We start from the raw sequence: 57,671 nt of genomic DNA on the forward strand, positions 1-57,671 counted from the left end.
CTATATATTGCTGCACATCCAGATGATGAGAACACACGACTCATTTCATATATGTCTAACGAAGTTAAAGCACGTACAGCATACTTATCTTTAACTCGAGGAGACGGAGGACAAAACCTTATCGGACCAGAAATCAGAGAACTTTTAGGTGTTATTAGAACTCAAGAATTATTAGCAGCAAGACGCGTAGATGGTGGTGAACAACGTTTCTCTAGAGCCAATGATTTTGGATACTCAAAACATCCAGATGAAACTTTAGAAATCTGGAATAAAAACGAAGTTCTTGCAGACGTGGTTTGGGCTATAAGAACATTTAAACCAGACATAATTATTAACCGTTTTGACCATAGATCACCAGGAAAAACACATGGTCACCATACAGCTTCTGCCATGTTAAGTATGGAAGCTTTTGATTTGGCTAATGATGCAACAAAATACCCTTCACAATTAGAATTAACTAAAACATGGCAGCCAAAACGCGTCTTTTTCAACACCTCATGGTGGTTTTACGGAAGTCAAGAAAAATTTGAAAAAGCCAACAAAACCAATATGCATAGTTTTGATATTGGTGTATATTATCCAAGTAAAGGTATGTCTAATAACGAAGTGGCTGCCATTGCAAGCAGCCAGCATTTGTGTCAAGGTTTTGGACGTTTATCGCAACGTGGTTCTCAACAAGAATATATTGAGTTTTTAAAAGGAGATCCACTAAAAAAAAATGAAGATATTTTCTCAGGCATAGATGTTACTTGGAACCGTGTAGAAGGAGGAAAAGCTATTGAAGCCATTTTGAAAACAGTTGAAAACAATTTCAATTTTAAAAACCCAGAAACACATTTACCACAACTTTTAGAAGCATACAAATTGCTTCAAAACATAAAAGACGAACATTGGAAAACCGTTAAAACAAAAGAACTCAAAACTATTATTGAAGCTTGTGCTGGCTTATATCTTGAAGTTTCTGCAAAAAGTCCAAATGCAGCACCGAATTCTCAAGTCACTTTAGATATGGAAGTTTTAAACCGTAGTAAAGCCAATATCGATTTGGTGTCCTATAACTTATCTACAATGAGTAACGGAATTTCTAAAAACATGAACTTGTCTTCAAATCAAAAATTAAATTTTGAAGAAAGCATAACCATTCCTAGTAACAGCGCTTACACAACACCTTATTGGTTAAATAAAAAAAGTACTCTAGGTATGTATAATGTAAAAGATCAAAATTTAATTGGCTTACCAGAAACTCCAAGAGCTGTATTTGTAGATTTTAATTTATTAATAGAAGGTACACCTATTAGTATTAAAAAACCAGTAGTCTATCGCTATTCTAAACCAGATAAAGGTGAATTGTACAGACCCTTTGAGATTATTCCTGTGGTTTCAGCAAGTATTAGTGATAAGGTTTTCATCTTTGAAAATGATGAACAAAAAGAAATTGAAATCACTGTAAAAGCAGGCAAAAACAATATTGATGGTTATGTTCAAATGGCATATCCTCAAGGTTGGGAGGTTTTTCCTGAAAAGCAAAAAATTGAAATTGTTAATAAAGGAGACATTCAAAAAGTAGTATTTACAATTATACCTCCAAAAAATCAAAGTGAAGGTTTAATTACTCCAATGGTAAATGTAAATGGAGAATTTTATACTGATGAACTCATAGAAATCGATTATGCGCATATTCCATTTCAGACGGTTTTAATGCCAAGCGAAAGTAAAGTGGTACGATTAAATATCGAAAAACGAGGAAATAACATTGGTTATATCGAAGGCGCAGGAGATGTTGTTCCTGAAAGTTTAAGACAAATTGGTTATACGGTTACCACCATTAAACCCGAGCAAATTTCACCAGAAAATCTTTCAAATTTTGATGCCATCGTAATGGGTATTAGAGCTTATAATATTGTTGAAGAATTAAAATTTAAGCAAAAATTCTTATTAGATTATGTTAAGGAAGGTGGCAACCTAATTGTTCAATACAATACCAATAGAGGTATTAAAGTAGATCAATTAGCTCCATTCGATTTACAATTATCTAGAGACAGAGTTACAGATGAGAATGCTGCTGTTAAAATTTTAGAACCGAATCATCCAATTTTAAATTTTCCTAATAAAATTACGGATAAAGATTTTGAAGGTTGGGTTCAAGAACGAGGCTTATATTTCCCAAACAAGTGGTCTAAAGAATTCACGCCATTACTCGCCTCAAACGATAAAGGAGAGGGTTCAAAAAAGGGTTCATTATTGGTCGCTAAATATGGAAAAGGCAACTATATTTATACCGGATTAAGTTTTTTTCGAGAATTTCCTGCAGGAGTCTCAGGTGCTTACAGAATTTTTGCTAACTTACTATCCGCAGAAAAAGCCGATAAACCGTCATTTAAAAATTGATATTTTATAGCTAAAACCCTGTAAAAACCCCTAACAACTAACTAATAACTAAAAACATGCACAACGACAACCAACCACAGCCAAAACAAAAATGGAGCAAAATGTATACTGCAGTGTTAATTGCAAATGCACTTTATATCGTTCTTTTTTATTTTATAACGGCTTCATTCGCATAGCATGCCGCAAACTTTAGATTGGATTGACTGGGCCGTTTTAATAGCGACCTTAGCTACAATTGTTGGCTATGGTACTTGGAAAACTAGAGGTCAAAAAAATGCACAAGATTACATAAAAGGAGGTAATTCTTCTAAGTGGTGGACCATTGGTCTGTCAGTAATGGCAACCCAAGCCAGTGCAATAACCTTTCTTTCTACAACTGGTCAGGCTTTTTCTGATGGTATGGGATTTGTTCAGTTTTATTTTGGACTTCCAATTGCCATGGTTATTATTTGTCTGGTATTTATTCCACTTTATCATAGGCTTAAAGTCTACACAGCCTACGAATTTTTAGAAAATAGATTCGACCTTAAAACCCGAAGTTTAACAGCCATTCTCTTTTTAATTCAACGTGGACTAGCTGCAGGAATCACCATTTTTGCACCTGCCATTATTCTTTCTGTTGTTCTCGGCTGGAACATCGTTACCCTAAACATCGTTATTGGAGTATTAGTCATTATTTACACCGTTTCAGGAGGTACTAAAGCAGTAACGGTAACTCAAAAACAGCAAATGTTTGTCATTTTTGCTGGTATGCTTGCTGCCTTATTTATCATTATTAATTTAATTCCTGAAGAAGTGTCTTTTATTGATGCTATTGATATTGCTGGTGCTACAGGTAAAATGCAAGTATTAGATTTTTCATTCGATTTAGAAAATAGATATACCGTATGGACAGGCCTTATTGGTGGAACTTTTTTAATGCTCTCTTATTTTGGTACAGACCAAAGCCAAGTGCAACGTTACCTTTCTGGTAAATCCATGAAAGAAATGCAAATGGGCTTACTCTTTAATGGATTACTAAAAGTGCCAATGCAATTTTTTATATTGCTTGTTGGAGTTATGGTATTTGTATTTTATCAATTTAATCCGTCTCCATTAAACTTTATAGATGCTTCAACTCAAACTGTTTTAGCTTCAGAATACGGAGATAATTATAGAGCACTTCAAGATAAACAAAATGCCCTTTTTTCTAAAAAACAAACGTTAAGTTTAGAATACTCCAAAAATGAAAATCCGACGACGAAACAACAACTTTTCGCACTCGATAGTATTGAAAAAACGTATAGATTAGAATCTAAATTCTTAATTAAAAAAGCGGTTGATTCAGAATATAGCTCTGAATATTATAGACTTCAGAAAGAAGTAGAATCCCTAAAATCTAATTCTAAAAACCCAGCTTATTTAGAAAAATCCGCAGCACTAACAGCACTTTATAAAGACGCAGCAAAAGACACACAGACCAACGATAGAGATTATATGTTTATTCGGTTTATTTTAAACAATCTACCGACTGGACTCATTGGTTTATTATTAGCTGTGATTCTATCTGCAGCGATGTCTTCAACAGCTTCGGAAATTAATGCATTAGCAACAATCACTTCTATCGATTTATACGGAAGAAATTTAAAAGAAGATAAAGGAGAGGATCATATGGTAAAAATGACTAAATGGTTTACGTTTGGTTGGGGAATTGTTGCTATAATTATTGCTTGTTTTGCAGATCTTGCCGAGAATTTAATTCAGCTAGTGAATATTATAGGCTCTATTTTCTATGGCAATGTTTTAGGTATATTTCTACTTGCTTTCTTCTTTAAATATATAAAAGGCAATGCCGTTTTTATTGGAGCTCTAATTACACAAGCCATTGTAGTTATTGGCTGGTGGTATGATTGGATGCCTTACTTATGGCTCAACTTATTTGGTTGTGTTGTTGTTATTTGCATCGCAAATCTACTACAATTCACTTTACCTAAAAAATCACAAGTTGACTACTAATTGTATTAATTGGGGCATTATTGGAGCAGGTAAAATCGCGTCTAAATTTGCTGCAGATTTAAGTACAGTTTCAAATTCTAATCTCTATGCTATAGCCTCTAGAAATCTTGAAAAAGCGAACCTTTTCGGAAAAGAATTTAATGCAGATATCGCCTATGGTAGTTACGAAGATTTAGTTTTAGACGCACATATTGATGCCATCTATATTGCGACACCTCACAGTTTTCATAAAGCACATACCATTTTATGCTTAAACCATAATAAAGCGGTGTTGTGCGAAAAACCATTTGCTATGAACCTACAGGAAGTTGAAGACATGATTCAACTTTCAAAAGAAAAAAACACGCTTTTAATGGAAGCCTTGTGGACGCTTTTCCTTCCACATTATCAATATGTTTTAGAACTGATTAATAACAACCATTTTGGTGCTATACTAAAACTTGAAGCAGATTTTGGATTTCATCCAACATATAATGAAACCTCTAGAGTGTTTGATAAATCTGTTGGAGGAGGTAGTTTATTAGACATAGGAATTTATCCTGTATTTGCAGCAATATCAACACTTGGACAACCAGAATCCATAGAAGCAAAAGCTGAATTCTTTTCTTCTGGAGCCGACTCAAAGTGTGATATTAAATTTCATTATAGTTCAGCTAAAGCAAATCTAAAAAGCACACTCTTAGCGGAAACCAATACCGAAGCTATTTTCCATTGTGAAAATGGAATTATAAAAATTAACGGCCGTTTTCACGAACCTTCATCGGTCACATTAATTGATAATCAAGGGCATTCTGAATTAAAAACATTCAACAATAAGACCATTGGTTACAGTTACGAGATTGAACATTTTAATCAATTGATTAGAGATGGTAAAACAGAAAGTGACTTAATGACCTTTGAAAGAAGCAAACAACTCATGAGTACTTTAGATACTGTAAGAGCGTTGATTGGTTTAGATTATTCTTAAAAACTGTAAGTTTTTAGTTGCGATTGGTTTTGCTAACGAAAATCTTATATCAAACTAAATAGGTATCCATAAAAAAAAAGCGCAACTCAATGAGTTGCGCTTTCTATATTATATCAGAATACCTAAACACTCTGATAGTACTGTTTTATTTAGCTCCCCATTCTTTTAGAGAATCTTTATTCATTTTTATATAGTCTGCATTCTCTGCTTTTTCTGCTTTAGCTAAAGATTCTTTAGCTGTTGAAATTGCTTTCTTTTTGTCACCTAAAGCAGCGTAAATTAATGATTGCTTTCTCAATTGGTAAAACTTAGGATCTTTAGTCATAGACATCGCTTTCTCCATCCAATCTTTAGCTTGTTCTAAATCTTTTCCCTCAGATAAATTATAAACCGCAGCAGCGTAATAATCGTTAGCTGATGGTCCTGCCATTACTTTTTCAATTGAAGCCGTTACTGTCTTAGCAGTTGGTACTTCAAATTTTAAATTAGCCATAGTATTCTCCCAGATAAAACCTAATTCTGCAGAACCGCTTGTTAAATTGTCAAAAGTAATCGTAAACGTTTCAACTTTCATTGGTAACTGCATGGTTTCAATTTTTACTTTAGCGGCAACTTTAGCAGCATCAATCGTTTTTGGTGCTCCCCAATTGTTGGTATCACTATAGAAAATAACCTCCCAAGATTTTTCAGAAGGTGTTATAAAAATAGCATAAGCACCTGCTTTTAAAGTATTACCAGCAATAACCACTTCATCACTAAATGTAATCATTGTATTTTTATTAGCTCCTGCTCTCCATAGCTTACCATAAGGGACTAAGTCTCCAAAAATAGTTCTCCCATTCATGCTTGGACGAGAATATTCTAAAGTAACATCAGTTAAGCCAACAACTTGTTCAACTTTTGAAAAAGGACTTGGTTGTGGAGTTTTAATCTGTGCATCTACCGAAAACATTAATGTTAACGCAAATGTAAAAAGTAATAATTTCTTCATTTTGTATAGTGTTAGTGTTTGTTTTTAACTGAGGTAAAATTACAACTTAAGCCAAGCGATAAATGTTAAGGAATCCTTAAAATGAAAACTAACATTCTTAATAACGATTTCTTAACACGCAATATTTAGGATAACAACCCTATTAATCGTAATATTGCAATATATTAATACAATAACTTATGGGTTTAACTAAATCAGAAATTTTTACGTCAGAACAAAATGAAATTTCAAGCATCGCTAAAGTTTTTGGTCATCCGGCTAGAGTGGCTATTCTTCAGCATTTATTTAAAATAGATTCTTGTATTTGTGGTGATTTGGTAGATGAAATTGGTTTAGCACAACCGACCATTTCTCAGCATTTAAAAGAATTAAAAAAAATTGGACTTATAAAAGGAAACATTACAGGTACTAGCATTTGTTATTGTATTGATAAAGACAATTGGTCGCAAATGAAAACCGTACTTTCCGTATTCCTTAATCAAGATATTAATGAAAAAAATAACTGTTGTTAAATATAATATTGACTTATGAAACTATCAGAAATTAAATCAAAATTACAAACATTAGATACTATTGCGTTTCAATTACCGAACGGTAATTTAGTACCAAATCACTTTCATGTCACAGAAGTTGGAAAAATATCGAAACATTTTATAGATTGTGGAGGCACAGTGAGAACTGAAAATGTTGCCAACTTTCAACTTTGGGAAGCGGACGACTACGACCATAGATTACATCCTGAAAAGCTTCTAAATATTATTGAGCTTTCTGAAAAAATTTTAGAAATTGAAGACTTAGAAATTGAAGTAGAATACCAAGGAGACACTATTGGAAAATACGGATTAGACTTTGATGGCACCCATTTTTTATTGACTTCTAAATTGACAGATTGTTTAGCTAAAGACCAATGTGGTATTCCTGAAAAGAAACCAAAACTTCAATTTTCAGATTTACAAAATGACGCTCCATCGTGTACTCCAGGTTCTGGATGCTGTTAACCATTAAAAATTTAAAACACTATGCTGTACCAACCCATTAATAATCAAATAGAACAATTACCCGTTGACTCTATTTCCGAAGAACGTAAGGCGATATTACAACCACTCATCGATTACATTCAAATGAAAACAACCGAAAACAAAGTTGTTAATTTAAATTTTATATGCACTCATAATTCGCGTCGCAGCCATTTATCTCAGGTTTGGGCGCAAACATTGGCTCTATACTTTAATATAAAAAATGTGTTTTGTTACTCAGGCGGCACTGAAGCTACAGCTTTATTTCCAGTGGTCGCAAAAACACTTGAAAACACAGGGTTTCAAATTGAAACACTTTCTAATGGGAGTAATCCGGTATACAGTATAAAGTATTCAAAAAATGCACATCCAATCATTGGGTTTTCAAAAACATTTGATGATGAATTTAATCCGACTTCTGAGTTTGCAGCGATTATGACCTGTTCTAGCGCAGATCAAGGTTGTCCTTTTATTGGTGGATCAGATAAACGAATTCCAATAACTTATGATGACCCAAAGGCGTTTGATAATACTCCACTACAATTAGAAAAATATAACGAGCGTAGTCTTCAAATTGCTACAGAACTAAAATATGTGTTTTCTAACATCGTAAACTAATTACAATGACTGCAATCAAAAAAAAATTAAGCTTTTTAGATAGTTATCTTACATTATGGATCTTTATAGCCATGGCATTAGGCGTTAGTATTGGTTATTTGGCTCCGTCACTTCCTGAGCTGATTGAATCTTATAGTAGCGGAACCACAAATATCCCAATTGCAATTGGCCTTATTTTAATGATGTATCCTCCACTTGCTAAAGTGAATTATGCCTTATTACCAAAGGTGTTTAAAGATGTGAAAATTCTATCTATATCTTTAGTTTTAAATTGGATTGTTGGGCCAGTACTAATGTTCATCTTAGCAATTACATTCTTACAAGATTACCCTGAATACATGGTTGGCCTAATTCTTATTGGCTTGGCACGCTGTATTGCCATGGTATTAGTTTGGAATGATTTAGCTGAAGGTAGCAGCGAATACGGAGCAGGACTTGTAGCTTTAAATAGTATTTTTCAAGTCTTTGCTTATAGTTTTTACGCTTACTTATTTATTACAGTACTTCCACCCTATTTTGGTTTTGAAGGAGCTATTGTAGATATTTCTATTGCAACTATTGCAGAAAGCGTAGCCATATATTTAGGTATTCCGTTTGTATTAGGTATCTTATCACGTTTGGTTTTAGTAAAATTAAAAGGTGAAGATTGGTACACTAAAACGTTTATACCAGCGATTTCCCCTTTAACATTAATAGCCTTATTATTTACAATCGTGGTGATGTTTTCTTTAAAAGGAGAACTCATTGTAGAAATACCAATGGACGTACTCATCATAGCCGTACCATTATTAATCTATTTTACTTTAATGTTTATCATTGGTTTTTTTGTTAGTAAAGATATGGGAACCACTTACGATAAAACAGCCGCTATCGCTTTTACAGCTGCTGGTAATAATTTTGAACTAGCTATTGCTGTGGCCATTGCTGTTTTTGGATTAAACTCCGGACAAGCATTTGCAGGTGTCGTTGGGCCTTTAGTAGAAGTACCTGCTTTAATTCTGTTGGTTAGAGTCTCATTTTGGTTGCGTAAAAAATACTATTTGCCTAAGACCATATAGAAAAACACATACATATCAGAAATTGGTGTTAAATTTTGTTTAACTTTGAATTAAAATAGTTAAACATTATGTATATTTACATTGTAAATCAGTTACAATGGCAAAAAAGAAAAACATAAAGCAGTCAGACATCATTTCATTTTACATGGATTATGTCTTAACACACAGTCATAAACCAAAATCGGTATATGCTTTCGCTAAAGACAATAATTTTGAAGAACAAAAATTCTATGAATTCTTCAACTCTTTTGAATCTTTAGAACAGTCTATTTTCAGCATATTTTTTGATAATACTTTAGAAGTACTTCATAAAAGTGAAGATTATCAATCTTTTGATGCACGCAACAAACTATTGAGCTTCTATTTTACTTTTTTCGAAGTCTTAACAGCAAATAGAAGTTATGTCATTCACACGTTAAATACCGAAAAGCATCAATTAAAGGCACTCAAGGTACTTTCTCATTTAAAGAAAAGTTTCACCAACTACATAGAACTATTAGACATAAAAACTATAGATCTTAAGCAAGAAAAACTCGAAAAAATAAAAAACAGAGGTCTTAAAGAATCTGCTTGGTTTCAGTTACTTGTAACGATGAAATTTTGGATTGATGACACATCACCTTCATTCGAAAAAACAGATATTTATATAGAAAAATCAGTTCAAGCTAGCTTCGATTTAATAGATACAACTCCCTTAAAAAGTCTTATTGACTTTGGTAAATTCTTATATAAAGAAAAAATACACTCCAACTAGATGAAAACAATAGATAGTATTCCAATTACAAAAATATCTAGAGCTAGTAAGCTAGTTTCTACAGGTGCTAAAGTAGGCGTTAATTACTTAAAGTATTATGGTGATAAAATGGTAAATTCTAAAGAAGGTGCCAAAGAACGTTTAAACCAAAATAATGCCGAAGACATCTACGATAGCCTTAAAAAATTAAAAGGTAGCGCACTAAAAGTGGCTCAAATGCTAAGTATGGAAAAGAGCATTTTACCACAAGCCTATGTTGAGAAATTTTCGTTATCTCAATTCTCTGTGCCACCATTGTCACCACCTTTAGTTATTAAAACATTTAAAAAATATTTCGGAAAACATCCCGAAGATTTATTTGATACTTTCAACGCAACTTCAGTAAATGCTGCCAGTATAGGCCAAGTCCATATGGCTGAGAAGGGTGGGAAAAAATTTGCTGTGAAAATCCAATATCCTGGAGTTGCGGAAAGTATTGCGTCAGACTTAGCGTTGGTAAAACCCATTGCTATTAAAATGTTTAATATTAAAGGGAAAGACTCCGATAAGTATTTTAAAGAAGTTGAAAATAAACTTACAGAAGAAACAAACTACATCTTAGAAATTGCGCAAAGTAAAGCCGTTGCCGAAGCTTGTGCACATATCCCTAACCTTAAGTTTCCTAAGTATTACGAAGAATTTTCATCGGAACGCATTATCACTATGGATTACATGAAAGGTGAACATCTTTCAGAATTTGTAGCTCATAATACAGATCAAACTTTATCGAACAAAATCGGACAAGCATTATGGGATTTCTATATGTTTCAAATTCATAAGTTGAAAAAGGTACATGCAGATCCGCATCCTGGTAATTTTTTAATTTCAGAAGAAGGCAACTTAATTGCTTTAGATTTTGGTTGCATGAAAACGATTCCGGATGAATTTTACAAACCATATTTTGAATTAGCAGAAAAAGATTGCATCAATAATCCTGAAGCATTCACAAAGAAATTGTATGAATTAGAAATTCTACGTACAGACGATAGCTCCGAAGAAATTACATTTTTCAGCGCTATGTTTCATGAGTTGTTAAGTTTATTTACAAAACCATTTCATGTTGAAGAATTCGACTTTTCAAATCCTGAATTTTTTAATCAAATTACAGAAATGGGACAACGCTATTCAAAAAGTACCGAACTACGTAACATGAATGGCAACAGAGGTTCGAAACATTTCATTTACATCAATAGAACATTCTTTGGGTTGTATAATTTAATGTTCGATTTAAAAGCACAAAATGTAAAAATCAACAATTTCAATAATTTGTAAATGTTAGAATTCAATAGTGACAATTTAGACCAGATGCCTCATTTATACAGAATCAATTTAATTAATAGTTGTTCTGGGTATAAATCCGCAAACTTAATTGGCACCAAAAGTAAAAATGGTATTAGTAATGTCGCCGTGTTTAGTTCTATTACGCATTTGGGTTCAAACCCTGCATTATTAGGCTTTTTTCTAAGACCAACAACAGTAATGCGAAACACCTATCATAATATTAAAACAACCGGAAAATATACAATTAATCATATTTACGACGACATTTTAGACGATGCACATCACACCTCTGCAAAATACGATGGACATATTTCAGAATTCGACGTCACCAATTTAACCGAAGATTATAAAGGTGAATTTCTTGCACCATTTGTTAAAGGCTCTCCTGTACAAATGGAAATGCAATTTGTTGAAGAATACCAAATAGCAGCCAACAACACCATATTAGTTATTGGAAAAATTGACAAGTTATATATTGATGATTATATAATTGAAAAAGATGGTTTTGTTAATTTATCAAAAGGAAAAGTAGCCACTATAAATGGCTTAGATGGCTATGCTATTCCAGAATTAAAGAAACGTTTAGATTACCAAAGGCCAAAACCACAATTTGTAAATTCTAATGACTAATGCGAATATTAATAACAGGTACAACAGGCTATATTGCAAGAAGACTAGCACTTCAACTGCTAGAAGATAAGCATGAGCTTATCTGTTGTGTACGTGATTTAAGTCGCATTCCAGATGAAATTGAAGATAATCCACTTTGCACATTTATAAAAGTAGATTTTTTAAAACCTGAATCTGCAGAAATTCCAAAAGACATAGATGCAGCTTATTATTTAATTCATTCTATGTCCACTAGTTCTGATGATTTTGAAGACTTAGAATTACAGTGTGCCGAAAATTTCAAAAAACTGGTAGAACCAACACATTGTAAACAGGTCATTTATTTAAGTGGTATTGTTAATGATGATTCGCTTTCAAAACATTTAAAATCGAGATTACAGGTAGAAAATACTTTGAAATCTGATTCCTACGCACTAACTACTTTTAGAGCCGGAATCATTGTTGGTAGCGGAAGCGCGTCTTTCGAAATTATAAGAGATATCGTAGAGAAACTACCTTTTATGATTACTCCTAAATGGCTCAACACTAAAACACAACCTTTAGCCATTAGAGATGTTTTAAACTTTTTAGCTGGTGGATTAGGCAAAGAAGAATTATATAACAAAGCTTACGACATTTTTGGTCCAGAAGTATTGACATACAAAGAAATGCTATTGCAATTTGCAGAAGTCAGAGGATTGAAACGTTATATCGTTACACTGCCAGTTCTTACACCAAAACTATCCTCGTATTGGCTGTATTTTGTTACATCAACATCCTTTCAATTAGCAGCTGCTCTAGTCGATAGTATGAAAGTTGAAGTCATAGGTAAACCCAGTAATATCAATAAAATTATTGGCATAGAACCTATGGATTATAAAACTGCTGTGGATTTAGCCTTTCAAAGAATTGAACAAAATGCTGTGATATCGAGCTGGAAAGATGCGGTAAGCAGCGGACGTTTTAAAGACCAATTGTCTAAGCATATCGAAATACCGCAATACGGTTGTTTTAAAGATGAAAGACAAAAAACTGTTACTGATGAAGCTTATACCTTAGATAAAATCTGGGGAATTGGCGGCAGAAATGGTTGGTATAGCTTTAATGGCCTTTGGAAAATCAGAGGTTACATGGATAAACTCTTTGGTGGTGTTGGTCTAAGACGTGGAAGAACCAGCGACACGTATTTAGAAGCTGGTGATGCTCTAGATTTTTGGCGTGTTTTGTATGCCAGTAAAGAAGAAAAACGATTATTGCTTTTTGCTGAAATGCGTTTACCAGGTGAAGCTTGGTTAGAATTTAAAATTGTAAAAGGCCAATTACACCAACGCGCTGTTTTTAGACCGAAAGGTATTTGGGGACGATTGTATTGGTATGCTGTTTTACCATTTCATGCTTTTGTTTTCAATGGTATGATTAACGCTTTGGTTAAAAAATGAAAGGTGTAAAAAAGGAAAATCTTCCGACAAAAATGTGTCCTAAATGCAATCGACCATTCACTTGGAGGAAAAAATGGGAAAAGAATTGGGACGACATAAAATATTGTAGTGAAAAATGCAGAAGACACTAAGACTCATATTAGGCGATCAACTCAACGCTCAACATTCATGGTTTACAGAAACCAATGAGAGTGTCACCTATTGCCTTTTTGAAATGCGACAAGAAACAGATTACGTGAAGCATCATATTCAAAAGGTTATTGGCTTTTTTGCTGCGATGCGAAATTTTGCTGAAGAACTAAATTCGCAAGGACACAACTTCATTTATTTCAAAATTAATGATGAAAGTAACACGCAAAGTTTAGTCGAAAATCTTTCAAAATTAGTCAAAGACCACGCTATTGAATGTTTTGAATATCAATTGCCAGACGAATATCGCCTAGACCAACAACTCTCTGAATTCTGTAATTCATTAGACATTGAAACCAACACCTACGATTCCGAACATTTTTACACTTCCAGATACGAATTGAAAGAATTCTTTGAAGGTAAAAAGACCTATCTCATGGAAAATTTTTATCGCAACATGCGTAAAAAACACGAGGTTTTAATGGAAGGTAAACAACCTGAAGGTGGTCAATGGAATTACGATAAAAGCAATAGAAAAAAGTGGAAAGGCAAGCCCGAAATTCCGCATTACAAATGGTATATTAATGATGTTTCAGAAATTGTTTCAGACATAGAAAAAGCCGACATAAAAACCATTGGTCGCTTTAAAACAAGTACGTTTAGTTATCCTGTAAATAGGGAACAATCACTTGAGCAGCTCAATTATTTCCTTGAGCATTTATTAATTCGGTTTGGTGATTACCAAGATGCCATGCATACAGACCAAGTTTATTTATTTCATTCGCGCATATCATTTGCCATGAATATAAAACTGATTAGTCCTAAAGAAGTTGTAGATGCAGTAATTGATTATTACTACGACCATAAATCTGAAATCGATATTTCTCAAGTTGAAGGTTTTGTGCGTCAAATCATCGGTTGGCGAGAATATATGCGAGGAATGTATTGGACATTAATGCCAGATTATAAAACAGAAAATCACTTAAAAAACACCAACAAACTTCCAGATTTTTTCTGGACAGGCAACACAAAAATGAATTGCCTAAAACAGAGTATCAATAATTCCTTGGATAATGCATATGCACATCACATACAACGCTTAATGATTACTGGCAATTATGCTTTATTAACTCAAATTCATCCGGACGAAGTAGATGCTTGGTATTTGGGTATCTATGCAGACGCTATAGAATGGGTACAATTAACCAATACCAGAGGCATGAGTCAATTTGCTGATGGCGGAAAAATTGCCACAAAACCTTATGTATCTTCAGGCAGTTACATTGACAAAATGAGTAACTATTGCGATAAATGTCATTACAACAAAAAAGAAAAAACAACAGAAAATGCGTGTCCATTTAATAGTTTGTATTGGAATTTCTTAGATGACAAACGAGAGGTTTTAGGAAATAATAGACGCATGGCAATGATGTATAGTTTATTAGACAAAATGGACAAAAGTCAACTCAATAGTATGAAAGAACGTGCCGCTTCCATTATAGAAAACCCAGATGAATACTAATAGAGAACATATCAATGTGGTTTGGCTAAAACGTGATTTAAGACTTCAGGATAACGAAGCTATTTCTAATGCTTTAGCATCTAAAAAACGAACTCTTATACTTTATGTTTTTGAGCATGTGTTACTAAATAACGATCATTATAGTGAGCGTCATTTCAATTTTATTAAAGAATCTTTAAAAGACATTAATGCGCAATTATTACAACATAATTCTAAAGTTTTAACAGTTACCAGTGATATTACAAGTGCTTTTAATCAACTTCAAGAATTTTACAAAATTAATACTATATATTCACATGTTGAAACCGGATTATTAGTCACTTACAACAGAGATAAAGAATTTACACGCTACTGTAGAAACAATTTCATAGATTGGAAAGAATCAAAAAACAATGGTGTTGAACGTGGTTTAGTAAATCGAGATAATTGGTTTGAAAACTGGGAAAATTATATGAACAGTAATTTAGAAGTGTTTCAACCTAAAAAAAATCAATTATTACATATATCGGAAATTGAAGAATTAGAAAAACTATTTTCAGTTACAGATTTATTTACACCAGCAGACACCAAATTTCAAAAAGGTGGTACTACTATGGGTTGGAAATACGCAAATTCATTCTTAGAAAGTCGTCATGAAGCTTACATGGATAATATTTCAAAACCCGAAGCTTCACGAAGCAGTTGTAGTAGAATTTCGCCGTATATAGCTTGGGGAAACTTATCTGTAAGACAAGTATTTCAAAAAGCACAACAATTAAAAGCAGAAACTAAAGACAAACTTCATATTGGTGCTTTTATTTCGCGCTTACGCTGGCAAGCCCATTTTATTCAAAAGTTTGAAATGGAACATACCATGGAAAATGCAAGCGTTAATAAAGGGTACCACAAGCTAAAGAAAAACTTATCTGAAAATTATCAAAAAGCATGGAAAGAAGGCCTAACAGGATTTCCTTTAGTAGATGCTAGCATGCGTTGTTTAATTGAAACAGGTTATGTTAATTTTAGAATGCGTGCTATGTTGGCATCTTTTTTCACCCATATTCTTTGGCAACCTTGGCAGCACGCAACCACGCATTTATCACAGCAATTCTTAGACTTTGAACCAGGCATACATTTTCCCCAATTACAGATGCAAGCAGGTGAAACTGGCATCAATAATCTAAGAATTTACAATCCTACTTTAAATGGTTTAAAGCACGATCCTGATGCCATTTTTATAAAAAAATGGGTACCAGAATTAGCACAATTAGATACTGCATTTATTCACGAACCTTACCTGATGACAGAACTAGAACAAGGCCTTTATAACTTTAAGCTTGGTGAAGATTACCCAATGCCTATAGTAGATATAAAGGAAAATCGTAAACGTGCTAGTGATATTCTCTGGAATATGAAAAAGGATCCTGAAGTTGTTAGTGAAAGTTATAGAATACTAAAACGACATACTATACAAGACAGAAGAAGAATGTTAAGAAGTGATTAATTCCTCAACGATTACTAGCTAAAATTTATAGTCATAATTATCTGTTAATTTTTGTTTAACTATTTAAATAAATAATTAAACATTGTGTATATTTGAATAGTTATGATATTAAACACTACACATTATAATGCTGAGCACAAACAAATTATTGCTGACCTCGTTGGCAGTTCTTTTAGTTTGGTACAAAAATTGAAAATGAATGGTGTAGGTTCTAAACGCATGATAATTGATGAAGTGAGTCCAAATATGCAGTCAATGATGAATTTGGTTTCAGATGTTAATTATGGAAATATTGAATTAAGACCTAAAGGAATTTTAATAAGAATTAATAAAGGATTAAAAAACTTTACTTGGGTTATTCCTTATTACCATCTTGTTATTTATAAAATCAATGGTTCTAGTATACATGCACAAGGAAAATTTGTGCACTTTAGAGCTAATAAAACTTTTAAAGAGAATAAAAAGTTTTTTGATAAGTTACTCGATGAAAAAGTAAAATACGATATGCAACACGCAATGCCTCAAGGACTATGAGTTTAGAACTAAAAGACATTGATAGAATTATTGAAATGGCATGGGAAGATAGAACACCATTTGATGCCATTACTTTTCAATTCAACTTAAAAGAACAAGAGGTCATTAATTTAATGCGACGCGAATTAAAACCGAGTAGCTTCAGATTATGGAGAGCCAGAGTACAAGGCAGAGCTACTAAACACAGTAAGAAAAGAACGTTTGACGAAGGCAGATTTAAATGCTCTAGACAAAGAACAATAACAAATAACTCTATTTCAAAACGTTAACACGTGCTTTGATTTAAGCTTGGAGTACTTAAAGACAGCACATTAAAAAGATTTTATGAATACAGAAACAATTTCCAAAAAAAATGGTCACCAATTAAAAGGCTTCAGTGCAGAAGATATTGGAGACGATCATTTATTTACAGGTTTAGAAACACCAATGAAGCCTAACGCTTTTGAAATGTCTAACACTGAGAAAAAAGAACGTATTTCCATTTTATTTTCTGAAATAATGGATGTAATAGGTTTAGATTTAACTGATGACTCCTTGCAAGGCACACCAGATCGTGTTGCAAAAATGTATATTGAAGAAATTTTCTCTGGATTAGATCCTAAGAATAAGCCCAAAGTGGCCTTATTCGACAATAAATATCAATATAATCAAATGTTAGTAGAAAAAAATATTACCTTCTACTCTAATTGCGAACATCATTTTGTTCCTATAATAGGAAAAGCACATATAGCATACAAATCCTCAGGGAAAGTTATTGGACTTTCTAAATTAAACAGAATAGTGCAATATTACGCTAGACGTCCTCAAGTACAAGAACGTTTAACAAACCAAATAGCAAATGAATTAAAGACTGTTTTAGAAACAGAAGATGTTGCCGTAATTATAGATGCTAAGCACTTATGCGTATCTTCTAGAGGAATACAAGATGACACATCTACAACAGTAACAACATATTACGGAGGCGAGTTTAATAAAGCCTCAAAAATCGCAGAATTACAAAACTATATAAACAATTAAGCTATGGAAACAATAGAAAAAGCTTTAGAATTTGAAAACAGAAAGTTTTCATTTAAAACAACAAGTGACAGAATTTTAGCAGCAAGAGAAGCTAAAGATTTAATATTAGAAGTAAACGAACTATATAAAGAAAAAAAGGATTCTAAACTTATGGATCTTATGAAGCGTCTTACAGTTATTAAGCAAAAAATAGAAAAGCGCTTAAAAGGACGCCCTTTAACAGCATCTTAAATATGAACACTATAATAGTCGTTGGCGGAAGCAAAGGTATAGGCAATGCAATTGTTACATCTTTGCTTTCTTCGCATAAAGTCGTAAATATTAGTAGAACAGAACCTCAGGTTTCACATGAGAATTTAACCCATTACAATTGTGATGTACTCAATGATGACCTACCAAATATTGAGGCTGCAGATGGATTAGTGTATTGTCCTGGTAGTATAAATCTAAAACCAATTAACAGATTGAGTTTAGACGATTTTAAAAATGATTTTGAAATCAATGTACTTGGAGCAGTAAAAGCGGTACAAAAATACTTACCTATTTTAAAAAATGGTAACAAGCCATCTATATTGCTATTTAGCACAGTGGCTTCCAAATTAGGTATGCCATTTCATGCCAGCGTAGCAGCTTCAAAATCTGCAGTAGAAGGTTTAACCAAATCATTAGGTGCAGAGTTAGCACCAACTATTCGTGTTAATGCTATTGCACCTACAGTAACTAATACAGATTTGGCTTCTAAATTACTACGAAACGAAAGGATGATTGATAATATGAATGAAAGACATCCACTAAAAAAATACTTAGAACCTCAAGAAGTTGCTGATATGGCTACATTTTTATTGTCTGAAAAAGCAGCCTCTCTTTCAGGACAAATTTTTGAAATGGACTGTGGTATTGTAAGTTTTAAATTATAAATTATGAATCCAGTAAAAGCATTTATAAGTACAATATCTACTACAGACGTTAGTGTAAAACAAAATGCGCTAAAATCTATTTATGATATTGAAATAAACAATCTTCAAGGTCAGCCAATTCATCTCTCTGAGTATAAAGGCAAAAAGATATTGTTTGTTAATGTAGCATCTAAATGTGGATTCACTCCTCAATATAAAGAGTTACAGCAATTACAAGAAACATTTAAAGACAGTTTGGTTGTAATTGGCATACCATGTAATCAATTTGGCAAACAAGAACCTGGACAAGCAGATGAGATTCAAGAATTTTGTGAAGTCAATTATGGTGTATCTTTCTTAATCTCAGAAAAAATAGACGTTAAAGGAGCTCAGCAACATCCTCTTTATCAATGGCTAACTAAGAAAGCTATTAATGGCAAACAAAATTCTGTGGTTAAATGGAATTTCCAGAAGTACTTGGTAGATGAAGATGGTGAATTTTTAGACTACTTCTACTCTATCACAAAACCTTTGAATTCTCGTATTACCAAATATTTAAAATAACATACTATGTTCGGATTATTTAAAAAAACAACGGAAGTAGAAAAACTTCAAAAAAAGTATAAAGAACTTATGGCAGACTGGCATAAGCTTTCTACTACAAATAGATCAGAAAGCGACAAAAAATATGCTGAAGCCCAAATAGTTGCTGATAAAATAGATAAATTAAAAATATCATAAGTTGAAAAAAATATATCTCTTCATATTATTCTTAATCATCAATTTTGGTGCTTTAGCGATTGGTAGCTGGTTTATGGGAGATGCAGTTTCAGGCGAATGGTATTCTAATTTAAACAAAGCACCTTGGACACCTCCAGGTTGGGTTTTTGGAGCCGCTTGGACATTAATTATGATTTGTTTCTCAATTTACTTAAGTTATTTATTTTCCATCCGTAATTCAAAATTTGTAATTGCCGTTTATACTAGTTCTGTTCTATTAAATGTAAGCTGGAATTACTTTTTCTTCAACCAACAATTAACAACTTTAGGATTGGTAAATATCGTTTTGCTAACCTTGTTAATTATATATTTCTTTATCACTTTTGGTGATGACAAATTGAGCCGTTTAAAATATCTTCTACTCCCTTATATCATTTGGTTATGTATTGCAACCTCCTTAAATGGTCATGTTGTATTTAACAACTAAATTAAGGTAACAGCTGTACAGTCTTTTTCAAAAAATTCTAAAGTCATAAAACTTCTATGAAAATATATACGCTACATAAAAAACAAAATTTACCCATTTCAGTTGATCAAGCATGGGAATTTTTATCAAATCCTAGGAATCTAAAAACCATTACTCCAGATTATATGGGTTTTAATATTCTCTCTGGAGCAGACAGACCTATGTTTCCTGGGCAAATTATTCAGTATATCGTTACTCCTGTTTTAGGCATTAAAACAAAATGGGTTACAGAAATTACACATGTAAAAGACAAAGAATATTTTGTAGATGAACAACGCTTTGGACCATACGCACTGTGGCATCATAAGCATTTTATTAAAGAAATTGAAGGTGGAGTTGAAATGGAAGACATTATAGATTATAAAGTGCCTATGGGAATTTTAGGGCAAATGGTTCATCCCATTTTAGTAAAACCAAAACTTGAAGAAATTTTCAATTACAGAACAACTAAACTTGAAGAACTTTACGGAAAATACTAATTTATGAATGCTACTATTAATATTTTTTGGTTTAGAAGAGATCTAAGATTAGATGATAATGTTGGTTTTTATGAAGCGTTGAGAGGCGAACAATCAGTGCTTCCAATATTTATATTCGATTCTGAAATTTTAGATAAATTACCTAAGAATGATGCTCGTGTCAATTTTATACACGAAACGCTTCAGAATATGAGGCAAACACTACAAGACCAACATGGCAGTAGTATTGCACTGTATCACGGTAAACCAAAAGATATCTTTGAGAACTTATTACAAGACTATAAGATTAATACTGTTTTTACAAATCACGATTACGAACCTTATGCTAAAACACGAGATAAAGAAATTAAAGCGCTTCTAAATAAAAATGAAGTAGACTTTAAAACCTTTAAGGATCATGTAATTTTTGAAAAAGATGAAGTTGTAAAAAATGATGGGAAGCCATACATGGTTTACACTCCCTATATGCGTAAGTGGAAAGAAAAATTTAAAACTATTGATTTAGAGATTTTCTATACCAATTCCTTTCTAAATAATTTGGTTGAACACTCTAGATTACCAAATTTGAGTTTATCAGATATAGGCTTTAAAACATCTAATCAAGAAATACCTCCTTTTGATGTAACACCAACTTTAATTCAGCAATACGAAGACACCAGAAATTTCCCTGCTAAAGATGCAACGTCTAAATTAGGACCACATTTACGGTTTGGAACTGCAAGTATCCGTAAAATGATTAAAAAGGCTATTGCAGAAGACAATGAAATATTTTGGCAAGAATTAATTTGGAGAGAATTTTTTATGCAAATACTATGGCATTTTCCTCATACACCAGACAATGCATTTAAACCAAAATATGATCGTATAGAATGGAGAAACAACGAAGATGAATTTAAGAAATGGTGCGAAGGTCAAACAGGATATCCTTTAGTAGATGCCGGAATGCGTCAACTTAATGAAACAGGTTTTATGCACAACCGTGTGAGAATGCTCGTTGGTAGTTTTCTTTGTAAACACTTATTAATAGACTGGCGTTGGGGCGAAGCTTACTTTGCAGAAAAATTACATGATTACGAAATGGCGAGTAATGTTGGTAATTGGCAATGGGTTGCAGGGTCTGGCGTAGATGCATCTCCTTATTTCAGAATTTTTAATCCGACTACTCAGATTCAAAAGTTTGATAAAAACTTAGAATACATAAAAAAATGGGTGCCAGATTTTCAAGAGTTATCTTATCCTCAACCCATAGTAGAGCACAAAATGGCTAGAGAACGTTGCCTAGAAACTTATAAATCTGCATTGAATGAATAAAAATTATTCACATTAAACAATAAATCAAAACAAACAGCGTTGCTAAGTATAAGACCATTAAGGTCTTAACTGAAATAACCATTTCAACAAACAATTTTTTAAAGCTCTGATTAGTCATCAGAGCTTTTTTATTGAATTTTGTTTAATTTATCATAAGTCATTAAAGTTTTTGTTAACTTTAAAGCACTAATATAAAATCAGAATCATTATGAATACTTGGGGAGTTGCCAAAAAATGGAAAGAAATGTGCGAAAAAGGTAAAAACTTGGAGTGTATTAACGAGCTTTATGCCGATAATGTGGTTAGCAAAGAAATGCCTGGTATGCCTGGAGAAAGTATTACCGGAAAGCAAAATGTTTGGAATAAAAATAAGGAATGGCTAGATAATGTTGTAGAATATCATAGCAGCTCTATAAGTGCACCAATTGTAGCTGGAAATCACTTTTCAACAAAAATGCACTTCGATATTACTTTTAAAGATAGAGGAAGACAACAATTAGAGGAGCTTGCTGTTTTTGAAGTTAAAGATGGTAAAATTACAAATGAGCAATTTTTATATGCTATGGAATAAACTCTACACTTTTAAAACATAAAAAAAAGCTTCAAGATTACACTTGAAGCTTTTTTAATTTATTATATCCCGTTTTCATTATTGTTTCAACAAAAATAAATCGGTTTTTTATTTTTAGTTACCTTCTAAACGTTCAATTTTTGCTCCAATGGCTCTTAAACGTTCAGCAATATTCTCATAACCTCTATCTATTTGTTCAATATTGTGAATAATAGACGTTCCTTTTGCAGATAATGCAGCAATCAATAAAGATACACCAGCTCTAATATCTGGCGATGTCATCGTAGTTGCTTTTAATGTCGATTTAAAGTCATGACCAATAACGGTTGCTCTATGTGGATCACAAAGAATAATTTTCGCACCCATATCAATTAACTTATCAACGAAGAACAAACGACTTTCAAACATTTTTTGATGTACTATTGCGCTTCCTCTAGCTTGAGTTAAAACGGTTAAAATAATACTTAATAAATCTGGAGTAAATCCTGGCCAAGGTGCATCTGAAATAGTTAAAATAGAACCATCAATATAACTTTGCACTTCGTAACCGTCAGTATGTGCCGGAATATGAATATCATCTCCTTGTCTTTCAACCGTGATGCCTATTTTTCTAAATACATTTGGTATTACACCCAAATCATCCCAACTTACATTGGTAATTGTTAATTCACTTTTAGTCATTGCAGCTAAACCAATCCAGCTACCAATCTCAATCATATCTGGCAACATTCTGTGATTGGTTCCGCCAAGAGAATCCACACCTTCAATTACTAAAAGATTAGAGCCAACACCAGAGATTTTAGCTCCCATGCGGTTAAGCATCTTACATAATTGTTGTAAATAAGGTTCGCAAGCCGCATTATAAATAGTGGTTGTTCCTTCTGCTAAAACAGCAGCCATAACAATATTTGCTGTACCTGTAACTGAAGCTTCATCTAGAAGCATGTATGCTCCTTTTAACTTTTTTGCTTCAACTCCATAAAATAAATCTTCTTTATTATAACGGAATTCAGCGCCAAGCTTTATAAAGCCTTCAAAATGCGTATCTAAACGACGACGACCAATTTTGTCACCTCCAGGTTTAGGAATATAGCCTTTACCAAAACGTGCTAATAAAGGACCAACAATCATTATTGAACCTCTTAAACCTTTACCGTCTTCTTTAAATTCTGCAGACTCTAGATATTTTAAATTAACCTCGTCTGCTTTAAAAGTATAAGAACCTTTACCTAGTTTATTGATTTTAACACCCAACTTTTTTAATAGTTCGATGAGTTTATTAACATCAATAATATCTGGAATGTTGTCTATTTTTATTTCTTCTGCAGTTAAGAGCACTGCACATAAGATTTGTAAGGCTTCGTTTTTTGCTCCTTGAGGTTGAATTTTCCCTTTTAATTGGTGGCCTCCTTCAATTTTAAATGTACCCATACGTTTTAGTAACGTTTTCTGTTATTGGAATATTTTTTCTTATTTGTGTTGTTGCTCTTTTTATTTGTATTGCTTTTACTACCGTATTTAGATTTAGTACGCATCAAACTTGTAGCATCACTAAGATCTTCTTCAGTGTTCTTTAGATCAATTTTACCACCAGAAAGCTCAAATAAATGATTGTAAATAACATCATCTTCAACCGTGTCTTTATTCCAATTAAGGAAACACTTTTTCATGTGGTTAGCAATCGTATATGTTAAAGCTTCTTTTAGCTCACCATCTTCCCAACCAACAGCAACATCAATCATCGTCTTGATGTTATTACCATAAAATCGATATTTAGGGAAATTCTGAGGATATTTTAAAGGTTCTGGTCTTGCCTGAATTTCTTCTCTTGAAGGTTCACCATAAGGAGAATCTACATCAATATTAAAATCAGCCATAATAAACAACTGATCCCATAATTTGTGCTGAAAATCTGGAACATCTCTTAAATGAGGTTGCAAATTTCCCATTACTGAAATAATAGCTTTGGCTACTTTATTGCGTTCTTCTTTTGTTTCGCGAGTCTTAGCATAATTAATCATCTTTTGTAGATGGCGTCCATATTCTGGAATTATTAAATGCTCGCGCTCTGTGTTGTATTCTAAATCGTCAATCAAAATTGTAAAATGTGTAGTATATAGTTTTAAACCTGAAGTCTTTCGGTTTTGTTGCAAAATACAAAAAAATATGAAGCCTAAAGGAAAATTTATAAGGAAATTACACCTTCTACATTTTCTGCGATATTCTTATACTTAGCAATGACTGCCTCTGGGTTTTTCATTCTTACATTAATAGAAACACTGGTGTACTTTCCATTCTTAGATTCTGTGGTTGTAATCACAGCACCTAAATTATCGAAAAGTGCCTCAATATGATTAACTCCTGAGCCTTCTGAAAGCACAATAAATTTGTATAAATATTCCGATGGCCAAAGGGCTGTATCGTAAAGTTGTGCTTTTAGTTTTTCGTAAAATTCTTCTGTTTTTCCTGAATTATCCATGTTCTTTTTTTTCAGTTGCTAAGATACATTAACTTTAGATTTTTTGGTTTAATTTATTATCACGAATTTTACATCATAAATATTATCAATTTGAATCCAAAAAAAATCGTCATTGCAGGTGGTCCTGGCACTGGTAAAACTACCATCATTAATGAATTAACAGCACGTGGTTATTTATGCTACGATGAAATTTCTAGGCAAATAACTTTGCAAGCTAGAAAGGATGGTATTGAACAGCTTTTTTTAACAGAACCGTTATTGTTTAGTGAAAAACTTTTAGAAGGACGAACAAAACAATTTACCGATGCGGCAAAAGAATCTGAGTCTATTGTTTTTTTAGACAGAGGTATACCAGATGTTATTGCTTACATGGATTACATTGGAGATACGTATCCAGATCGTTTTGTGGAAGCCTGTGAAAATCATAAATATGACTATATCTTTGTATTAGCACCTTGGCAAGAGATTTTTACAAGTGACAGCGAACGCTACGAAAACTTTGAAGAAGCTATTGAAATCCACCATCATTTATTGCAAAGTTACGTCCGTTTTGGTTATCATTTAATAGATGTTCCGTTCGGAAGTGTTAAATCTAGAGCTGATTTTATTCTAGAGTCCTTAAATTTGCAGTAATGCATCCTATAGAAGTTTTAGAACGGTATTGGCAGCACACGTCTTTTAGACCGTTACAAGAAGAGATTATCACTTCGGTTTTAAACCAAGAAGATACTTTTGCGTTGTTGCCAACTGGAGGCGGAAAATCAGTTTGTTTTCAAATTCCGGCTTTAATACAAGATGGAATTTGCATTGTGGTTTCTCCTTTAATTGCATTGATGAAAGACCAAGTAAATACCTTAAAAGAAAAAGGTATCAAAGCCATTGCACTGACTTCTGGCATGTCTTATAAAGATTTAGACACACAACTAGACAACTGTATTTACGGTAATTATAAGTTTCTATATCTTTCTCCTGAGCGCTTACAACAAACTTTAGTGCAAGAGCGTATTCAACAAATGAAAGTGAATTTAATTGCCGTTGATGAAGCACATTGTATAAGTCAATGGGGAAATGATTTTAGACCTGCTTATAAAAACATTACTGCGTTGCGACAGTTGCATCCTCATGTTAGTTGCATTGCCTTAACGGCCACCGCAAAACATAATGTGGTTGATGATATTGTGGAGAATCTAGATTTTATAAACCCCAAAATCTTTAAAGCTTCATTTGCAAGACCCAATATAGCCTATGACGTTATTCATACAGATGATAAATTATTTCAATTAGAACATCTATTAAAAAAATATAATGGGTCTTCTATCGTATATGTAAGAAATAGAAGAGCAACTACAGACATTCATAATTTTCTTAAAGCTAAAGGGTTTTCTTCTACATTTTACCATGGAGGTATTACTAATAAAGAAAAACAAGAACGTTTGTACCAATGGACCAATGGGCAAATAGATATTATGGTTGCAACTACGGCTTTTGGAATGGGAATTGATAAGGCTAACGTAAAAACCGTTATTCATATTAATTTACCAGAAAGTTTAGAAAGTTATTACCAAGAAGCAGGACGTGCAGGAAGAGATGGAGAATTAGCGTATGCCATTATTTTAAAGCAGCATATCGATGAAAATCATTTACGCAGTCAGTTTTTAAATACGTTGCCTTCGGTGGCCTTTGTAAAAACAGTTTATAATAAACTGTGTAATTACTTTCAGGTGTCTTATGGAGAAGGAGAAAACACGTTGCATCAATTCGATTTTAAATCGTTTTGCAATCAATATAAGTTAAGCGCAAGTATCACCTATAACGCCTTATTGTTATTAGACCGAAATGCGATTATTACATTGACGCAACTTTTTAACTTTAGAACAAAAATTCAATTTATAACCACAAATGCTGTTTTGTTTAAATATTTAGAAACACATCTAGATTTAAACATTTTGGTTAAAGTGCTTTTAAGGACTTATGGTGGCATTTTTGATTATGAAACTAAAGTCAACCTCAGTTTAATTATTAAGAAGGCTAATCTATCAGAAAAACAAGTCATAGCGCAATTACAGCGTTTAGAAAAGGACGAAGTTATTAGTTTACAAATGGCAAATACAGATTCTGAAATCACGTTTTTAAAACCTCGAGAAGATGATATTACCATAAACCCTATTGCCAAAACAATAGAACAGCAACACACTTTAAAACATCAACAAATTGAATCAGTTTTAAGCTATATACAGAATGAATCGGTTTGTAGAAGTCAGCAGCTCCTACTCTATTTTGGAGAAACATCGAAGCAACCTTGTGGATTATGTTCGGTTTGTGTAGCTAAAGCTTCAAGTTTAGATAACACTTCAAATGAAGCGATTTCCATTCAAATTATAAAAATTCTAGAAACAGAAGCCTTATCATCAAGACAGTTATTGCTTCAAATAAAATGTTCAGAGAAGGTCCTTTTAGATAGTCTTTCAGAATTAATAGCACTTAAAAAAATAAAATTAACACCAATAAATACTTACACACTTATATGACAAAAACACGTGATTTACGCATTGTTTTTATGGGTACACCAGATTTTGCTGTTGCCACTTTAAAAGCCCTTATTGACCATGATTATAAAGTTGTTGGTGTTATTACTGCACCAGACAGACCAGCTGGTCGTGGACAAAAACTAAGAGCTTCTGCGGTTAAGGAATTCGCATTAGAGCAAAATTTAAATATTCTGCAGCCAACAAATTTAAAAGCAGAATCTTTCATAGAAGAATTAAAGGCACTAAATGCTAATTTGCAAATTATTGTAGCGTTTAGAATGTTACCAAAAGTAGTTTGGCAGATGCCAGAATATGGCACATTTAATCTGCATGCATCTTTATTACCTCAATATAGAGGTGCTGCTCCAATCCATTGGGCTATTATTAATGGTGAAACCAAAACAGGTGTCACTACATTTTTTATAGATGAAAAAATTGACACTGGAGCCATCATTAAGAGTGAAGAGACTGCCATAGGAAACAAAACAACTGTAGGTGAATTACATGATGAGTTAATGACCATAGGAAGTGCTTTGGTTATTAAAACGGTAGAACAAATTGAAAGTGATACAATTGAAACTACGATTCAGCCGCAAACCGACGATTTAAAAACAGCTTATAAGCTGAATAGAGATAATTGTAAAATAGACTGGAAACAACCTATAGATACGATATACAATAAGATAAGAGGCTTAAATCCGTTTCCCACAGCTTGGTGCTACTTAGATAATGATGAAGAAAAGCCCTTATCTGTAAAAATTTATGGTGTTGAGAAAGTAGAAGAGAATCATAATTTTGAAGTTGGAAAACTAATCGCAACCAAGAATGAGTTAAAGGTCGCATGCCAAGGAGGTTATATCAATTTAATAGAAATGCAATTGCCAGGAAAGCGAAAAATGGATATAAAATCGCTTTTAAATGGGTTTAATTTTTCTGAATCTGCTAAACTGCTCTAAACCCTTATTATCATTGGTTTTACAAAATATCCGATGAAATGCACAAGCTTTATTAACAAATGTCATAAGTTATTAACAAAAACCCGCATTTCCCTTGCTATTCCTTGTATAGCTTAATATTCCTAATAATTTTGTCTAAGGATTTTAATAACAATAATTTTAAAACCGATTTTTTTAACAATTAAAAATTAATATTTATGAACAAAACAGATTTAATCAACGGAATGGCAGAGAATGCTGGAATTACTAAGGCAGCAGCAAAAAAAGCATTAGACTCTTTATTAGTTGATATCGAAGGATCTTTACAAAAAGGTAACAGAGTATCTTTAGTAGGATTTGGTTCTTGGTCAGTTTCTAAAAGAGCTGCAAGAGATGGAAGAAACCCACAGACTGGTAAAACTATCAAAATCAAAGCTAAAAATGTAGTGAAATTTAAGGCAGGTTCTGACTTAAGTAGCGCTGTAAACTAATACAGTTTTTATTTAAAAATACATAAGCCTGCTCAATGAGCAGGCTTTTTTTATTCTTTAATGTTATGTGTTTCACTCTCTAATTATTCTAATTAAAGTTATTATACCTTTTGAAATAAGAAAATAAATTCATCAAAGTGGCTAAAATTCCCGACCTAAAATCAGAAGTCAAAATAAATAATAAAGAAAACTATATTGTATAATAACTTAGAATTAGTTGTTTTTTTAACAAAAAAAACATAGATTTAGTAATCTTTAAAACAGAAAAACCGAAATGAACAAACCCGAAAAAGGCAATTTACTAATTGCTGAGCCATCTATTATCGGTGATATTTCATTTAATCGTGCTGTGATACTTTTAGCAGATCATAACGCATTAGGTTCTGTTGGTTTTATTTTAAATAAACCTTTAGACTATAATCTTAAAGATCTTATTGAAGGAACCGACTCTGAATTTCCTGTATATAATGGTGGCCCAGTAGAACAAGACAACCTCTACTTTATTCATAAATCACCAGAACTTATACCCAATAGTGTAGAAATATCTAATGGTATATTTTGGGGAGGCGATTTTAGCGTGGTCATTAACTTAATAAATGATGGAGAGATCTCCACCAAAGATATTCGTTTCTTTTTAGGGTATTCTGGTTGGAATGAACAGCAATTAGATAATGAACTGCAGTCTAATGCTTGGTTAGTTTCAGAAAACATCTACAATAAAGAGATAATATCTAAATCTTGTGTTTCCTTTTGGAGAGAAAAAATGTTAGAACTTGGTGGTGACTATAGTATTTGGTCTAATGCCCCTGAAAATCCTAGTTATAATTAGAAAAAGTACTCAAGGTTCCAAAATTTTTAAACACGAAACTCTCTATTTTAGACCCATTGTAACGAAAAGAAGCTATAGGCTTACGTTTAATTTAGTCTTCTTCTGATAACTCTAATTTAAAATTTAGTGCTTTTTTAGTGTGAAATAAACAGTGTGCTATAACAACCTTAACTTAGCATTTAACTTAGCGATAAGACTTTGAGCAAAATCACTGCCATACGTTTTTTTACGATACTTAGTGATAGGCACAATACCTTTAATAACATTAGTCACAAACAATTCATCCGCTTTTTGAAGTTCAAACGGACTTATAGACGCCTCTTCTACGGTAACATTAACGTCTTTTGCTAATAATTCTAATATTTGCTTTCGCATTACACCTTTAAGGCAACCATCTTCTAATGGTGGAGTTTTTATTGTATCCCCTTTTACTAAAAACAAATTACCGTTTAAAGCTTCAATGACACTTTTATTGGTATTTAGTACTAAACAATTATCAAAGTCATTTTCCTTGGCATAAATACTTCCAATGACTTGAATGGCTTTATTATTAGATTTTAATCCTGACAATAATCCTGGTGCAACAAAATAATCTTTATATAAATCTACAATATAACTGCGACTATCATCAATGTTGTAAAATGGAAGATTATGTGGCTCTGCACTAATATTATAATGAACTTGTGCTTCTTTACTAGGAGCATATTTGCCACCTTCTCCTCTATCTACATTCAATCTTACACGTGCAGAAGCGTTTAACAAATCATTAGCCTCAAGAGTTTTTAAAATTTCAGATTCTAGAAATTCCATGGTGAAGTTCATAGGAATATCCATTCTAAGAATTCGCATTGAGGACATTAATCTAAAATAGTGGTCTTCCCAAAAGAAGATTTTGCCGTTAACTACTTTTAGTGTTTCAAAAAGTGCGTCACCATATTTGTAACCTCTATTGTTAACAATGAGTTTAGAATCTGCTTCAGAAAGAAGTGTGCCGTTAAAATTTATCATAAAAAAAGTCTCGATTTAGTTTTAAAATTAAATCGAGACAAATATATAATAGAATATGTTTTTACACCATTTATTAGCTCAATTAAACCAATAATAGCATTTAGACTTATGCTGAACCTAAAACTTGTTTAAGACTAGAGATCTGGTTTGTCCAAAGCATTTTACCTTCTTCAACCTCATCATCTTCAGCAAAATCTGTAATCATTAAAGACACGTCTTTTGTAATTTCATCAACTTGTATGCGAATTTCAAAATAACAAGTAGAACCGTCTTCGTCATCGCTTAACCAACGAAACTTAATACGTTCACCACTTTTTTTGCTTAATAATTTTGCCTGCTCTTCTGAGCCATCCCAAATAAAAGTGAATAGTTCTCCACGAGAGTTAACGTTATCTGCAAACCACTCTGATAATCCAGAAGGTGTTGATATGTAAGTATATAGTAGTGCAGGTGATGCTTGGATCACAAACTCCATTTCAAATTTTTCTTTATCGTCCATAATTGTTAATATTATTTGCTCAATATATACATTTTATGGCTCAGATTTAAAGATTAAATTAAAATTATTTTTTTTAGTTTTTATTGTTTGCTGTCGTAGAAAATGTTTTTATATTTGCAGCCGCAATTACGCGTATGTTCAGATTGCTTATTTGAACTTCTATAGTATGAATTGCGAATTATGGCGAGGTAGCTCAGTTGGTTAGAGCGTTGGATTCATAACCCAGAGGTCACGAGTTCAAATCTCGTTCTCGCTACAACAGTAAAAGTCTAGTACGAAAGTGCTAGACTTTTTTTATGACTATACCGTAAGATGTGCTAAGTCTTTATTTTTCTACACTATTTTATTTAGGCGGTTGGTTTGTTTTTCTACTTATCTCATTGGTTATAATACGCTTTACCTCTGCCGTTGATACGGGATATACCCGAATGATACCTAAGGCACATACGCTATACACACGCTATACCTATTTGCTAAATCGTTAAAAATCACTATATTAGTGTTATTATGGCACGACAAAAAGGACTATTAAAACTTACAGGGACCTTAGGTGGTATTAATTTTTACGTTGTAAAAGGCGTTGGGTTTGCACGTAATGCTGGTGGTGGTTTTAATGGTGACGCCATTCGCCACCAACCTAATATGCAACGTGTACGTGAAAATGCGAGTGAATTTGGACATTGTAGTACAGTTAAAAAAGCTTTTAGATTGGCCTTGATGCCTTTTTTACATGGCTATAAACATTCTAAGTTGCATGCGCGTATGATGACCTTATTTACGAGTATAAAGGCTTTGGATGCGACTTCTGAACGTGGCTCTCGTAGGGTTGGTGAGGGTTTACAAACGGCTAAAGGTAGACAGTTATTGCATACTTTTGAGTTGACACCTCAGCATAAGATGCTGAATGCTGTACTACGTCACTCTAATTTTAATTGGTCCTTGCAAGGTCTTAGTGTTACGGATTTTAGTACTAAATTATATTCGTGTCCTAAAGCGGCAACGCACGTAGGTTTAACTTTAGGTATTTTAGACTTTAACTTTGATACTTTAGACGCTTCTTTAATGGTTGCTCCTACTTATTTTTTAGAGGTGTCTTCTGCGTCTTCTTCTTTTGAGATTGCCATGGATGCGGTTGTGGTTACTGATTTTGTAGGTATTGCTGTTCTTGGATTACGGTTTTATGAGGTTATTGATGATGAGGTTTATGGGTTGAATGCTATGGTTGGGGTTTGTTTATTGGATGTTAGGGTGTAGGGTTTGATATGGAATATGGTTATTCCTTACCTTGTATATACTAATTTGAGTTACACTTTAAATTCGTATTTTATCCAAGTAAAATATTTGAATACTGTTCTAAACGATTAAATTTTTCTTTTATAAAACTTAATACCTCTTTTTCATTTAGCATATATTCTTTGAATCCTTTATCGGAATAAATTCTTATACGAGAGCCTTTTATAAAATAGAATATCTGACCCTTCACTATTGAAAATCTAACACTGTCATGGAAAGGATAAATTGAAGAATCGACGAATCTATTTTTAATATCTAATAAAATATCTTCTTGAGACTTAGACACTTTAGGTATCACCATCATTTTATTATACTCATATGAAGACTTAGTTTTGTGATATAAAAAAATTTTATTATCGTTTATTTCTGTTTTAAAATTCATACCATAAATAGAATATTCAATTTCTTTAAACTCAGGAAATAGTTTTACTGATGGCCAACCTGAACCTACATCTATGTAGTATTTTCTATCATTGATAATAACAGAAAGCATTCTATGACATTCTATACCATTAATAAAAGACGAATGTAGCTTACTATTAATATCGTTGTTATCTAATATCCCCTTAAACCTTAAAACTTTATCAGAACAAGTGCCTCCTAAGGACAATTGTTTATTCTGAATGTTATTTAACATAAATAAGTTATGAAAAGGAACCGTTTTAAATTCGTTTAATAATAAAGACTCTATTTTATCGATGGTACTCAACTTATCTATGTTTAATTCCTCTTTTATCAATTGCATCATCAAAAACAGGATATTTATGGAAATAATTCTTTTCTGCTAGTTTTTTTGGATAGTGTATTGACCATATTTTTTTTAAAGACTTTCTCTCCAATTCGTTATTATGATTAAGATGTTCTACTACTAATTTTCTAATACCTGAACCAACATCGAATGCTGTTTTTTTTCGAGAAATAATATCTTTTGGCAACTCTTCAATAAACAAATCTCTCAATATTTGTTTATCTGTTAATTGCTCTATTGATAACCCTAAAGAAGCTTCATACACCTGTTTATCTAGAAAAGGACACCTCGCTTCAATAGTATTTGACATTGATGCTAAATCTAATCGTCTTAACTCTGTAACATGCAAATTGTTAATCAAAATTTTACTTTTATCCCTAGTTACTTCTGCATCCTTGGAAATTTTATAACCACAAAATAGCTCATCTGCTCCTTCTCCTGACAATATAACTTTTAAACCATCTTCTGAAGCCGATTTAGATAAAAGATATGTTGCTAAACCATTACTTATTATAGAAGGATTATAACTTTCTGTTTGATAAACCAACTGATCTATTAACTGATCTAATTCATCTCGATCAGGTAATGACACCATTATTAATTGCTCTTCAATACCTAGAAAAACTGATAATTCTTGAACATATTTATAATCTTCACTATGAAGATCTACCAGTGAATAATAAACCACATTTTTAGTTAACGTATTCACTATTGACGCTATTATAGAACTATCTATTCCACCACTTAAAAAAACACCAAAAGGTATATCTCTGTTTTCAGGAACTCTTTTTTTAACAGCAATTTTAATTCTTTCTTTTAAATCTAATGGTGATTTATCTAAAAACTGATGTTTTATATTCTTTGAGATTTTATTGTTTTCTATAATAGAAAACCCCTTTGGAACACATTCAAAATTTTCTATATCACTAATACACTTTAACTCACTTGTAATAAATTCAGATGAGAAACTAGAACCGTAAAAGAGCGGTTTTTTTCCAATATAATCTCTTATTGTATATAGATTACGAGTTAATTTATTAAAAATCAAACCTGAATAGAATCCATCTAAAAGATGAATTACTCCTCCACCATATTTAGCAAATAAGGGTAAAATAATTTCGATATCGCATTTAGAGACTAATGAAATGTTATTTTCTTTTGCTAAAGATTTAAAATTAAAAATCTCTCCATTAAAGACGCCAATATAGTCTCCATACTCAAATGGTTGCATCCCCTTTTCAGATTCATCGTTAATTGCTAAACGATTAAAACCTATGGCTATATTATTATCTTGATATACTTTAGAGCCATCTTTCCCTCTATGACTTAAAAGCCCTAGGCATTTCTGGATAGCTTGGGGATTATGATTTCCTATTAAAGCAACAATACCGCACATATTTATATCTCAGTCTTGTTAATCCATTGTATAAATCGTGTAAACACTTGTTTATGTTTTTCTAATTTAATCATGTCTAAACTTTCATTTTCCCTATGTATGTTACATCTACCATCATTTGGACCAAAACCAATATAAAAGCCACCTTCTGGTATATTAGATACAAAAGGGCATTTTGTGAATTTACTTAAGCTCCTATTATCAAAAATAGCGTCACCATTATATAATGCATTGTTTAATTCCGTTAAGAAAGAAGGCTGTTTTTTAGTTATCGGTAAATAAAAGATCACTGGTATTTCTCCTTTATTAACTCCTGTTTCTTCAACATATATTTTAGCGCCAAATTCGGCAATATGTTTGGGTATCACATCAAAAGGTGTTTTTCCTGCAACCTCTTCTTCACCTTGAATAATCCATAATATATTGGGTATTTCAAGTCCTTTTTCTTTCATTTCTAACAATGCAAATATGCGGCAAATAAGTATCCCTTTATTATCTGCTATTCCTCTTGCATAATACCTCCCATCAGTTTCAGTTAGAACAAAAGGGTCTGTTTTCCATTTTTCCTTTTTATTTATTTTTTCAACATCATAATGGTTATATAATGTCACTTTTTTTGAAGAATCTACATTAGTATATTTCGCTATAATAACCGGTTGGTTATAAGGGCTATCTCCTTCTATGGAAATCGTAAAACCAATTTTTTCTAATAAATCTTTAACTAATTGAATTCCTTCAAGGTTTGCTTCCTTATTATTTGCAATTGTCTTGATAGAGATAAACTTTTTTAATGTATTAATCATTTAACTAACTCTTTTGAATTTATAATCTCCTTATTTTCTTTATCATTAATGACTTTAGACATGAAATTCTCCCAACCTATAATTTCCAATGGAATTTCTCCTGAATTAATTTTTGTTGTAAGTCCCCTAAATTCTGAATCTAACATTTTAGGATAATTAAGCATTAAAAATGCTCTTTTAATCATATTTATATATTTACTCTCTGTATAGGGTTCAAATGACCTACCATAATCTATAAGCTTTAAATCCTTATCATTAATAATTATAAAGTTTACAGGTTTAATATTTGAAAATATAAGCCCATTATTTTTACAGAATCTTAAAAAATAAATGATTTGATTTTCTTCTATATAATCCACTGATTTAAAAGGATGATATGGATATTTAATATAGTTTCCTTCTGCATCTTCCACAAACTCTATAGACTCTAATAAAGTACATTGAGAAAACACATTCTTGTTATTTTTTAACAACTCCCATTCATAATCTTTTATGGAATAGAATGATTTATAAACAAAAATATAGTCCGTAAAAACAACACCTTCAGATCCTTCTCCGAGCAACACTAGATCTTTATCTAACTTAAATGCTTCTTTAATTTTTTGTTTATTACTATCCGTTGTTTCAATATTTCTTTTAATTGAATCGGTATAAGACCATACTGTAGTCGCTAGAGATTGTATAAATTGTTTTAATAATATTTCGCTTTGTGAAGCTTCAATAACATCTATAAAATATTTTTTTAAAACAAGATTTGTAAATTGTTTAGTATAAGCATCTATAAAATTATAGTCTTTACCTAACATCTCTAAAAGTCCAAATATTCTATAATAGTTCATTAAAAAACGAGACTTTCTTTTTATAATGGTCTTTTTATATTCTATTAAAAAAACATTAAAAAAGCCAGCTTCATTTAACCTTTCATAAATATCCTTTGGTCTATTAGGTTTCGTTTTCTGTTTTATCTCTTCGATTGTTTTTATGATAGCCTTATTAAAAGCATAACCTATTAAATCATTAGCTGATTTATCAAGTTCATGTTCTATTTTAAAATTTTGAATAGGTCTATTTTGATCCACACAAAACGTATGCTCTGCAATTTTCCTATTAGATATTGATTGATTTAAAAGTGCCCAAAACAAATCACCTCTTCTTACAAACTTATCATTTACTTCTAAATTAACTACAGGATAAAATCGTAACAAATCCCTATTAAAAATCAAAGTATTCGGACCTCTATTACTAACAGATTCCGAATGATTAATCTCTTTTTTTTGTAAAACAGGTCTAGAAACTGCTTTCCCTGAAAAAATATGTGTTATATCCTTTTCAATATTAGAAGGGTAATAAATAGGAGATTCAATATGTGTAAAATGCGCATCTGAAATATCATAATAATAATCCTTTAAATCTTTAAGACAATTATAATCTAACTTTTCTTTATTGTTAGAGTGCATACTATAAACTAAATCTACTAATTGTACTCTTATCGAAGATAAAAAAGGTAATGGAGGGTCTTTACTTACACTGCCAATTAATGCATCGTATTTATCTTTATAGTTATTAATAATAGAAAACAAATCTGTTTTTGAACTCTTATTATTACCATGTGTATTAGAAAAAGTTATATCATCATCTATAACCCAATACACTGGTTTTTTAAATGCCATAGATTCCGTAAACAAATGATGTTGAAGTATTGTGCGACCAATAGGAATGGAGTTTATTTTAGTAAACTTTTTAAAGTACGTTCCATAATACCCTAATTTTAAATTAGTCTCCCAATCTGCTCTATGCACAATTATAAAGTCTATTTTAAATTTGACTAATTTTTGTTTTACATCATCAAAATTATCTAGAGAAGATAGATTATCTATTATCAAGAGTTTATCTACTCTAATTGTTTTTTGTATAATAGCATCAATAATTCTTTCTGCAATTTTTTTATCTCCTGCGATAAAGCCTACAATGAAGTCAAAATCTTTACAATCCTTAAATAGTATGTCTTGTTTATTAACTAATTCCTGTTTTCTAATAGATCTAACAATATCATTTTCATTTAATTCAAATACCTTTTTTGCTCTGTTGAAAAAACGTTCCTTATCTAGAGAAGTCATAACATGCTGATATTTATAATAGAAATACCTATAACTCTCTTTTTTTAGTTCTAAATTATTTGTCAAGCGCTGACGTGTGTTTTCAACATGCAGCGTTACTAGATTACTTTCCAGAACTCTATATTTAGGCTTCAACTGAAATAACCTTACAAATACATCTCTATCTACTGTAGCTACCATTGCTTCATCAAAACCACCTGCTTTTAATAGTGTTTTTAATCTTACAAAAGTGTTAGAGCCTCCAACGCCTGGATTGCCATACAAGAAATTATGAAAATCTAGCTGTTTAGGTAATTTCAAAAAAGACGCTGCGTTTGAATCTTTTCTTATGAGGTTCGTAAAAACAATATCTTCATTAGTTGTATTAGAAGTCATTGCATCTAAATAATCAACATGCCATTCATCATCATCGTCAAGTGACGAAAAATAAACGGTATCATCAATATCGTTACTGCTAATAAAATATTCTATGCCTGTATTTAAAGCTCCTGAATAATTATTTGTTCTTTTATTTTTAATCCAATCAACGTTATAAGCCTTACATATTTCCTGCTCTGCGAGATGATTTTTTTGTTGGGAATTAGACACCACGATGACAAAATTTGGTTTCCGAACTTGATTATGAACAGATTTAAGTGCTCTTTCTAATAATTTTACTCTATTACAAGTAACGACAACTGTAAAAACAACCATATACTTTTACATCTGTTTAATATAATTTTCAATAGCTTCAATCGTCTTCACCGGAATCAATAAATCTTTCAATCTATGATCTAGATTTTTCCCTGCCAATTCCTTAGACCAGCCACCAAATTCTGTGACACATAACACTATTTTCTTTTTTTGCCATGCAAAAGCTAATTCGGACAATGTACCTGCTCCGCCTCCTGCTGCGATAATAATATCAGAGCTATTTACTAAAATCATATTTCGAGCTATTCCCATTCCTGTTGGTATGGCTATATCTATAAACTCATTAGCTTCTTCAGCATTGTCTCCTTGTAAAATACCTATTGTTTGACCGTCGAACGTTTCTTTAGATGATTTTACTCCTTTACAAACAGCTTCCATAAAACCACCTGCGCCTCCATTTAAAAATACACGATCTTTTTTCGCTATTACTTTGCCTAGGTTTTCTCCAAAATCATACAAATCATTCCCACAAACCGATTTATTAGGACCTATTATTCCAATCTTTATCATTTACTAATTCTTAATTAACTCGCTATTTGATTATAAACACTTTTGTCACCACCATAATAATTAGTATAAATATGTTGATATACATTTGCTGTTTTCACACCTACTTCTTCGTCTGAATAATAGTCTTGTGGCAAATAAAGTAAATTGTCGTAGATAGCACTTTTAATTTGTGCTTTTATTTGTCTACTTTCTCTCCAATTTTCAATTTTAAGCTTTTCAGACTTTAGTGTTTCTAATGTTTTAGCGGCTACTTTTTTGACTTCTTTTAGTTCTTTAGTTGTTAGCTCTTTTCCTTCTTTTAGTAAATCAAAAATAGCTAGTGTTTCTTGGTCTTTTAGATTTTCTCTAACAACACGTTGTTCTTCAAAGGATAAATCCTTTATAAAGTCATTTAAATTATCAAACGTCCTAACTGTATCCTCTAAGCTCTTTCCTTTATTATATTCTTCTATAATTTCTTTGTAACGCTCATAAAATTCAATACGTAACGGATTCTCTTTTAGCATTTGCTCTAATTGCTGCTCTATAGCTTCTTGTAGGTTAAATACTAATGTGTTTTTACGAGGCGTTTTCGCAAATGCTGCTTTCAATTTATCAAAATCTAACGACGATAAATCTACATACACATCTTCTTCATCCTCATTAACTTCGTTATTCTGAATCACTACACTATCACTTACTATAGCTTGCAATTCCATAATAATTTGTGTGACATCTGCTGATTTCACATTCTGATTTAAAGCCGTATAAATAGCCTCAATAGCATTAAAATTTTTTACGTGTTTTTTTAATTTATCATTAGGAAATAAGGCTTTGTATTTTCTAAATACATTGCGAGCCATCATTTCAAAAGTTGTACGCGTAGTTTCATTCAGGCATACACAATCTGTAGCGTCTTTAATCTTTGCAATCTTAGACATTGGTTTTGCATCCTTTAAGTCTTGAAGTGAAAAGTTCAATTCTTTCAAATAGGCTTTTACATCTTTTATAGCTTGTTTCAACTCTATTTCTACATCTTCTATGGGCTCAACAGGTTTACCTGATGGTTCACCATCCTTACCTTTAGATTTTCCACCTTCTCCATAAACAGAATACGCATGTTCTAATTGTTTGTAGACATTACCGTAATCTACAATTAAACCATTCTCTTTTTCATCATCATACACGCGGTTTGCTCTGGCAATGGTTTGCATTAAAGTATGGCCTTTTATAGGTTTATCTAGATAGACCGTTGAGACACAAGGTGCATCAAAACCAGTAATCCACATGGCGCAAACAATGGCTAATCGAAATGGATTATCTTCATCCTTAAACTCTTTCTCCAGATTACGTTCTACCATTTTTCTGCGATGCACTTCAATATCTAAATCCATTTTTTTGAATTTATCTACTTCGTTTTGCTCGCTACTTACCACCACACAAACTTCGGTTTCTTTTACTTTGTTGTATTTCCGTTTTAGTTCTTGTTCTTCTTGCTGGTCTTCGGCATTCTTTATGCGTTGTTCTAATTCTTTTAAGTATTCTGGCCAATAACCTTGAATTAACTCGTACATTCTAACAGCCGTAGGTTTATCTAAAGCCACATACATGGCTTTTCCTTGATAGCCTCTTTCGTTAAAATGCCATACTAAATCTTTGGCAATTGCTTCTAGTCTTGGTTGCGCTGTAAGGATAGGATAATTTCTACTAAACAGATATTCTAATTTCTTCTTTTGGTCATCATCTAAATCTTCATTTTCGAACACCTCAGCCATTTGCTCATCCAATTCAGGGTTGGTGATGTCTAGTTTTTCTCCTCTATTTAAATAACGTAGTGGCAAAGTTGCTTCATCTTCAATGGCACGCTTAAAATCGTAAACCGATACATACTCACCAAAGATGTTTTTGGTTAGCTCTTCCTCTTCTTTGATGATTGGCGTTCCTGTAAACCCTAAATAGGATGCATTAGGCAAACCATGAAAACGCATATTTCTCGCATAGGTTCCCGATTGTGTTCTGTGTGCTTCATCACTAATGACGATGACATTTTTACGATCTGTAATTAATGGGTATTCTGTTTCTAATTTTGGGTCTATAGAAAACTTATGAATGAGTGTAAACACATAGCGATGATTCTCAGACAACAACTCACGCAAATGCTCACGACCTGTTATGCCTTTCTTCTTACCAGCAATGACATTTTTATCATTGACCACTCCTACTCCAGAAAAGGTATCATATAATTGGTTTTCTAGTTCGGTTCTATCTACAGCAATTAAAAAAGTATAAGAGCCTCCTAGTTTGCGATGAATCTTTTCGCATAAAAACACCATAGAATAAGATTTACCAGAACCTTGTGTATGCCAAAACACACCTAATTTCCCTTCTAGATCTTCAATGTTATGGACGTTTTCAATGACTTTATTAACACCAATGTATTGGTGGTTTTTTGCCATTAGCTTTACCACATCTCCTTCAGAATCGTCAAATAGTAAGAAGTTTTCAAAAATATCCATTAAACGGTACTTATCGCAAGTACCACGTAACATGGTGTCTAAACTTACTTCGCCTTCTTCATCTTCCTCAATACGTTTCCAATCTAAAAAGTATTTATACTTACTTGTAATGGTGCCTACTTTGGCATCTAATCCGTTACTTAAAATAACAAAGCCGTTGTTATGAAACACTTGTGGAATGGTATCTTTATAATCTTTTAAATTATCATTATAGGCATGACGTAAATCTTGATGATGTGCTTTTAACTCAAAAAATACTAAAGGAATACCGTTTACAAAGCCAACTACATCTGGTCGTCTTAAATACAACTCGCCTAAAACTTCTAATTGACGTACTGCTAAAAAATGATTGTCTTGATACTTATTAAAATTAAAAACCTTTAGTTTGGTTTTTATCAATTCTCCTTTATCGCTAGTATAACTTACAGGAACACCATTTTTAAGCAAATTACTTTTTTCTTTATTTATAGAACCTAACGTTTGGTCTGCTACATTTTGAGTGATTCTATCTACAGCTTGTTGATACGCTAACTCTGGATGATTAGGATTTAATTTTTTAAGTGCTTGTAGCAAATAGCGCGTTAAGACCACTTCGCTTTTATCTTCTCTACCTAATAAACCATCTGCTCCAAAAGATTCTTTATGCCATGCCGAAACTACTGTCCACCCCAATTGTTCTAAGACCTCTTGTGTTGCGTTTTCTATTAAACCGTCTTCTGAATATTCGTAGCTCATAGTCTTGCTTTATTTAAATCAATATACTCTGTAATTAAATCTACCATTTCATTTCTATGTGAAACCGATTTATCATAATCCCATTGTGACTCTTTAAAAATTAAAGCAGATTTAAGAGAATCGATATCTCTTTTAGAATGAAATTTACCTTTCTTTTCTTGATAGGGTTTATTACTGTATTCGGAGTTCATACCGGGAGAAATTAAAACCAAATTACCAAATTCATCTAACGGTTTTATATTTTCACCTTGTAATTTTTCAAATTTAGCTGAACTTAAATATTCTATATGCTCATTTTCTTCTTTTGAATTTTGAGGAAAAATATGCTCTACAGAATTTTTTGCGGTCATTCTATAATCATTCCACTTGTTATTATCCAATTCTGGATACTTAACACAAAGTTTCTTTCTATTTTTCCATAAGATATACTCTAATTTATAGAAAATATAATTAGGATAATCAGTACCTCTAGCAGCTTCTAAATAGTTTGTCGTATTTTTTAGATTATTTAAAAATTGTGTCTTATCCTTAAAAATCACACGAAACGTTCTGTCTTTTAATTTATCTGTATTGTTAGAATAGAAAAGTTCATTATCCAAAACCTCTAATTTTGTCAAAGCACTTTCATTACCGTTAATGTCTTGTTTTGACAAAAAATGTAGAAATGGTGTTAACCAATATTGTGTAATCATTTCTTGAGAATGATATAGCATCCCTTGTAAAGCAACTAAATCATTTAATGTTTCATCTGTATTCTCTATTCTTTGAATACTTATGGTTTCATTTTTAGAACCATCTTTGTTGGTTACTTCACTTTTAGAAATTTGAATATTTTCAATACTTTGATACTCCTCTTTATTTTCTTCATTATAAACCCACTTAATAACATATCGATCAAAAAGTATTCTTAATCTCCACAATAACTTTATAAAATCAGTTACATTTTTCTCTTCAGAGAAAGTTGTATCAGACATAAAATTCGCTATTAACTTCTTTTCGTTAACGTCCGAAGAATCAAATTCGATATCTTGTTTATTAGCTTGATAAACTCGTAACGTATGTAATAAAAAAGTCGGAAATGAAATAATACTTCTTATTTGTTTACTAAAATAATCATTCTCTTTTATTTCAATTTTTGAGATGTTCGGGTCATTATTTGAATGATCTTTTAATATACTTAATAAAGATTTTTCTTTTTCGTTATCCCCTGTTTTGTATTTAAGTAACTCTACAATATTTAAGGCATCTAAATTGTACTTATTCTCTTTAATAATAAACTCGTCATTGTCCTTAAGAAATTTAAAGTTGGAAAAAATGTCTTTCCAAGAGAGACCTGCTACATCCTTTAGACTCTTTTCTATATAACTATTCATATCGCTACAAGAATCCCACATTAACGAATAGGTTTCTCTTTTTTCTGAAGAAATATTTTCTAATAATTTAGATTTTAAAAGTTCGTGATGCGCTAATTGCTTACCTCTATTATTCATAGCTTCGAAAACGCGGTTCATGTCTGACTTTATAGGAATAAAGGTTTGTGAAAATTGAACTTTAGTAAAAATATAATCTCCAAACAACTGACTATTAAAATCTTTATCTTTTTTAAACTCCTCTAGCACATCTATTATTATTTTTCTTCCTGTTGCTAAAGGAATGATTTCACTAATTTCTGATTCTAAGCCACTTAAAACAGTTCCCTCATCATTTAAATATTCATTAAAAGCACTTTGATCTTTAAGGTATGCTTGTGCTTTATCTCTAATTGAAAAATGAATTCTAGGTTCTTCTTTTAAATAAGTGAAACTTTTTAGAGAAGGATTACTTTTGGAAAGCGCGTCACAAATTAACCATAAACTTGTAAAACGTTGTTGCCCATCTACCAAATCTATTTTACCATTTGCGCTACTAGAAAGCATAATACCACCAAGAAAATAAGATGCTTCTTTGTTATTATAAAAAGCTGTTTTTAAATCTTCAAGTAAGGTTTTAATTTGATCTATTTTCCAAACATAGAGACGTTGGTAAATAGGAATATTAAAATGAATACCTTCCTCAACTACTTTTTCCAAATTTAATAAACTTGCAGCAATAGATTGATTTTCATTTGTTGCTAATACCTTAAAATTGATATCCTTATTTAGTAATACTCCCATTAATCCAGTTGTGTTTTTCTTTTATTTGATAATTATCAAATCCAATTTCTTTTTCATAAAACGCCTTAACAAACCTATAATAATTCTGTCTAGCAGCAGTTAAATCTTGGTCTCTATCATTATTATATTGAATAGTTATACTTGATAGTTGATCTTTCACACCTATTCTATATTTATATCCATTATAAAAATATTCAGGAGTATATTTTATTAAACTATCTATAACATCTATAGCAAGATATGCTTGCTGTATATCCATCATTATATTTCCAAAATCGCGTAAAAGTACAATTGGTGATTGTGCAACAATACTAGAACGATTCATTCTGTATGCTCCCAAATAATGTTCTAATCGCTTTGCAAACTCTTCTAAACGCTCTGTATTAAATTTATCGAAATATTGAACTATTACTGCTTGATATAGATTTATAAAATAATTATTAAACACCATATAAACTAAATTAGTAATTGGCGTAAGTGCTTCTATTTTTTCATCCCTAAAAATATAATTAAATATAGAGGTGTATTTTTCTGTATAAAGAAAGAACCCAATTCCTTTTTGAATAGGTTGATTAATAGTAAAAGGAATATCTATACTATCTGAACTAAACAGCTTAATTGTAGATTTTAACTCTGGTCTCATCTGTGCATCATAAACTAAACTTGTTCCCAATGCATTATTAGTTGATGGAAATAATTTTATCTCATCTACCTTACCAAATGATACTGTTTTATTTTGAAACGTTTCTAATAGTAATTTTCTTGAAGGAAAGTATAGTTGGTTTTTAGACCAAAATCTAATAACCCATATTTGCTTAACAAATAGCTCATTTAAGGTTTTTAAATTCTTGTTATTTTGGTTTTTAGATTGATTTAGAGCATTTATACTATCAAATTTTTTAGCAAAATATTTTAGGTGATTTTCATATTCAGTTAACTCTCTTAAATGATACGATTTAAAAAAATCGACCTCATCTAAAGGTATTCCTCTATTGTTTTGACTATCGAATAAAACAAATGCACGATCTTCTGAATTTGTAATAATAACCGAAACTACTAATTTTGAAATAATTTGATTGAAATTTTTAGCAGCCAACGATGACTTTTTACCTTCTAAGAAACTTTGATTCTCTTTAATCTTATTAAAAGATATTTTTGATTTATAATCAAAATTTAACTTCCCTTCGTTAAGTATAGAATTGTTTTTTCTCCAAACATAATCCATAATTAAAAGCGTTGTTAAACGCTGTTGACCATCAATAATTTCATATTTACCGTTATTTTCATAAATCATGATGGCTCCAAGATAATACTCCACAGCATCTGATTGTAATACTCCGTTTTTAAAGAAATGATCTTCCCAGTCTAATAACATTTCGTTTATTTGACTCTCTGACCAAACATAAGGTCTTTGATATTCTGGAATGGACAAATCTATATTTGTATTATGAAATAACTGATTAATACGAAGTGTACCAACTTCAAAAATGGTGTCTTTTTCTTTCATTAATTCTTTATAAAAACTAATCGTTTATTGCTTCATAATCACAAAACACTTTGTGTATTATAAAATCACTTGTTTCTAATACTTCTTTTTCTATTTGATTTTTATACCCATTAATAATTGCCTTTATATCTGAATTACAAAAAATGATGGTCTTATTACTTTTATGAATAGCTATATCTTTAGTTAATTTGTCTATGGTTTGCCTCATTTTAACCTTAGCAAAAGATGCTGCTGCATTAAATGCCTCTCCATTAATTACTTCATTGTTTATGGTAGTTACTATAAAATCAAAACCACTTTTGTTACCCATATTTAATTGGATGGTTTTTGGCTTTATATCTTTAATTATCCCTTTAAATAATTGTTCTGCTCCAGACAATAAAACTAAATCGCTACCAATTCTATTAAGTGTCTCAAAAACAGTTAGCTCTTTATATGGACCAATAATTTGCGGCGTTCGTTTTACTAATTTTATTTGTTCTAGTATATTATTGCTACTAGGTAACGTAAAGACGTTTTCTTTTATACTTTTTAAATATTCTTTTTTAGCATTATTAAATGCTTCCTCATTTAAAGGTTCATTAAAAATATCGTGAAGTATAAATTTATTAGATTTGCTCATAACCTAAATTAGATTATTTCTAACCTCCAAACCATCCACTCCTTTCATCTCACTTATTAAACATCGTAGCAAAATATCACGTGCTTCTTTTAATTGTTGATATTGACTATATATTCTTTTAAAACTCATATTAATTAATCAAAATTTAGGATAATCACTTTTATCTTTAGGTAAATTAATTCCATTACCATCATACTTCCAATACTCCGAATCTTTCAAAGATGAATGAACTTCAATCTTAAAATCCGAAGAAATAGTAATCAATCTTTTTTCTTCTTTATATAAATCAAATAAGTCATGAATATCTGATCGTAATAAAATACCATTATTAACAACACTTGTATGAGCTCCATTATAAGGCTCAATATGTGCGGCTTCTAATATATCTAAAACTTTACATCCCGTTACTGCACAGGTATTATCGTAGGCCTTTAAAAGCTCTTTTCGGAATTTAGACTGGCGAAGACGTTTTTTTATTTTTTGATAAGTGTATTCTAAATCTTCTTCATTTTGATTATTGATAAGCTCTTGAACTACAATTTGATTCGTAGAAGTATTTCCAAACAATTCATTCCAATCATTTTCATTTAAGTCTGAAGTTATAAGCAGTTTTTTATGTATTGACCCATTTGGACTATTTGGATCTACCTTTCCTTTCTCTCTGATCTCATCATTTGCATTGGACATAAATTTGGCTAAATCAATATTTCTAAAATTAAATTCAGATTGATTTTCAAATTTTATCTTTCGATAATCATTATCAGGATAATTGTTTGCCGCTGTTTTACGCGCTGCTACATAAATAGAAACATTATGTGAATTATTCTTTTTAAGTTTACTTAAAATATCCCTAAATAATATGGTGTGATCAGGGTTTCTATTATTTCCTCCTCCAGAATCAATTAATAATCCTACTAGACCAGTAACTTTATCAAAACCGTAATTTAGTGTTGCATCAAACTCTGTTTTAATTTCTTTCATAATTATTTAAATGTGATAGATATTGCAAATAAGCTTACTGAGTTATTCAAACTACGCCAAAGCTATTTTTTAATTTAATGTTCAAACTGCATTAATACACTTTATCAATTCTAACTCTTTGATTCTTTTCTGGAAACATTAAAATCTCACCTTCTTTGTTACCCATCAACAACTTACCTAAATCACTATAAATTGATAGTATCTGAATACCATCTCTACTTTTAGGCTGTTGATTTCTGGGGATATCCATTAACAGAACTTCCATCATTTGGTTTTCAATATCAAGCATGGTTATTTTACACTTACTATTCACTTTTACAGTTGGTTTAGTATGACCCGCTGTGATGGAATAATCTAAAGAAAATAAATCTGGTGTTTCATTCTCTTTTAATAGAGCTTCATCGTCCTTACTTGATATTTCTTTTACTTCTAGAAAATCATCTGACGTTGTTTCTTCAACAGATTCAACATCTTCAATTCCCTCTTCTTCCATCTCTGGAAGTACTTCTATTTGTCTTTGAGAATTTCTTTCAATAAAATTAATAAGCTTTTCTAGTTCACCTTCAGGGTCAATTCTAAAGCTTGAGTAAGTGACTCTATGTATTTTCCACCCTATTCTTTCTAAAAACTCCTGTCGCTCAATATCGTATGCTACATCATCTATTGAAGAATGATACGCATCACCATCACATTCAATCGCTAGAGGTGTACCGTTGTTATATACTACCAGATCTAATTTAAAATGCACATAAGTTTCTCTTCCTAATCGTGGATTATGAAATAGTTCTTTCTTCTTAATTTCATATTGAGGCACAATATGGTGATAACCACTTTTAAATAACAAACTTGCGACATCATATTCAAACCAACTATCAAAGGGTTTGGGTCTGTTCTCAGGGATTCTGTGTTTCTTTTCTAAATTTGGCGGTAACTCTATGGGTAAGACAGGACTGAACTTCTCATCAAAAAAAGAAATAATTTTACGACGAAAATCTGTGGTTTTTAATTTGTCTAGTTCAATAGAATGAAATAAAATCATTTGTTCTTTTGCCCTACTTAAACCTACATTTATCCCTCTTAATTTTGAAGTAAGATTCTGATCAATATTGTCTACTATAGATCCTGGCGCACTTAATGAGTGGTCTTCATTTACAGTACTTGCAACACCTAATGAAACCAATATAACATCTCTTTCATCTCCTTGAAATTGTGAAGGACTATCTATAATAATGTTATGTTTTTCTAGCTTTTTAATAGGAAAGTCTTCAATAATCATCTTTAACTCTCTGGTATGTTTTGCTAGACCTAAACTAACCACTCCTATTGTTTTATTACTATACAAAGGATCTTCAATCATCTCCTGTAGCTTTTTTGAAATTGCAACAATTTCTTCTTTTACTACTTTATCACGATAATTTGTATTCTTAACAAACACTCTTATTTTAGGTATAAGCCTATTTGCGCTAATAACCTTTAACGGAACTAGCTTGTTTTCATAAAAGTGTTTTTTGGAAAAATCTATTAACTCTGGCACACACCTAAAGTGCTCCCTTAGCATTTGGCTTGTGGAACCAGAAACCAAATTTGCTAACGAAAACAAGCTAGCATCTGCCCTTATATTAATAGCTTTTGATCCCATAAAATCAAGATTATCCTTTCTAAGAGAGTCAAAAGCTTCATTTGTGATTGCTACATCTTCTGGTGACGTTTGTTTTTCATCTCCTACCACAATCATCTTTTTACCGTAATAACCCAGTAAAAGACTATTAAAGTTGAGTTGACTAGCTTCATCTGTAATAATACAATCAAAAACCTCTGGTGTTGTATCTACCGTTTTTAATACGTCATCAAACTTCATTACCCAACAAGAAATATTTGGCGCTATTGATTTTGCAGTTTGTTGTGCGTTTCTTCTAAATTTATCTTTATCTGCTATACCTCTTTTACTTTGCTTAAATTCATATTCAAAATTTGAAAGTAAATTAATGAAGTCATTTTTTTCTTGTTGATCAAAACGTTTCTTAAAATTTTCTTTAGCCAGACCACTTAAAATATCTGCTTTGCAATTTTTAATTGCTTCTGTTGCGTGGCGTAATCGCTCACTTGTTTGTTGTAGATCTATTGAGGTAGCAGCTTCAACTAATTGCGCTCCATATTTTAAGTAAAAAGAATCTTTAGTAATAACACCTAAAACCTCTGTTGCGTCAGACTTTAGACTTTTTAAAGTATCTGGAATAAAATCTTTAAGAATTTTTTCTGAACTTAAAGATTCTTGATGTGCTATGTGTGCGCTTTCTAACTCTTTTAATTTGCTCTTTATGGTGGCTACATCTTCCTTTTTATTAAATGAACTAATACCTATTGTTGAGATTACCTTTTTAGTATTTTTAATAGCAACTCCTACATTTTCTTTTAAATCTTTGATTGTTCTTGCTTCTTCATAGACATCTATTAATTCTTGTGCTGTACTTGTTATTTTTTCACAGGTTGCACCTGTTATGTCATACTTATCTTTAAAGTAACGTACAGACTCTTCATTCAACTTATTTAATACTGTTAAGTTAACATCGGCTTTATTAACTCCCTTTTTAGCAGCTGCTTGCATTTCTTTTAAACTACACTGTTCTTTAAGAGCGTAGTCAATAAAATTATTTTTTATGAGTACTTCTATTAACTCATTTAACTTTGAGAAGCTATTTAAGAAGGCTCTAAACTCCATCAATGTTTTTCTGTTATTACAGAACACATCGTTAACAGATATTAAATCTATGTATTTAACAGTTTTATAAAGTGAATTAAAGTTTTTCTGAAAAAATGAAAGTTTGTCTTTGCCCTCTGGTAAAAGGGCTAAATAGGTAGAGATGTCTCTTGCATATTTCGCACTGTCTTGCTTTATTTCTTGGGCAGATCTATTAATTTGATAATCTTCGACTACTTTTTCAACAATAGAACGTTTCCGAAGTAAAGACTCTAGCAAGTCTTTATTTTCACTTATTAAGTCTTCATTTTTATATGATTTTAGACTTTTTAGGACTCCATTAATCCTGTCAATATTAAATTCTCTAAAGCTCGATACTTTTAAAATTTCAAGTTTATTTTTAAAAGAATCTGTTAGACTATCATATGTATCAAAGTCTACTAAATCTAATAGATTAAAAGTCTCCTTAAAATTTATTGTCGAAAACTGCTTATCTACAGTTTGTAGCGAGATATACTTTTTTAATGCTTTATTAATCTCTTCTGAGTGCGCTAACGTATCATCATTAACAGTATCTTTTATATAATCCCAATTTACCTTTTGTTCATAAACAAAAGTGTACAACTCATAAATACTAAAATCTCTCTCAAAATAAGGAATGTTTATATCTGTATACTCTTGATTTAGTAGCTGTGAGAGTATTTTTTTTTCTGTAATATAATTTTCTTTGCTTTTATTTAATCTTTCTAAATCTAAATTAAGATCATAACCGTTATTATTTAATAACAGTTGACGAATATTATCAATACTGTTAGATAATGTATAATCAGATTGATTTTGTTGCTTTATATCTGCCATTACCAAACCATCAAATTGAGGCGGTATTTTATCTAACAAAGATTCTAAAGCTTTATCTGTCTTTGCTGTGATAAGTATACGCTTACCTTCTGCTAGCATTGCACAAAGTAAGTTTACAATGCTATGAGATTTTCCTGTTCCTGGTGGTCCGGTTACAACGGATAACTCGTGCGTTTTATAATTTTTATAAATCTCTAACTGTTCTCTGTTATAAAGTAAGGGAAAAAACGCTTCAAAATCTGTAGCTTCTAGACTGGCAAATTTATCTTTAATAGACTCATATATATTGGCAAAATAATGCGATTGGCCTTGTGCCAGATTATTTTTTTGCCCTAGTAGAATGTCTAACACAGAAGGATTAACATTGTTTTCTTTTGTAAAATCAATGATTTTATCCATTAATTTTTGAAAATGCCGTGAACGTTTTTGCCTTAAAATAAAACAAGGCGCAAATTTTACAAAATTAGTAGTTAGCGTATCTATTGGTTTTGATGTGCTAGGATCATAAACCAGACTTGGGTGTAATGCTAAAACATCATTACTCATCATTTTTTTTAAAGCTGGTGACTTTAAATAAGCGATACCTTGCTCATCAATGCCTTTTTCAAAAGCACTTATTATTTCTAGAAGCTTACTTCTATCTATTTGTGGATTGTTTAGAAAAAAAGCATCTATGTAGGGATCTTCACTAATGTGTAGTTTAAAGACAACTTTACTGCCTTTAATAACTGCGGTAAGTGGAATATGGAAAAGATGTACTTTGACCATTGAATCACCTAATTTAAGATGAAACAGCCCAAAAGAATATACAAATTCTAAACTACTATTCTTAGCTGTATCTCTAGCTGCTTGGTAAAAATAAGAATAGGCCTCTCTATCAAATTTTTCCTGAAACGTCTCTTCATCTTCATCTTGGGTATCTTTTTTAGCTAACGGACGTTTAACATCTAGCAATGTTGTGGTATTCACACCTTCTTCTCCAACAGTAAACAGGTTTTCAAAGTTGTTTTTAACAACTATAGAAGATCCGTCAATATCTTCTTTCCATAAGGTGTTTTTAAGACGTAATACATTCTTAGATCCTTTTTCAAGTAACTTATTGTATTCTCTTAAAAACTCAATATATTTTTGAATAACTGTCATTATACTAATACTTTATATTATTCTATATTTACCGATACTACTTGTTTTTAATTCTCATCCGCAACCATAGCCAAATCTGTATTTCCCCTTATTACTCATGCATCTATAATCCCGAACATTTAACCTGATAAAAAAATATCGTGGCTTCTTTTATTAAATTATTCTAAACCTTAGAAAGCTCTACATTTCTAGAATCCAATATTTTAACTAAAATTTTCTCATCTAATTTAAAATTATCTGAATACCATTTAATCAATTCTTTTTTTCCATTAATAGATCTGGTTTTTCCTGACCATGTAAAAGTTCCTTGCAATATCATTTCATCTTTAATAATAATATTCATTAAAACTCCTGTATCATTAGGTAATAAATGTTCACTTCTTTTCTTAAAACCTATTTTACCTTTATTATAATACTCTTTACTAAGAGTCATTTCAAATTCTTTTCCATCTTCAGAAATATACTTGCTGCTACCTTGTTTAACTTTATTGGTTTTAGTTGCTATATTATTTAATAAATCGCCATTGTCAAAATCTTTAATTAAACTATGCTCTATACCAGAAACAGAACTCACTTTTAAACCTTTATACTCACCTAAATTCAATTCTGGAAGTATATATATTTCTACTTCTTTATCTTTATTTAATAAATCAAGAATACGTTTATAAACTTTTTTATTGGTACTAGCTTCTACCTTTCCGTATTTATCCTTTTCACTGGCTTTACCATATTTATAACCATTCATTCGTTTAGAAAGTGTATTGCTCGTAACTCCTATATAAAACACTTTGTCACCTTCAACAAATGCATAATTTAAGTCTTCTTGATTTTTAGCACCATCATCTAAAGAATAATCAATACGTTTTTTTTCATTAGTTGTTTTAAACCATTTACCAACATTAACAAAGCCGTATCCTTCTAATTTATCCTTTGGTGTCATTTAATCTTTATTATATTTCTCACTCTCTTCCGCAACCATACCCAAACCTTCATCAACCTCCAAACTATCCACATCTATCATCCCACTCATTAAACGTGGTAACAAAATATCGCGCGCTTCTTTTAAGTGTTGGTTTTGGTTTTGAAGATTCTGTATTGTTTTAAATATTGGACTAACGCCATTCTCAAAATCATTTATTAAAACTTTATCTGGTATTGTAATTATTTGAGAGTGAACAACCTTTCTATCTAATGATGGCACAGCAGAGCCTCCGCCAAAACGTGCTAAATCAAGAGAACGAAGGAAATGAAGTACATAAATAGGGCCGCAATTAAAATACTTTTTTACCCAAAGCGCTGTATTCAAAGGCCAAAAGTCTTCCGAAGTGAATTGAACCTGGCCTAAAGTTCCACTTCGACCTGTTATTATGCCTGGTCCTTTGACTTTAAATTCATTATGATAATCTGTTATTCCGGTAGAAGCAAATATTGGAACATTACCCTCTACTCTTAACCGAGAAGGTAGATCAAATCCTCTTTGCAAAATTACTAATTTGTCAAACCTCTTCTTCTCCCAACCAACAGGCAAACCACTCTCCTCATCAATATCCACATCCTCATAACCAGGAAATTTAAAACGTACAAACCATTCTTCATAGGTTTGTTGTGCTTGTTCTTCTAATAATTTTATGCGTTTTAGGTTGTTTTCTATTAAATCATCATAAGCCGATAAAATGGATGCTATTTTGCGTTGGGTTTCTTTAGATTTTGGAATTGTTACAGAAACTTCTTTTAATACCTTAGTAGTAAGACTTGGAATTGCTGCACCTACATCCAGTAATGACAAATCATATGTTTTCAAAAGGTAATAAAGAAACTTCGGAAACACTTTTTCCTTATTGACTTTACTCCAAAACATTGTATCAACGGTAGAAAAAGGAATATTTAAATAGAATAAATTGGTTAGAGTTCCTTTTCGAGGAATTAAAATAGATTCATCATCATACAAAAACGCATCAACATATCTCATAATTCCACCCGATCCATATAGAGGGTATATTCCATCTTTAAGTTTCTTATGATCTTTTCCATATTTGATTTCAAGTAATTCTTTCAACTTGAACTTTTCCCAACCTTCCATCATAATTTCACAGATTGTATTTGCTCCATTAAACTATTGGCTTCGGTATTGAGTTGTGCTAATTCCGTATGTATTTCTGTCATACGTGTTTTGTAGTCAAAATCCATATCAATATCCATCTTCACACCAACGTAACGTCCTGGTGTTAGGCTGTAGTCTTGTTCTGCTATTTCTTCAATAGAGGCTATTTTACATAAGCCTTCTACGTCTTGGTATTTTCCTTTTGGGAAGTGTTGGTTTAGCCAGTTGTTTTTAGCGAGAGACCCTTCGACTGCGCTCAGGGTGACATCGTTACTCCTGAATGAGTTCATGATTGCAGTTAAACCTTCTAAGTGTTCGTCGCTAAAATCGTTAATGGTGGTGCTTACTTTGTTAAAGGTGTTACGTGCATCTATCATGAGCACTTTGTCTTTGTTGGCTTTGGTTTTTCCTTTGTTAAAAAACCAAACATGACATGGCAAACTACGTGTGTAAAAAAAGTTGTTGCTTATGGCTACAATACATTCTACATCGCCTGTTTCTATTAGTTTTTGGCGTATTAGTTTTTCGGCATTTCCAGCATCGGTTGCAGAACTTGCCATAACAAAACCTGCGCGACCTGTTGCGTTTAAATACGAATGGAAATATTGCATCCATAGATAGTTACCATTGCTTATGGTGCCTTTCCCTGTTAAAGGCGCACCAAATGGTAAACGATCATCGTCTGCTAGAAACTTATTTTTGGCGTCAATTTTATCGACGTTAAATGGTGGATTCGCCATTACAAAATCGCACTTTCCTGTTAAGTGGTGTGGATTGGTGTAAAAACTATTGGCTTCTATAATTTTACCTTCTATACCATGAATTGCAAGGTTCATTTTTGCTAAACGTGTGTTGTTGCTTTTTAGCTCTGTACCATAAACGGTTATGGCTTCGTTAACATTTTTATGTTCGTGGCCTTCTATAAAATGAGCAGTTTGTACAAACATACCACCAGAACCACAAGCAGGATCGTGCACAATACCATGATTGGGTTGTATAAAGTTTACAATTAGGTTTACTAAAGATGGTGGTGTAAAGAACTCTCCACCTTCTTGTGCTCCTGCACCTTGCATAGAGAATTTCATTAAGAAAAACTCGTAAATACGTCCAAACACATCGCCTTTGGCGTGTTTTACGGCGTCTTTATTAAAGACACGTACCAAATCGCGCAATAGCTTATCATCAAACTCTTGATAGCTTTTTGGTAGAATACCTTCTAGATCTGGATATTCGGCTTCAATAAGCTTCATGGCATTATTAATGGCTTCGGCTATGTTTTCGCCTTCGGGTAAATCTGCTAGATAATCGTACTTTGCTTTTTCGGGTAAGTACATAGCGCCTTCGCCTGCATAATCTCCTTTATTGGCTTCTCGTTTTTTTCCTGTTCGTGGGTTTATTTTTAGCTTTTTATCTACGTCTATTTTTGCATCTTCGAAACGGTTTTGTGCAAAACGTAGTAATACTAAACCTAATAAGGGGTCTTTGTATTCACCAGCTGTTAATTTAGAGTTTGCTCTTAGGTCATCTGCTGCATCCCAAAGTTCAGTTTCTAATTGCTTTATATTTTGTTGGGTCATTATTGATTTTTAAACAAATAAATCGGCTCCAAAGAGCCGTTAGTTATCATTAAGTTAAAGTGACTTTAAATATACAAAAAGCCTTTAACTGTCCAAGGTAATCTTGATAAGGTATTTGTGTTTAATCAAATATTTTATCGTACCATTCACTTACATCTTCTCGGATTTCTTTATGGTATTTATAAATGGTTAAGGCGAGACTAAAATCGGCGCGTTTAGCTTTATAAGCGTTGACTGTGAAATATCCATAAAAGTTTCCATCCTTATCTACTACAACTGGTGGATCTGAAGCATAAGCATTCCAAGGTGAATATGAATTGTATTCATTTCCGTAAGTGCCGTATGCATTCCAAATTGAGTTTGAATTGTAACGACTTCCATAGGTTCCGTATGCGTTCCAAATGGAATCACTATCGTAGCTATTGCAGTTGAGACAGCCTAGATATTCCTTATGATTATCACCTCCATATAAGTGAAGTGTTTGGGCATAAGTTGTTATTGGTATTACCAATACTAGAAGCATAAGGTATATTTTATTCATTCTCCTCTATGTTTTTAATAATAAACATCATTTTACTTAATATCTATATTCTTGTTCCAATCTGTAACAGGTTTCATACAATGAATCCAAATCATCGCAATTATTGGTGATACAAACCCGAAAAAACCCCAACCACCTGTACTTCTATTTAATTCTTTTGCTTTGTTTGCACATACTATTATACCTACAACTCTTAATCCCAACTGAATAATAACAACTGCTCCTTCCATTTTATTACATTTTAATTTCTAGTTCTTCTTTTGCTCTTTCCTTTAATTCGGAAAGCTTTTGAAAATTTCGTTTGTGTTTGGTTATGTCTTGAAAAATCGTTTCTGCTAATTCCTGTTTTTCAGAATTAATGAACCTATCTGGATGACAACGCTTACTTAGTTGTTTATAGAGCTCTTTTGATCCATTAATACTATTCATTACATTCTCCATATCAACTTGAGAAGATTTTGCTGATTTTAGTTTATATTTTGAAATATCCGAAAAGTCTAAATCTGTTTTCTTCTTGGTTATTTTATATATTAAGAATCCGATAATTAAAAACTCTATTATCGCTACATACAGCCAGATATTAACAGAAAATTCTTCATTTATTTTTGCGACCTCAACCACTTTTGATATTGAATCAACTGATATACTATCCTTTTTAATTTGAACGTTATTCATTATCATAATATCTATTTTAAAAATCCACCAATATTTGCAAATTCTTTTAATGGCCATTTAGCTCCATTAAAACCTCCATTGGAATGCACTTCTAAAGTATCCCAACCTAATGTTATTAATTTTCTAGTTAGTTCCTCATTATCTAAAATAACGCGACCAATTTCTATTAATTCACTTTTTTCTAATGGCCTCCCTGTTAAAGCCCTTATCCTAAATCCACTCGCCATCCATTTTGAAAATGCATGTTTATACAAACTATCTCCTTTAGTTATTTTTGCTTCTAATAACGTAGGTGATTCTCCCTGTATAAAAGCATACTTAGCTGCTCTATTAAAATCCTTAATTAAACGATAACGTTCAGTTACTTCACCAAACCAGTCTTTAATTTCAATTATTTTATACCACATTTATTTTCTGTTTAAAATCTATATCCTCAAACATAAACCCATTAAAAAACAAAACCTTACGGAAATCCGTAAGGTCTTATTTTTATATTTAGATAATAATAAACAATGATGACAAAAAGTTTAATTATATCTGTTATTTATTCGTTTATTATAATTTCCATTTACTCTACTAATGTTATCGCAATTGACTTAAGAACTTATCCAATAAAAAAGTGCACATCATACAATGTGCACTTTTCATTCCCCTCAAAATTACTTTAATAGCAAAATAATAGTGAATCGCAAACTTATAAAAGCTTGAACTATTCTTATTACGGTTTTCCTTACTGAGCAATTTAAATAAGCCCTAGATCTTTTACAATTGCTACTAAGTGTATGGCATTGTTGGCTTTGAATTGTATGCGTAGTTTATTTAAGTGCTTTTCTACAGAGCTTAAACTGCTTGGTGCTATGGCATTGCTTTTAAGAAAATTACTTATTTCATCTTGTGATAAGCCATTGGATAG

Annotated in this window: 56 protein-coding genes and 1 tRNA gene (2 of these 57 cut by a window edge); 32 read left to right on the forward strand and 25 right to left on the reverse strand. The window is 31.7% G+C overall.

Annotation, left to right across the window (positions count from 1 at the left end; translation table 11 throughout):
* The 3 genes from DFQ10_RS13985 to DFQ10_RS13995 all read left to right on the forward strand — a co-directional run.
* Positions 1-2,388 carry the 3' portion of a PIG-L family deacetylase gene (locus tag DFQ10_RS13985; RefSeq protein ID WP_115818066.1) on the forward strand. 132 nt of this gene lie to the left of the window's left edge, so 2,388 of the gene's 2,520 nt are visible here — the last part of the coding sequence; the start codon falls outside the window, past its left edge; the stop codon is at positions 2,386-2,388.
* A gap of 177 nt (positions 2,389-2,565) precedes the next feature.
* Complete coding sequence (locus DFQ10_RS13990) at positions 2,566-4,383, forward strand: sodium:solute symporter (RefSeq protein ID WP_115818067.1); 1,818 nt, start codon at positions 2,566-2,568, stop codon at positions 4,381-4,383.
* Positions 4,373-5,350: a Gfo/Idh/MocA family protein gene (locus tag DFQ10_RS13995; RefSeq protein ID WP_245940721.1), complete on the forward strand. Its 978-nt coding sequence runs from the start codon at positions 4,373-4,375 to the stop codon at positions 5,348-5,350. Before DFQ10_RS13990 ends, DFQ10_RS13995 begins: the two co-directional genes overlap by 11 nt.
* A 145-nt stretch (positions 5,351-5,495) precedes the next feature.
* Here the strand turns inward: DFQ10_RS13995 and DFQ10_RS14000 are convergent, their stop codons facing one another.
* Positions 5,496-6,341 (reverse strand): DUF2911 domain-containing protein, encoded by an 846-nt coding sequence (locus DFQ10_RS14000; RefSeq protein WP_115818069.1) that lies wholly within the window; start codon positions 6,339-6,341, stop codon positions 5,496-5,498.
* Positions 6,342-6,520: 179 nt separating this feature from the next.
* Between DFQ10_RS14000 and DFQ10_RS14005 the strand changes: the two genes are divergently transcribed.
* The 22 genes from DFQ10_RS14005 to DFQ10_RS14110 all read left to right on the forward strand — a co-directional run bounded on the left by DFQ10_RS14005 (position 6,521) and on the right by DFQ10_RS14110 (position 22,343).
* Positions 6,521-6,853, forward strand: coding sequence for an ArsR/SmtB family transcription factor (locus DFQ10_RS14005; protein WP_115818070.1), 333 nt, complete (start codon positions 6,521-6,523; stop codon positions 6,851-6,853).
* A 15-nt stretch (positions 6,854-6,868) separates the two neighbouring features.
* Positions 6,869-7,339 (forward strand): DUF6428 family protein, encoded by a 471-nt coding sequence (locus DFQ10_RS14010; RefSeq protein WP_115818071.1) that lies wholly within the window; start codon positions 6,869-6,871, stop codon positions 7,337-7,339.
* A gap of 21 nt (positions 7,340-7,360) precedes the next feature.
* Positions 7,361-7,975, forward strand: coding sequence for an arsenate-mycothiol transferase ArsC (locus tag DFQ10_RS14015; protein WP_115818072.1), 615 nt, complete (start codon positions 7,361-7,363; stop codon positions 7,973-7,975).
* 5 nt (positions 7,976-7,980) lie between these two features.
* The gene (gene arsB, locus DFQ10_RS14020; RefSeq protein ID WP_115818073.1) at positions 7,981-9,033 is read left to right on the forward strand and encodes an ACR3 family arsenite efflux transporter; all 1,053 of its coding nucleotides are present in this window, start codon (positions 7,981-7,983) and stop codon (positions 9,031-9,033) included.
* Between the two features lie 97 nt (positions 9,034-9,130).
* Positions 9,131-9,787, forward strand: a complete 657-nt coding sequence (locus DFQ10_RS14025) for a TetR family transcriptional regulator C-terminal domain-containing protein (RefSeq protein WP_115818074.1) — start codon at positions 9,131-9,133, stop codon at positions 9,785-9,787.
* Entirely contained in the window at positions 9,788-11,098 is a 1,311-nt protein-coding gene (locus tag DFQ10_RS14030) for an ABC1 kinase family protein (protein ID WP_115818075.1), read from the forward strand.
* Positions 11,099-11,737, forward strand: coding sequence for a flavin reductase family protein (locus tag DFQ10_RS14035; protein WP_115818076.1), 639 nt, complete (start codon positions 11,099-11,101; stop codon positions 11,735-11,737).
* Complete coding sequence (locus tag DFQ10_RS14040; protein WP_115818077.1) at positions 11,737-13,155, forward strand: SDR family oxidoreductase; 1,419 nt, start codon at positions 11,737-11,739, stop codon at positions 13,153-13,155. Before DFQ10_RS14035 ends, DFQ10_RS14040 begins: the two co-directional genes overlap by 1 nt.
* Entirely contained in the window at positions 13,152-13,286 is a 135-nt protein-coding gene (locus DFQ10_RS14045) for a DUF2256 domain-containing protein (RefSeq protein ID WP_115818078.1), read from the forward strand. Before DFQ10_RS14040 ends, DFQ10_RS14045 begins: the two co-directional genes overlap by 4 nt.
* On the forward strand, positions 13,271-14,806 hold the full coding sequence (locus DFQ10_RS14050) for a cryptochrome/photolyase family protein (RefSeq protein ID WP_115818079.1): 1,536 nt from the start codon (positions 13,271-13,273) through the stop codon (positions 14,804-14,806). The genes DFQ10_RS14045 and DFQ10_RS14050 overlap by 16 nt, the downstream gene beginning before the upstream one ends.
* Positions 14,796-16,289, forward strand: a complete 1,494-nt coding sequence (locus DFQ10_RS14055) for a cryptochrome/deoxyribodipyrimidine photo-lyase family protein (protein WP_115818080.1) — start codon at positions 14,796-14,798, stop codon at positions 16,287-16,289. The genes DFQ10_RS14050 and DFQ10_RS14055 overlap by 11 nt, the downstream gene beginning before the upstream one ends.
* Positions 16,290-16,391: 102 nt before the next feature.
* Positions 16,392-16,823 (forward strand): hypothetical protein, encoded by a 432-nt coding sequence (locus tag DFQ10_RS14060; RefSeq protein ID WP_115818081.1) that lies wholly within the window; start codon positions 16,392-16,394, stop codon positions 16,821-16,823.
* On the forward strand, positions 16,820-17,092 hold the full coding sequence (locus DFQ10_RS14065; protein ID WP_115818082.1) for a TIGR03643 family protein: 273 nt from the start codon (positions 16,820-16,822) through the stop codon (positions 17,090-17,092). The genes DFQ10_RS14060 and DFQ10_RS14065 overlap by 4 nt, the downstream gene beginning before the upstream one ends.
* A 55-nt stretch (positions 17,093-17,147) precedes the next feature.
* On the forward strand, positions 17,148-17,840 hold the full coding sequence (folE, locus tag DFQ10_RS14070; RefSeq protein WP_115818083.1) for a GTP cyclohydrolase I FolE: 693 nt from the start codon (positions 17,148-17,150) through the stop codon (positions 17,838-17,840).
* 3 nt (positions 17,841-17,843) lie between these two features.
* Positions 17,844-18,071, forward strand: a complete 228-nt coding sequence (locus DFQ10_RS14075) for a hypothetical protein (protein ID WP_115818084.1) — start codon at positions 17,844-17,846, stop codon at positions 18,069-18,071.
* Between the two features lie 2 nt (positions 18,072-18,073).
* Positions 18,074-18,757, forward strand: a complete 684-nt coding sequence (locus DFQ10_RS14080; protein WP_115818085.1) for an SDR family NAD(P)-dependent oxidoreductase — start codon at positions 18,074-18,076, stop codon at positions 18,755-18,757.
* Between the two features lie 3 nt (positions 18,758-18,760).
* Positions 18,761-19,300: a glutathione peroxidase gene (locus DFQ10_RS14085; protein WP_115818086.1), complete on the forward strand. Its 540-nt coding sequence runs from the start codon at positions 18,761-18,763 to the stop codon at positions 19,298-19,300.
* 6 nt (positions 19,301-19,306) lie between these two features.
* The gene (locus DFQ10_RS14090) at positions 19,307-19,477 is read left to right on the forward strand and encodes a Lacal_2735 family protein (RefSeq protein ID WP_115818087.1); all 171 of its coding nucleotides are present in this window, start codon (positions 19,307-19,309) and stop codon (positions 19,475-19,477) included.
* 1 nt (position 19,478) lies between these two features.
* On the forward strand, positions 19,479-19,943 hold the full coding sequence (locus DFQ10_RS14095) for a TspO/MBR family protein (protein ID WP_115818088.1): 465 nt from the start codon (positions 19,479-19,481) through the stop codon (positions 19,941-19,943).
* Between the two features lie 56 nt (positions 19,944-19,999).
* Positions 20,000-20,461 carry an SRPBCC family protein gene (locus DFQ10_RS14100; protein WP_115818089.1) on the forward strand — a complete coding sequence of 154 codons (462 nt, stop codon included), beginning with the start codon at positions 20,000-20,002 and terminating at the stop codon, positions 20,459-20,461.
* Between the two features lie 3 nt (positions 20,462-20,464).
* Positions 20,465-21,772, forward strand: coding sequence for a cryptochrome/photolyase family protein (locus DFQ10_RS14105; protein ID WP_115818090.1), 1,308 nt, complete (start codon positions 20,465-20,467; stop codon positions 21,770-21,772).
* A gap of 208 nt (positions 21,773-21,980) precedes the next feature.
* Positions 21,981-22,343 (forward strand): nuclear transport factor 2 family protein, encoded by a 363-nt coding sequence (locus DFQ10_RS14110; RefSeq protein WP_115818091.1) that lies wholly within the window; start codon positions 21,981-21,983, stop codon positions 22,341-22,343.
* 114 nt (positions 22,344-22,457) lie between these two features.
* On the opposite strand, the gene murA is transcribed toward DFQ10_RS14110, so the two are convergent.
* The 3 genes from murA to DFQ10_RS14125 all read right to left on the reverse strand — a co-directional run bounded on the left by murA (position 22,458) and on the right by DFQ10_RS14125 (position 24,822).
* The gene (gene murA, locus DFQ10_RS14115) at positions 22,458-23,774 is read right to left on the reverse strand and encodes a UDP-N-acetylglucosamine 1-carboxyvinyltransferase (RefSeq protein WP_115818092.1); all 1,317 of its coding nucleotides are present in this window, start codon (positions 23,772-23,774) and stop codon (positions 22,458-22,460) included.
* Between the two features lie 5 nt (positions 23,775-23,779).
* Positions 23,780-24,439, reverse strand: a complete 660-nt coding sequence (locus DFQ10_RS14120; protein WP_115818236.1) for a DUF4290 domain-containing protein — start codon at positions 24,437-24,439, stop codon at positions 23,780-23,782.
* Between the two features lie 89 nt (positions 24,440-24,528).
* On the reverse strand, positions 24,529-24,822 hold the full coding sequence (locus DFQ10_RS14125; RefSeq protein ID WP_115818093.1) for a DUF493 family protein: 294 nt from the start codon (positions 24,820-24,822) through the stop codon (positions 24,529-24,531).
* 90 nt (positions 24,823-24,912) lie between these two features.
* Here DFQ10_RS14125 and DFQ10_RS14130 point away from each other — a divergent pair, with 90 nt between their 5' ends.
* The 5 genes from DFQ10_RS14130 to DFQ10_RS14150 all read left to right on the forward strand — a co-directional run bounded on the left by DFQ10_RS14130 (position 24,913) and on the right by DFQ10_RS14150 (position 29,605).
* Entirely contained in the window at positions 24,913-25,455 is a 543-nt protein-coding gene (locus DFQ10_RS14130; RefSeq protein ID WP_115818094.1) for an AAA family ATPase, read from the forward strand.
* Positions 25,455-27,350, forward strand: coding sequence for a RecQ family ATP-dependent DNA helicase (locus DFQ10_RS14135; protein ID WP_115818095.1), 1,896 nt, complete (start codon positions 25,455-25,457; stop codon positions 27,348-27,350). Before DFQ10_RS14130 ends, DFQ10_RS14135 begins: the two co-directional genes overlap by 1 nt.
* Entirely contained in the window at positions 27,347-28,306 is a 960-nt protein-coding gene (fmt, locus tag DFQ10_RS14140) for a methionyl-tRNA formyltransferase (protein ID WP_115818096.1), read from the forward strand. Before DFQ10_RS14135 ends, fmt begins: the two co-directional genes overlap by 4 nt.
* Before the next feature lie 197 nt (positions 28,307-28,503).
* A complete protein-coding gene (locus tag DFQ10_RS14145; RefSeq protein WP_020894395.1) occupies positions 28,504-28,776 on the forward strand; it encodes an HU family DNA-binding protein in 273 nt (90 codons plus the stop codon).
* 274 nt (positions 28,777-29,050) lie between these two features.
* Entirely contained in the window at positions 29,051-29,605 is a 555-nt protein-coding gene (locus DFQ10_RS14150) for a YqgE/AlgH family protein (protein WP_115818097.1), read from the forward strand.
* A gap of 156 nt (positions 29,606-29,761) precedes the next feature.
* On the opposite strand, the gene DFQ10_RS14155 is transcribed toward DFQ10_RS14150, so the two are convergent.
* Both DFQ10_RS14155 and DFQ10_RS14160 read right to left on the reverse strand, forming a co-directional pair.
* On the reverse strand, positions 29,762-30,613 hold the full coding sequence (locus tag DFQ10_RS14155; protein WP_115818098.1) for an aminotransferase class IV: 852 nt from the start codon (positions 30,611-30,613) through the stop codon (positions 29,762-29,764).
* 106 nt (positions 30,614-30,719) lie between these two features.
* The gene (locus DFQ10_RS14160) at positions 30,720-31,112 is read right to left on the reverse strand and encodes an START-like domain-containing protein (protein WP_115818099.1); all 393 of its coding nucleotides are present in this window, start codon (positions 31,110-31,112) and stop codon (positions 30,720-30,722) included.
* Positions 31,113-31,294: 182 nt separating this feature from the next.
* Here DFQ10_RS14160 and DFQ10_RS14165 point away from each other — a divergent pair.
* Positions 31,295-31,368, forward strand: a tRNA-Met gene (locus DFQ10_RS14165).
* Between the two features lie 251 nt (positions 31,369-31,619).
* Positions 31,620-32,366, forward strand: coding sequence for a hypothetical protein (locus DFQ10_RS14170; protein ID WP_115818100.1), 747 nt, complete (start codon positions 31,620-31,622; stop codon positions 32,364-32,366).
* Positions 32,367-32,436: 70 nt separating this feature from the next.
* On the opposite strand, the gene DFQ10_RS14175 is transcribed toward DFQ10_RS14170, so the two are convergent.
* The 19 genes from DFQ10_RS14175 to DFQ10_RS14265 form a co-directional block, all read right to left on the reverse strand.
* Complete coding sequence (locus tag DFQ10_RS14175; protein WP_181897643.1) at positions 32,437-33,114, reverse strand: hypothetical protein; 678 nt, start codon at positions 33,112-33,114, stop codon at positions 32,437-32,439.
* 1 nt (position 33,115) lies between these two features.
* The gene (locus DFQ10_RS14180) at positions 33,116-34,549 is read right to left on the reverse strand and encodes an asparagine synthetase B family protein (protein ID WP_115818102.1); all 1,434 of its coding nucleotides are present in this window, start codon (positions 34,547-34,549) and stop codon (positions 33,116-33,118) included.
* A 2-nt stretch (positions 34,550-34,551) separates the two neighbouring features.
* Positions 34,552-35,352 (reverse strand): M20/M25/M40 family metallo-hydrolase, encoded by an 801-nt coding sequence (locus DFQ10_RS14185; protein WP_115818103.1) that lies wholly within the window; start codon positions 35,350-35,352, stop codon positions 34,552-34,554.
* A complete protein-coding gene (locus DFQ10_RS14190; protein WP_115818104.1) occupies positions 35,349-38,162 on the reverse strand; it encodes a glycosyltransferase in 2,814 nt (937 codons plus the stop codon). Before DFQ10_RS14190 ends, DFQ10_RS14185 begins: the two co-directional genes overlap by 4 nt.
* 6 nt (positions 38,163-38,168) lie before the next feature.
* The gene (locus tag DFQ10_RS14195) at positions 38,169-38,672 is read right to left on the reverse strand and encodes a TIGR00725 family protein (RefSeq protein WP_115818105.1); all 504 of its coding nucleotides are present in this window, start codon (positions 38,670-38,672) and stop codon (positions 38,169-38,171) included.
* Positions 38,673-38,686: 14 nt separating this feature from the next.
* On the reverse strand, positions 38,687-41,902 hold the full coding sequence (locus DFQ10_RS14200) for a type I restriction endonuclease subunit R (RefSeq protein WP_115818106.1): 3,216 nt from the start codon (positions 41,900-41,902) through the stop codon (positions 38,687-38,689).
* Positions 41,899-44,055 (reverse strand): DUF262 domain-containing protein, encoded by a 2,157-nt coding sequence (locus DFQ10_RS14205; RefSeq protein WP_115818107.1) that lies wholly within the window; start codon positions 44,053-44,055, stop codon positions 41,899-41,901. The genes DFQ10_RS14200 and DFQ10_RS14205 overlap by 4 nt, the downstream gene beginning before the upstream one ends.
* On the reverse strand, positions 44,036-45,562 hold the full coding sequence (locus DFQ10_RS14210; protein ID WP_115818108.1) for a DUF262 domain-containing protein: 1,527 nt from the start codon (positions 45,560-45,562) through the stop codon (positions 44,036-44,038). The genes DFQ10_RS14205 and DFQ10_RS14210 overlap by 20 nt, the downstream gene beginning before the upstream one ends.
* A gap of 16 nt (positions 45,563-45,578) precedes the next feature.
* Positions 45,579-46,184, reverse strand: a complete 606-nt coding sequence (locus DFQ10_RS14215; RefSeq protein ID WP_115818109.1) for a hypothetical protein — start codon at positions 46,182-46,184, stop codon at positions 45,579-45,581.
* 138 nt (positions 46,185-46,322) lie between these two features.
* The gene (locus DFQ10_RS14220; RefSeq protein WP_220352480.1) at positions 46,323-47,165 is read right to left on the reverse strand and encodes an HNH endonuclease; all 843 of its coding nucleotides are present in this window, start codon (positions 47,163-47,165) and stop codon (positions 46,323-46,325) included.
* Between the two features lie 91 nt (positions 47,166-47,256).
* Positions 47,257-51,864, reverse strand: coding sequence for an AAA domain-containing protein (locus tag DFQ10_RS14225; RefSeq protein ID WP_115818110.1), 4,608 nt, complete (start codon positions 51,862-51,864; stop codon positions 47,257-47,259).
* A 163-nt stretch (positions 51,865-52,027) separates the two neighbouring features.
* Positions 52,028-52,804 carry a GIY-YIG nuclease family protein gene (locus DFQ10_RS14230; RefSeq protein ID WP_115818111.1) on the reverse strand — a complete coding sequence of 259 codons (777 nt, stop codon included), beginning with the start codon at positions 52,802-52,804 and terminating at the stop codon, positions 52,028-52,030.
* Positions 52,805-53,947: a restriction endonuclease subunit S gene (locus tag DFQ10_RS14235; RefSeq protein ID WP_115818112.1), complete on the reverse strand. Its 1,143-nt coding sequence runs from the start codon at positions 53,945-53,947 to the stop codon at positions 52,805-52,807.
* Positions 53,944-55,542 (reverse strand): type I restriction-modification system subunit M, encoded by a 1,599-nt coding sequence (locus tag DFQ10_RS14240; protein WP_115818113.1) that lies wholly within the window; start codon positions 55,540-55,542, stop codon positions 53,944-53,946. Before DFQ10_RS14240 ends, DFQ10_RS14235 begins: the two co-directional genes overlap by 4 nt.
* 121 nt (positions 55,543-55,663) lie before the next feature.
* Entirely contained in the window at positions 55,664-56,083 is a 420-nt protein-coding gene (locus DFQ10_RS14245) for a hypothetical protein (protein WP_181897644.1), read from the reverse strand.
* Positions 56,084-56,115: 32 nt separating this feature from the next.
* Positions 56,116-56,313 carry a hypothetical protein gene (locus tag DFQ10_RS14250; protein WP_115818114.1) on the reverse strand — a complete coding sequence of 66 codons (198 nt, stop codon included), beginning with the start codon at positions 56,311-56,313 and terminating at the stop codon, positions 56,116-56,118.
* A 4-nt stretch (positions 56,314-56,317) separates the two neighbouring features.
* Entirely contained in the window at positions 56,318-56,758 is a 441-nt protein-coding gene (locus tag DFQ10_RS14255; protein WP_147299228.1) for a molecular chaperone DnaJ, read from the reverse strand.
* An 11-nt stretch (positions 56,759-56,769) separates the two neighbouring features.
* The gene (locus DFQ10_RS14260; protein WP_115818116.1) at positions 56,770-57,165 is read right to left on the reverse strand and encodes a hypothetical protein; all 396 of its coding nucleotides are present in this window, start codon (positions 57,163-57,165) and stop codon (positions 56,770-56,772) included.
* A gap of 335 nt (positions 57,166-57,500) precedes the next feature.
* On the reverse strand, positions 57,501-57,671 hold the 3' end of the coding sequence (locus tag DFQ10_RS14265; RefSeq protein WP_115818117.1) for a helix-turn-helix domain-containing protein. 495 nt of this gene lie beyond the right edge of the window; the window shows 171 of its 666 coding nt (coding positions 496-666); the start codon falls outside the window, past its right edge; it ends in the stop codon at positions 57,501-57,503.

The organism is Winogradskyella eximia, assembly GCF_003386165.1.
GTDB classification, from domain to species: Bacteria; Bacteroidota; Bacteroidia; order Flavobacteriales; family Flavobacteriaceae; genus Winogradskyella; species Winogradskyella eximia.

Bases quoted from the DNA above. Each gene is read 5' to 3' on its own strand.
- DFQ10_RS14085 (WP_115818086.1), top strand. From the start codon at position 18,761: ATGAATCCAGTAAAAGCATTTATAAGTACAATATCTACTACAGACGTT.
- DFQ10_RS14035 (WP_115818076.1), top strand. From the start codon at position 11,099: ATGTTAGAATTCAATAGTGACAATTTAGACCAGATGCCTCATTTATAC.
- arsB (WP_115818073.1), top strand. From the start codon at position 7,981: ATGACTGCAATCAAAAAAAAATTAAGCTTTTTAGATAGTTATCTTACA.
- DFQ10_RS14135 (WP_115818095.1), top strand. From the start codon at position 25,455: ATGCATCCTATAGAAGTTTTAGAACGGTATTGGCAGCACACGTCTTTT.
- DFQ10_RS14230 (WP_115818111.1), bottom strand. From the start codon at position 52,804: ATGACACCAAAGGATAAATTAGAAGGATACGGCTTTGTTAATGTTGGT.
- DFQ10_RS14220 (WP_220352480.1), bottom strand. From the start codon at position 47,165: ATGAAAGAAATTAAAACAGAGTTTGATGCAACACTAAATTACGGTTTT.
- DFQ10_RS14045 (WP_115818078.1), top strand. From the start codon at position 13,152: ATGAAAGGTGTAAAAAAGGAAAATCTTCCGACAAAAATGTGTCCTAAA.
- DFQ10_RS14105 (WP_115818090.1), top strand. From the start codon at position 20,465: ATGAATGCTACTATTAATATTTTTTGGTTTAGAAGAGATCTAAGATTA.
- DFQ10_RS14155 (WP_115818098.1), bottom strand. From the start codon at position 30,613: ATGATAAATTTTAACGGCACACTTCTTTCTGAAGCAGATTCTAAACTC.
- DFQ10_RS14050 (WP_115818079.1), top strand. From the start codon at position 13,271: ATGCAGAAGACACTAAGACTCATATTAGGCGATCAACTCAACGCTCAA.
- DFQ10_RS14225 (WP_115818110.1), bottom strand. From the start codon at position 51,864: ATGACAGTTATTCAAAAATATATTGAGTTTTTAAGAGAATACAATAAG.
- DFQ10_RS14090 (WP_115818087.1), top strand. From the start codon at position 19,307: ATGTTCGGATTATTTAAAAAAACAACGGAAGTAGAAAAACTTCAAAAA.
- DFQ10_RS14030 (WP_115818075.1), top strand. From the start codon at position 9,788: ATGAAAACAATAGATAGTATTCCAATTACAAAAATATCTAGAGCTAGT.
- DFQ10_RS14255 (WP_147299228.1), bottom strand. From the start codon at position 56,758: ATGAATAACGTTCAAATTAAAAAGGATAGTATATCAGTTGATTCAATA.
- DFQ10_RS14185 (WP_115818103.1), bottom strand. From the start codon at position 35,352: ATGATTAATACATTAAAAAAGTTTATCTCTATCAAGACAATTGCAAAT.
- DFQ10_RS14150 (WP_115818097.1), top strand. From the start codon at position 29,051: ATGAACAAACCCGAAAAAGGCAATTTACTAATTGCTGAGCCATCTATT.
- DFQ10_RS14170 (WP_115818100.1), top strand. From the start codon at position 31,620: ATGGCACGACAAAAAGGACTATTAAAACTTACAGGGACCTTAGGTGGT.
- DFQ10_RS14190 (WP_115818104.1), bottom strand. From the start codon at position 38,162: ATGGTTGTTTTTACAGTTGTCGTTACTTGTAATAGAGTAAAATTATTA.
- DFQ10_RS14100 (WP_115818089.1), top strand. From the start codon at position 20,000: ATGAAAATATATACGCTACATAAAAAACAAAATTTACCCATTTCAGTT.
- DFQ10_RS14110 (WP_115818091.1), top strand. From the start codon at position 21,981: ATGAATACTTGGGGAGTTGCCAAAAAATGGAAAGAAATGTGCGAAAAA.
- DFQ10_RS14060 (WP_115818081.1), top strand. From the start codon at position 16,392: ATGATATTAAACACTACACATTATAATGCTGAGCACAAACAAATTATT.
- DFQ10_RS14005 (WP_115818070.1), top strand. From the start codon at position 6,521: ATGGGTTTAACTAAATCAGAAATTTTTACGTCAGAACAAAATGAAATT.
- DFQ10_RS14240 (WP_115818113.1), bottom strand. From the start codon at position 55,542: ATGACCCAACAAAATATAAAGCAATTAGAAACTGAACTTTGGGATGCA.
- DFQ10_RS14080 (WP_115818085.1), top strand. From the start codon at position 18,074: ATGAACACTATAATAGTCGTTGGCGGAAGCAAAGGTATAGGCAATGCA.
- DFQ10_RS14025 (WP_115818074.1), top strand. From the start codon at position 9,131: ATGGCAAAAAAGAAAAACATAAAGCAGTCAGACATCATTTCATTTTAC.
- DFQ10_RS14235 (WP_115818112.1), bottom strand. From the start codon at position 53,947: ATGATGGAAGGTTGGGAAAAGTTCAAGTTGAAAGAATTACTTGAAATC.
- DFQ10_RS14075 (WP_115818084.1), top strand. From the start codon at position 17,844: ATGGAAACAATAGAAAAAGCTTTAGAATTTGAAAACAGAAAGTTTTCA.
- fmt (WP_115818096.1), top strand. From the start codon at position 27,347: ATGACAAAAACACGTGATTTACGCATTGTTTTTATGGGTACACCAGAT.
- folE (WP_115818083.1), top strand. From the start codon at position 17,148: ATGAATACAGAAACAATTTCCAAAAAAAATGGTCACCAATTAAAAGGC.
- DFQ10_RS14195 (WP_115818105.1), bottom strand. From the start codon at position 38,672: ATGATAAAGATTGGAATAATAGGTCCTAATAAATCGGTTTGTGGGAAT.
- DFQ10_RS14250 (WP_115818114.1), bottom strand. From the start codon at position 56,313: ATGGAAGGAGCAGTTGTTATTATTCAGTTGGGATTAAGAGTTGTAGGT.
- DFQ10_RS14040 (WP_115818077.1), top strand. From the start codon at position 11,737: ATGCGAATATTAATAACAGGTACAACAGGCTATATTGCAAGAAGACTA.
- DFQ10_RS14065 (WP_115818082.1), top strand. From the start codon at position 16,820: ATGAGTTTAGAACTAAAAGACATTGATAGAATTATTGAAATGGCATGG.
- DFQ10_RS14245 (WP_181897644.1), bottom strand. From the start codon at position 56,083: ATGAATAAAATATACCTTATGCTTCTAGTATTGGTAATACCAATAACA.
- DFQ10_RS14055 (WP_115818080.1), top strand. From the start codon at position 14,796: ATGAATACTAATAGAGAACATATCAATGTGGTTTGGCTAAAACGTGAT.
- murA (WP_115818092.1), bottom strand. From the start codon at position 23,774: ATGGGTACATTTAAAATTGAAGGAGGCCACCAATTAAAAGGGAAAATT.
- DFQ10_RS14210 (WP_115818108.1), bottom strand. From the start codon at position 45,562: ATGAAAGAAAAAGACACCATTTTTGAAGTTGGTACACTTCGTATTAAT.
- DFQ10_RS14180 (WP_115818102.1), bottom strand. From the start codon at position 34,549: ATGTGCGGTATTGTTGCTTTAATAGGAAATCATAATCCCCAAGCTATC.
- DFQ10_RS14010 (WP_115818071.1), top strand. From the start codon at position 6,869: ATGAAACTATCAGAAATTAAATCAAAATTACAAACATTAGATACTATT.
- DFQ10_RS14125 (WP_115818093.1), bottom strand. From the start codon at position 24,822: ATGGATAATTCAGGAAAAACAGAAGAATTTTACGAAAAACTAAAAGCA.
- DFQ10_RS14145 (WP_020894395.1), top strand. From the start codon at position 28,504: ATGAACAAAACAGATTTAATCAACGGAATGGCAGAGAATGCTGGAATT.
- DFQ10_RS14000 (WP_115818069.1), bottom strand. From the start codon at position 6,341: ATGAAGAAATTATTACTTTTTACATTTGCGTTAACATTAATGTTTTCG.
- DFQ10_RS13990 (WP_115818067.1), top strand. From the start codon at position 2,566: ATGCCGCAAACTTTAGATTGGATTGACTGGGCCGTTTTAATAGCGACC.
- DFQ10_RS14200 (WP_115818106.1), bottom strand. From the start codon at position 41,902: ATGAGCTACGAATATTCAGAAGACGGTTTAATAGAAAACGCAACACAA.
- DFQ10_RS14215 (WP_115818109.1), bottom strand. From the start codon at position 46,184: ATGAGCAAATCTAATAAATTTATACTTCACGATATTTTTAATGAACCT.
- DFQ10_RS14205 (WP_115818107.1), bottom strand. From the start codon at position 44,055: ATGGGAGTATTACTAAATAAGGATATCAATTTTAAGGTATTAGCAACA.
- DFQ10_RS14015 (WP_115818072.1), top strand. From the start codon at position 7,361: ATGCTGTACCAACCCATTAATAATCAAATAGAACAATTACCCGTTGAC.
- DFQ10_RS14160 (WP_115818099.1), bottom strand. From the start codon at position 31,112: ATGGACGATAAAGAAAAATTTGAAATGGAGTTTGTGATCCAAGCATCA.
- DFQ10_RS14260 (WP_115818116.1), bottom strand. From the start codon at position 57,165: ATGTGGTATAAAATAATTGAAATTAAAGACTGGTTTGGTGAAGTAACT.